This is a genomic window from Brachybacterium hainanense, assembly GCF_042434575.1.
Classification (GTDB): Bacteria; Actinomycetota; Actinomycetes; order Actinomycetales; family Dermabacteraceae; genus Brachybacterium; species Brachybacterium hainanense.
In genome coordinates this window covers 1-57,671 of record NZ_JBHLSV010000027.1, presented here as the reverse complement: position 1 = coordinate 57,671, position 57,671 = coordinate 1, and the positions used below count along the sequence as shown (strand labels likewise).

General features: G+C 73.2%; 43 protein-coding genes, 1 tRNA gene and 3 pseudogenes (1 of these 47 running past the window's edge). 16 read left to right on the top strand and 31 right to left on the bottom strand.

All coding sequences use genetic code 11. The features are described 5' to 3' along the window. From ACFFF6_RS16950 to ACFFF6_RS16925, 6 genes and pseudogenes are all read right to left on the bottom strand, one after another. Positions 1–291: the 5' end (the start) of an NAD-dependent epimerase/dehydratase family protein gene (locus ACFFF6_RS16950; RefSeq protein WP_376982669.1), read on the bottom strand. The gene continues 807 nt to the left of window position 1, outside the view; only the first 291 of its 1,098 coding nucleotides appear in the window; its start codon is at positions 289–291; the stop codon falls past the left edge of the window. Positions 292–320: 29 nt separating this feature from the next. Further along, positions 321–1,208, bottom strand: coding sequence for a glycosyltransferase family 2 protein (locus ACFFF6_RS16945; protein ID WP_376982668.1), 888 nt, complete (start codon positions 1,206–1,208; stop codon positions 321–323). A gap of 136 nt (positions 1,209–1,344) precedes the next feature. Further along, positions 1,345–2,250, bottom strand: coding sequence for an SGNH hydrolase domain-containing protein (locus tag ACFFF6_RS16940; RefSeq protein WP_376982667.1), 906 nt, complete (start codon positions 2,248–2,250; stop codon positions 1,345–1,347). 244 nt (positions 2,251–2,494) lie between these two features. Beyond that, positions 2,495–3,343 (bottom strand): annotated as a pseudogene (locus tag ACFFF6_RS16935) (acyltransferase family protein); the annotation flags it as partial. A 234-nt stretch (positions 3,344–3,577) separates the two neighbouring features. Next, positions 3,578–4,525, bottom strand: coding sequence for an SGNH hydrolase domain-containing protein (locus tag ACFFF6_RS16930; protein ID WP_376982666.1), 948 nt, complete (start codon positions 4,523–4,525; stop codon positions 3,578–3,580). A 178-nt stretch (positions 4,526–4,703) separates the two neighbouring features. After that, a pseudogene (locus ACFFF6_RS16925) lies at positions 4,704–6,038 on the bottom strand (acyltransferase family protein); the annotation flags it as partial. 405 nt (positions 6,039–6,443) lie between these two features. Between ACFFF6_RS16925 and tgt the strand changes: the two are divergent. Together tgt and ACFFF6_RS16915 are read left to right on the top strand one after the other, a co-directional pair. Further along, positions 6,444–7,799 (top strand): tRNA guanosine(34) transglycosylase Tgt, encoded by a 1,356-nt coding sequence (tgt, locus tag ACFFF6_RS16920; RefSeq protein WP_376982665.1) that lies wholly within the window; start codon positions 6,444–6,446, stop codon positions 7,797–7,799. Between the two features lie 79 nt (positions 7,800–7,878). Further along, positions 7,879–9,384 carry an outer membrane protein assembly factor BamB family protein gene (locus ACFFF6_RS16915; RefSeq protein WP_376982664.1) on the top strand — a complete coding sequence of 502 codons (1,506 nt, stop codon included), beginning with the start codon at positions 7,879–7,881 and terminating at the stop codon, positions 9,382–9,384. 73 nt (positions 9,385–9,457) lie between these two features. Here ACFFF6_RS16915 and ACFFF6_RS16910 read toward each other — a convergent pair whose 3' ends face one another. After that, complete coding sequence (locus tag ACFFF6_RS16910) at positions 9,458–10,453, bottom strand: hypothetical protein (protein WP_376982663.1); 996 nt, start codon at positions 10,451–10,453, stop codon at positions 9,458–9,460. A 51-nt stretch (positions 10,454–10,504) separates the two neighbouring features. Further along, positions 10,505–13,480, bottom strand: a complete 2,976-nt coding sequence (locus ACFFF6_RS16905) for a glycoside hydrolase family 2 TIM barrel-domain containing protein (RefSeq protein WP_376982662.1) — start codon at positions 13,478–13,480, stop codon at positions 10,505–10,507. A gap of 175 nt (positions 13,481–13,655) precedes the next feature. Here ACFFF6_RS16905 and ACFFF6_RS16900 point away from each other — a divergent pair, with 175 nt between their 5' ends. Continuing rightward, complete coding sequence (locus ACFFF6_RS16900; protein ID WP_376982661.1) at positions 13,656–15,179, top strand: DUF3375 domain-containing protein; 1,524 nt, start codon at positions 13,656–13,658, stop codon at positions 15,177–15,179. 173 nt (positions 15,180–15,352) lie between these two features. On the opposite strand, the gene ACFFF6_RS16895 is transcribed toward ACFFF6_RS16900, so the two are convergent. Next, a complete protein-coding gene (locus ACFFF6_RS16895) occupies positions 15,353–15,889 on the bottom strand; it encodes an MGMT family protein (protein ID WP_376982660.1) in 537 nt (178 codons plus the stop codon). A gap of 357 nt (positions 15,890–16,246) precedes the next feature. Here ACFFF6_RS16895 and ACFFF6_RS16890 point away from each other — a divergent pair, with 357 nt between their 5' ends. From ACFFF6_RS16890 to ACFFF6_RS16880, 3 genes are all read left to right on the top strand, one after another. Continuing rightward, a complete protein-coding gene (locus ACFFF6_RS16890; protein WP_376982659.1) occupies positions 16,247–16,978 on the top strand; it encodes a DUF4194 domain-containing protein in 732 nt (243 codons plus the stop codon). Positions 16,979–17,035: 57 nt separating this feature from the next. Continuing rightward, complete coding sequence (locus tag ACFFF6_RS16885) at positions 17,036–20,425, top strand: ATP-binding protein (protein WP_376982658.1); 3,390 nt, start codon at positions 17,036–17,038, stop codon at positions 20,423–20,425. A 146-nt stretch (positions 20,426–20,571) separates the two neighbouring features. Then, entirely contained in the window at positions 20,572–21,057 is a 486-nt protein-coding gene (locus tag ACFFF6_RS16880) for a hypothetical protein (protein ID WP_376982657.1), read from the top strand. On the opposite strand, the gene ACFFF6_RS16875 is transcribed toward ACFFF6_RS16880, so the two are convergent. Next, positions 21,029–22,657: a trehalose biosynthesis protein gene (locus ACFFF6_RS16875; RefSeq protein ID WP_376982656.1), complete on the bottom strand. Its 1,629-nt coding sequence runs from the start codon at positions 22,655–22,657 to the stop codon at positions 21,029–21,031. The genes ACFFF6_RS16880 and ACFFF6_RS16875 overlap by 29 nt on opposite strands. Before the next feature lie 119 nt (positions 22,658–22,776). Between ACFFF6_RS16875 and ACFFF6_RS16870 the strand changes: the two genes are divergently transcribed. Beyond that, positions 22,777–24,756: an Ig-like domain-containing protein gene (locus tag ACFFF6_RS16870; protein WP_376982655.1), complete on the top strand. Its 1,980-nt coding sequence runs from the start codon at positions 22,777–22,779 to the stop codon at positions 24,754–24,756. A gap of 21 nt (positions 24,757–24,777) precedes the next feature. Here ACFFF6_RS16870 and ACFFF6_RS16865 read toward each other — a convergent pair whose 3' ends face one another. From ACFFF6_RS16865 to ACFFF6_RS16840, 6 genes are all read right to left on the bottom strand, one after another. Continuing rightward, a complete protein-coding gene (locus ACFFF6_RS16865; RefSeq protein WP_376982654.1) occupies positions 24,778–25,377 on the bottom strand; it encodes a LytR C-terminal domain-containing protein in 600 nt (199 codons plus the stop codon). A 1-nt stretch (position 25,378) separates the two neighbouring features. After that, positions 25,379–26,791 carry a beta-N-acetylhexosaminidase gene (locus ACFFF6_RS16860; RefSeq protein ID WP_376982652.1) on the bottom strand — a complete coding sequence of 471 codons (1,413 nt, stop codon included), beginning with the start codon at positions 26,789–26,791 and terminating at the stop codon, positions 25,379–25,381. Between the two features lie 254 nt (positions 26,792–27,045). Continuing rightward, positions 27,046–28,485 carry a C40 family peptidase gene (locus ACFFF6_RS16855; RefSeq protein ID WP_376982651.1) on the bottom strand — a complete coding sequence of 480 codons (1,440 nt, stop codon included), beginning with the start codon at positions 28,483–28,485 and terminating at the stop codon, positions 27,046–27,048. Positions 28,486–28,876: 391 nt separating this feature from the next. Further along, positions 28,877–28,950 (bottom strand) — tRNA-Pro (locus tag ACFFF6_RS16850). A gap of 67 nt (positions 28,951–29,017) precedes the next feature. Continuing rightward, on the bottom strand, positions 29,018–29,983 hold the full coding sequence (locus ACFFF6_RS16845) for a metallophosphoesterase (RefSeq protein WP_376982650.1): 966 nt from the start codon (positions 29,981–29,983) through the stop codon (positions 29,018–29,020). A gap of 1 nt (position 29,984) precedes the next feature. After that, complete coding sequence (locus ACFFF6_RS16840; protein WP_376982649.1) at positions 29,985–32,387, bottom strand: penicillin-binding protein; 2,403 nt, start codon at positions 32,385–32,387, stop codon at positions 29,985–29,987. Between the two features lie 236 nt (positions 32,388–32,623). Here ACFFF6_RS16840 and ACFFF6_RS16835 point away from each other — a divergent pair, with 236 nt between their 5' ends. The 4 genes from ACFFF6_RS16835 to ACFFF6_RS16820 all read left to right on the top strand — a co-directional run bounded on the left by ACFFF6_RS16835 (position 32,624) and on the right by ACFFF6_RS16820 (position 34,539). Continuing rightward, complete coding sequence (locus tag ACFFF6_RS16835; protein WP_376982648.1) at positions 32,624–32,920, top strand: WhiB family transcriptional regulator; 297 nt, start codon at positions 32,624–32,626, stop codon at positions 32,918–32,920. A gap of 90 nt (positions 32,921–33,010) precedes the next feature. Next, positions 33,011–33,181 carry a Sp36 family protein gene (gene sp36, locus ACFFF6_RS16830; RefSeq protein ID WP_376982647.1) on the top strand — a complete coding sequence of 57 codons (171 nt, stop codon included), beginning with the start codon at positions 33,011–33,013 and terminating at the stop codon, positions 33,179–33,181. After that, complete coding sequence (locus ACFFF6_RS16825) at positions 33,181–33,675, top strand: RidA family protein (protein ID WP_376982646.1); 495 nt, start codon at positions 33,181–33,183, stop codon at positions 33,673–33,675. Before sp36 ends, ACFFF6_RS16825 begins: the two co-directional genes overlap by 1 nt. A 36-nt stretch (positions 33,676–33,711) precedes the next feature. Then, on the top strand, positions 33,712–34,539 hold the full coding sequence (locus tag ACFFF6_RS16820) for an MBL fold metallo-hydrolase (protein ID WP_376982645.1): 828 nt from the start codon (positions 33,712–33,714) through the stop codon (positions 34,537–34,539). A 93-nt stretch (positions 34,540–34,632) separates the two neighbouring features. On the opposite strand, the gene ACFFF6_RS16815 is transcribed toward ACFFF6_RS16820, so the two are convergent. Beyond that, a complete protein-coding gene (locus ACFFF6_RS16815; protein ID WP_038373625.1) occupies positions 34,633–35,310 on the bottom strand; it encodes a Crp/Fnr family transcriptional regulator in 678 nt (225 codons plus the stop codon). A gap of 170 nt (positions 35,311–35,480) precedes the next feature. Here ACFFF6_RS16815 and ACFFF6_RS16810 point away from each other — a divergent pair, with 170 nt between their 5' ends. The 4 genes from ACFFF6_RS16810 to ACFFF6_RS16795 all read left to right on the top strand — a co-directional run bounded on the left by ACFFF6_RS16810 (position 35,481) and on the right by ACFFF6_RS16795 (position 38,486). After that, positions 35,481–36,227, top strand: a complete 747-nt coding sequence (locus tag ACFFF6_RS16810; RefSeq protein WP_376982644.1) for an endonuclease III domain-containing protein — start codon at positions 35,481–35,483, stop codon at positions 36,225–36,227. After that, entirely contained in the window at positions 36,224–36,982 is a 759-nt protein-coding gene (locus ACFFF6_RS16805) for an NUDIX hydrolase (RefSeq protein ID WP_376982643.1), read from the top strand. Before ACFFF6_RS16810 ends, ACFFF6_RS16805 begins: the two co-directional genes overlap by 4 nt. A gap of 198 nt (positions 36,983–37,180) precedes the next feature. Continuing rightward, positions 37,181–37,567 (top strand): cold-shock protein, encoded by a 387-nt coding sequence (locus tag ACFFF6_RS16800; RefSeq protein ID WP_376982642.1) that lies wholly within the window; start codon positions 37,181–37,183, stop codon positions 37,565–37,567. Positions 37,568–37,571: 4 nt separating this feature from the next. Beyond that, a complete protein-coding gene (locus tag ACFFF6_RS16795) occupies positions 37,572–38,486 on the top strand; it encodes a DUF3027 domain-containing protein (RefSeq protein WP_376982641.1) in 915 nt (304 codons plus the stop codon). A 62-nt stretch (positions 38,487–38,548) separates the two neighbouring features. On the opposite strand, the gene ACFFF6_RS16790 is transcribed toward ACFFF6_RS16795, so the two are convergent. The 9 genes from ACFFF6_RS16790 to ACFFF6_RS16750 all read right to left on the bottom strand — a co-directional run bounded on the left by ACFFF6_RS16790 (position 38,549) and on the right by ACFFF6_RS16750 (position 50,925). Beyond that, positions 38,549–39,718 carry a DNA polymerase III subunit delta' gene (locus ACFFF6_RS16790; protein ID WP_376982640.1) on the bottom strand — a complete coding sequence of 390 codons (1,170 nt, stop codon included), beginning with the start codon at positions 39,716–39,718 and terminating at the stop codon, positions 38,549–38,551. Further along, positions 39,715–40,488 (bottom strand): dTMP kinase, encoded by a 774-nt coding sequence (tmk, locus tag ACFFF6_RS16785; protein ID WP_376982725.1) that lies wholly within the window; start codon positions 40,486–40,488, stop codon positions 39,715–39,717. The genes ACFFF6_RS16790 and tmk overlap by 4 nt, the downstream gene beginning before the upstream one ends. A 2-nt stretch (positions 40,489–40,490) precedes the next feature. Next, a complete protein-coding gene (locus tag ACFFF6_RS16780; protein WP_376982639.1) occupies positions 40,491–41,549 on the bottom strand; it encodes a Gfo/Idh/MocA family protein in 1,059 nt (352 codons plus the stop codon). 148 nt (positions 41,550–41,697) lie between these two features. Further along, entirely contained in the window at positions 41,698–42,561 is an 864-nt protein-coding gene (locus ACFFF6_RS16775; RefSeq protein WP_376982638.1) for a carbohydrate ABC transporter permease, read from the bottom strand. Beyond that, on the bottom strand, positions 42,558–43,712 hold the full coding sequence (locus tag ACFFF6_RS16770; protein WP_376982637.1) for a carbohydrate ABC transporter permease: 1,155 nt from the start codon (positions 43,710–43,712) through the stop codon (positions 42,558–42,560). The genes ACFFF6_RS16775 and ACFFF6_RS16770 overlap by 4 nt, the downstream gene beginning before the upstream one ends. Further along, complete coding sequence (locus ACFFF6_RS16765; RefSeq protein WP_376982636.1) at positions 43,709–45,070, bottom strand: ABC transporter substrate-binding protein; 1,362 nt, start codon at positions 45,068–45,070, stop codon at positions 43,709–43,711. The genes ACFFF6_RS16770 and ACFFF6_RS16765 overlap by 4 nt, the downstream gene beginning before the upstream one ends. A gap of 289 nt (positions 45,071–45,359) precedes the next feature. Continuing rightward, positions 45,360–48,050, bottom strand: a complete 2,691-nt coding sequence (topA, locus tag ACFFF6_RS16760) for a type I DNA topoisomerase (protein WP_376982635.1) — start codon at positions 48,048–48,050, stop codon at positions 45,360–45,362. A gap of 185 nt (positions 48,051–48,235) precedes the next feature. Beyond that, complete coding sequence (locus ACFFF6_RS16755) at positions 48,236–49,336, bottom strand: phosphatase PAP2 family protein (protein WP_376982634.1); 1,101 nt, start codon at positions 49,334–49,336, stop codon at positions 48,236–48,238. Further along, positions 49,333–50,925 (bottom strand): DUF7059 domain-containing protein, encoded by a 1,593-nt coding sequence (locus ACFFF6_RS16750; RefSeq protein ID WP_376982633.1) that lies wholly within the window; start codon positions 50,923–50,925, stop codon positions 49,333–49,335. Before ACFFF6_RS16750 ends, ACFFF6_RS16755 begins: the two co-directional genes overlap by 4 nt. A 136-nt stretch (positions 50,926–51,061) precedes the next feature. Between ACFFF6_RS16750 and ACFFF6_RS16745 the strand changes: the two genes are divergently transcribed. Next, positions 51,062–53,455, top strand: a complete 2,394-nt coding sequence (locus ACFFF6_RS16745) for a DNA 3'-5' helicase SftH (RefSeq protein ID WP_376982632.1) — start codon at positions 51,062–51,064, stop codon at positions 53,453–53,455. Between the two features lie 104 nt (positions 53,456–53,559). Here ACFFF6_RS16745 and ACFFF6_RS16740 read toward each other — a convergent pair whose 3' ends face one another. The 5 genes and pseudogenes from ACFFF6_RS16740 to ACFFF6_RS16720 all read right to left on the bottom strand — a co-directional run. Continuing rightward, complete coding sequence (locus ACFFF6_RS16740) at positions 53,560–54,495, bottom strand: Rv3654c family TadE-like protein (RefSeq protein WP_376982631.1); 936 nt, start codon at positions 54,493–54,495, stop codon at positions 53,560–53,562. Next, positions 54,492–54,857, bottom strand: coding sequence for a DUF4244 domain-containing protein (locus tag ACFFF6_RS16735; RefSeq protein WP_376982630.1), 366 nt, complete (start codon positions 54,855–54,857; stop codon positions 54,492–54,494). The genes ACFFF6_RS16740 and ACFFF6_RS16735 overlap by 4 nt, the downstream gene beginning before the upstream one ends. A gap of 147 nt (positions 54,858–55,004) precedes the next feature. Then, entirely contained in the window at positions 55,005–56,123 is a 1,119-nt protein-coding gene (locus ACFFF6_RS16730) for a type II secretion system F family protein (protein WP_376982629.1), read from the bottom strand. Beyond that, positions 56,120–57,292 carry a TadA family conjugal transfer-associated ATPase gene (locus tag ACFFF6_RS16725; RefSeq protein WP_376982628.1) on the bottom strand — a complete coding sequence of 391 codons (1,173 nt, stop codon included), beginning with the start codon at positions 57,290–57,292 and terminating at the stop codon, positions 56,120–56,122. The genes ACFFF6_RS16730 and ACFFF6_RS16725 overlap by 4 nt, the downstream gene beginning before the upstream one ends. Next, positions 57,280–57,671 (bottom strand): annotated as a pseudogene (locus tag ACFFF6_RS16720) (CpaE-like family protein); the annotation flags it as partial. The gene ACFFF6_RS16725 and the pseudogene ACFFF6_RS16720, both read right to left, overlap by 13 nt.

The window sequence follows — 57,671 nt, the reverse complement described above, 5'->3', positions numbered from 1 at the left end:
CTGGATCAGGGACTGGCCGGTTCCGGTCTCGGCGGCCAGGTGCACGATCAGCTCCGGGCCGCCCGGGCCGGTGGCCTCGAGCACCCGTTCCCACGTCGCCCCGTCGGCGACGTCGCCGACGACCAGCTCGACCTCTGCCGGCAGCGCGGCGGGACGCATGCTCGTGGGGTGGACCTGCGGATGGAGGCTGTCGACGGCGATCACGCGGTCGACGGACGCGAGCAGCCCGGGAGCGATCGCGCAGCCGATGAACCCGGCGCCTCCGGTGACGACGACGGTGGACGGACTCATGGATTCTCCTCGAGGGGCGGGGACGGGGGTCAGCGACCGAGCGCGTGCCGGGCGAGCATGCGCAGCGCCCTCCAGTCCCGGCCCGCGAGCGCCCCGGGGACGAGGGTCGCGGCGTGGGCCCGGGAGGTCCAGCGCGCCCGGGCGGCACGGACCGCGCGCGCCCAGCCGAGCGCGCCGGCCTGCGAGGCGGCCAGCGCGAAGTACTCGCGCTCCCCGGAGAATCGGCTCCCGTCCAGCAGGCGCACGCTCGAGGCGGAGCCCGAATGGCGGCGGTACCGGAAGCAGACCTCGGGGACGACCAGCAGCTGATCGCCGGCGAAGATCATGTCCATGACCAGCGCGAGATCCTGGATGATCGCGAAGCCGTCGCGGAAGTCGACCGCCCGGATCCTCTCGGTGCGGAACGCCAGGGCCGGCCAGTACAGCCAGTCGCCCGCCAGCAGGTTCGCGGCCAGGGTCTCTCCGGACAGCAGCTGGAACCCGCCGCCGCGGGGGCGGACCAGATGCTGCTTGACCGTGTCCACCAGCGGGGAGACCACCGCGCCGTGCTCGTCGATCACCTCGACGCCGGGCTGGATGATCGCCGCACCGGGGAAGCGCTCGTGGGCGGTCCGGATGGTGCGCACGTAGTTCGGCAGCAGCTGGTCGTCGCAGCCGATCATGACCATGATCGGCTCCGTCGCGAGCTCCACGCAGGTGCGGTAGTTCGCGGTGATCCCGCCGTTGACGTCCTTGCGCACATAGCGGATCCGCGGGTCCTCGAGGGAGCGGACCCAGTCGCCGCCCGCCGGGTCGGGATAGGCGTCGTCGACGACGGTCAGCCTCCAGCCCGGATCGTCCTGCGCGAGCACGCTGCGGACCGTGGAGCGCAGGAGCGCAGGATCGCCCCAGTAGGGGATGAACAGATCGAGGGTCACGAGGACGGTGCTTTCGGCAGGGGTCGGCGGAGGGTCGTCCCCAGTGTACGGAGCATCGGTGCGCGGATCCCCCGGCGCCGGGGGAGCGGACGGGCGCGCCGCGGTGCCGGTCACGGATCCGGCCGTCGCAGACCTCTCAGCGCCGCTCCCACTCCCATCCCTGCGAGACGAGCTGGGATTCGACCGCGGGGGCGAGGGTCCCTGCGTAGGCGGCGGAGATGTGGCTGCCGTCCATCCACACGTGCACGTTGCCGATGATCGGCACGCACTCGCGCCCCGGGCACTCCTGCTCGACCGCGTCGATCGAGAAGTACCGGCCCCGCGGATCGTCGCGGGCACCGCTGCCGGCCACGACGTCGGGCTGCGGCTGCTCCGGCAGGTACTGCTCGGCCACGTCGATCCGGCAGCCCTCGCCCTCCGCGTCGAGGCACTCGATCGGGTCCCGGGGCAGGCGCGGCATGTCCCGGTAGCCGATCACGTCGATGCCCGCATCGAGCATCGGCTGCTGCAGCGCGGCGATCCCGGGCATGAGGCGCTCCGCCTGCGGGCCCGCGGCCGGCAGGAAGCTCGAGGCGGACGCGAAGGCGTCCGGCCGCAGCTCCAGCATCCAGTCCCGGAGGCGCTCGTTGTGGGCGGCGCAGTCGGGGTGCACGCCCTCGCCGGTGGAGAAGGCGCAGCCGCCGGAGACGATCAGCATCACGTCCCACTCCTGGGCTTTCGCGGCCTCGAACAGCGCGGGGGCGAACTGCTCGTCCCGCGAGTTCCCGGCCACGACCAGCAGCGGCCCGTCCCCGGCCCCCTCGAAGCGGCAGGTGTCCTCGAGCTCCGTCGGCACGCCGAAGGGCGCGCATCGCTCCTTCAGGGCGAACCAGTCGGAGGTCACCCTGTCCGGCGGCGGCAGCAGCTCCGCATCGGGCGCCCCCTGGTACACGAAGCCCGGCTCGAGCGCCTGCGCCCCCGGGTTGTCCCGGGGCGCCTGCGCGAGCAGCTCCGCCTCCTGCTGGTCCAGGAGCCGCGTCCACCCGATGCTGGGGGCGATCACGAGGGCGAGGCTGAGGAGGATGACGAGGCTGCCCCGCCACCAGCGGGCGCGCAGGAGGCGGCTGGTGCGGACGGGGGCGTCGACACCCGCCGTGAGCAGCCAGGCGAGCAGGATCGAGGCGGCGACGAGGGCGGTGCCGAGCAGGGGGCTGGCGTGGGTGGTGCCGGTGTAGACGAGGGCGAAAGACGAGCAGGGGCCAGTGGACGAGGTAGAGGGCGTAGGAGATGTCGCCGAGCCACTGCAGAGGACGGGAGGCGAGGAGGCGATCGGCCCCCCAGGACGTGCGGGTGGGCCCGGCGATGATCACGAGGGCGGCGGCGAGGAGGGGCCATAGGGCGACGTAGCCGGGGAAGGCGCCCTGGACGTCGAGCACCCAACCGGCGGAGAGGATGAGCACGAGCCCCACCCAGCCGGCGAGGGCCCGCAGGCCGGCCGAGCCGTTCTCCGCGGGATCCTCGCTGCGGCGGTAGCCCGCGGTCCGTTCGATCCACGGCAGGACGAGGGCGATCAGCGATCCCAGGGAGAACTCCCACAGCCGGGTGCGGGTGTCGAAGTACGCGAAGGTCTGATCGGCTGCCGTCAGGTGCACGGACCATGCGAAGGAGGCGGCCGTGACCGCGGAGAACACCACGAGAAGCACGATCCGCGGCCGGATCCGGAGGAGCTTCGAGATCCCGGCCGCGAGGGCGAACAGGAGGGGCCACAGCAGGAACACCTGGCCCTGGATCGACAGGGACCAGAAATGCTGGAACGGGGAGGCCGTCGAATGATCGGTCGCGTAGTAGTCCACGGACCGTGCTGCGAGGAGCCAGTTCTCCCAGTACGTCGCCGAGGCGACGGCTTCGGTGATCAGCTCTCGCCACCGCTGCTCGGGCAGCAGCAGGTACACCCCGGCGAGGCTGGCGAGGATGACGACGGCGGCGGGTGGGAGGAGTCGCTTGAAAGCGTGGATCCAGTAGGAGGGGACAGCCAGGGGTGTGCCTGTCTCGAGCTTGCGGGTGAAGGATCCGGTGAGGAGGAAGGCGCTGATGAGCAGGAAGATGTCGACGCCGCCGGAGACGCGTCCGAACCAGATGTGGTAGCAGACGACCATGAGGATCGCGACGGCGCGCAGGCCCTGCAGCTCCGGACGGAACGATGTGACCTGCGCCGGGGCAGGGGCCTCCTGCCCCGAGGCCGCGGCGGAGCGCAGGTGCTTCGGGTATCCGGTCATCGGCGGCCAGGGAGAAGGGCGGGGTCGTGCACGGCGTTCACAGTACAGATCCGGCCTCGTCGCATCGGGGAGGGAGCCGTTCGGGCGCGGCGGACCCCCGGGGCCGCGCGCCGCTCAGCCCGCCGGCTTCGCGGAGGAGGCGGCCTCCTGAGCGGTGCGGGCGCGGGCGATGCCCGCGTCCAGACGCTCCTCGAGCTGCGGAGCCGCGGTGCGCAGATACGTCGCGGTGACGTGGTTGTCGTCGACGTAGGTGTACACCCCGCCGATGATCGAGGGGCAGCTGCCGTCGGGACAGACGACGTCGTTCATGTCGATCGCCACGTACCCGGGATGAGCGCTCTCCCAGGAGGCCGTCGGATCCGGGGTCGAGGCGGCGACGTGCTCGAAGGAGCAGGAGGCCTGCCCTGTGCGCAGCTCGCACTCCTCATGGGACTCGCGGAAGCGCGGATTGTCGCGGATCCCGAGGACCAGGGCACCCCGGCCGGTCCACCGCGCCACCTGATCCTCCGTCCCACCGCGGACGGTCTCGCGGGTCCCGTCGTGGGAGGTGAAGGTCGACTGGATCACCAGGGCGTCCGGGGCCCAGTCCTCGAGGAAGGCATCGGCCTGGGCCATCCAGGTCTTGCAGGCCTCGCTGTAGTTGTCGGCGACGGAGGTGTAGAAGCAGGCGGGGCGGCGCACGATCGTGAGATCCCAGCCCTCCTCCCGCGCGATCGGCACCAGCGCGGCCGTCCACTGGTCCGTGTGGCTGTTGCCGACGGCGACCACGCGCAGGCTCGGATCCTCGTTCGGGACCAGCCGTGCGCAGTCGAGGTGCCCCAGCCCGCCCAGGTCGATGCCGGGATCCTCGTCGCACCACCCGGTCATCGAGTCCGAGGCCCAGTCCGAGGCCCGGTCCCCGAGCGCGGGGATGACGGGGGCGTCCGGGTCCCCGGTCGCCTCGAAGCCGGGCAGGAGCGAGGCGGCGCCCGGATTGTTGTCGGGAGCGGCGGAGGCCTCCGCCTCGATCTGCGCCTTCTGCCGGTCCAGGGAGCGGGTCCACCCCAGGGACGGGGCGAGCACGAGCACGAGGCTGAGGGCGATGACGAGGGCGCCGCGCCACCAGCGGGAGCGGAGCGCGCGGCTGGTGCGGACGGGCCGGTCCAGGCCGATGGTCAGCAGCCAGGCGAGCAGGATCGAGGCGGCGACGAGGGCGGTGCCGAGCAGGGGGCTGGCGTGGGTGGTTCCGGTGGAGAAAGACGAGCAGGGGCCAGTGGACGAGGTAGAGGGCGTAGGAGATGTCGCCGAGCCACTGCAGAGGACGGGAGGCGAGGAGGCGATCGGCCCCCCAGCGCGTCCGCGTGGGGCCCGCGGTGAAGACGAGCGCGGCGGCGAGGAGGGGCCAGAGGGCCGCGTAGCCGGGGAAGGCGCCCTGCACATCGATGATCCAGCCGGCGGACAGGACGAGCACGAGCCCCACCCAGGTCGCTGCGGCCCTCGTGCGGGCGAAACCGTTCGCGGCCGGGTCCTCGGGCCGACGGTAGTCCAGGCGCTTCTCGATCCGCGGGAGCGCGAGCGCGAGCATCGAGCCGAGGGAGAACTCCCACAGCCGGGTGCGGGTGTCGAAGTACGCGAAGGTCTGATCGGCTGCCGTCAGGTGCACGGACCATGCGAAGGAGATCACGGTCACGAGGCCGAAGACCACCGCCATGACACGCCGGGGGCGGATCCGGGTCAGGCGCGAGAGGACACCTGCGAGGGCGAACAGGAGGGGCCACAGCAGGAACACCTGGCCCTGGATCGACAGGGACCAGAAGTGCTGGAACGGGGAGGCCGTGGAATGGTCCGCGGCGTAGTAGTCGACCGCGTTCGCGGCCAGCAGCCAGTTCTCCCACTGGGTCGCCGAGGCGATCGCCTCGGCGATCAGGCCCTGCCAGCGGGTCTCCGGAAGGAGGAGAGCGGTGCCGGCGAGGCTGGCGAGGATGACGACGGCGGCGGGTGGGAGGAGTCGCTTGAAAGCGTGGATCCAGTAGGAGGGGACAGCGAGCGGTGTGCCGGTCTCGAGCTTGCGGGTGAAGGATCCGGTGAGGAGGAAGGCGCTGATGAGCAGGAAGATGTCGACGCCGCCGGAGACGCGCCCGAACCAGATGTGGTAGCAGACGACCATGAGGATCGCGACGGCGCGCAGGCCCTGCAGCTCCGGACGGAACGGCGTGACCCGCGCCGGGTCGGTGCTCGTCGACGCCCTCGGGGTCGCACCTCGGGACCGCCGTGCCGCGCGGCGGGATCCTCGGGAGGACCCGGCGGGACCCGGGACCGCTGTCGGAGGAGCCGTCCCGGAGGCCGCCCCGGCGGGAAGGGCGCCTCCCGCGAACGCCGGGGCCTCCGTGGCGGGACCGCTCGGGACGAGGGGGCGGAGCGCGGGCTCAGGGTCGCGGCGCGGCCCGTCGGAGCCGTCCTCGACCGGGCCGGTGACCGGGGGCTCCTCGACGATGCCCGCGGACGTCTCCGCATCGAGCCGACGTCGTCGTCCGTGCCGGGAGGTCGTCGCCCCGGCCGGCTCCCGCTGCTCCGGCTCCGGGGTAGGCGTCGCCATCGGCGCCGGGACCTGCGCACCCTCGAGGACGGGGTCCTGGAGCCAGCTCTCGAGTCCCGGTTCGGCGATGGCCGGGGCCGCATGATCCGCTGCCGCCGGTGCGGCACGGCGCCGTCCACGGGCCTGCCGAGGGGGGCCGGCGGGGGAGGGGACGGTGGCCCGCACCGGTGATGCGGGATCGGGCTGCGAGGTCGCCTCCCACGGTGGCACCTCGGCGAGCTCCGCCTCGAGAGGGCGGGGAGCTCCTCGCCGGCGGCCATGAGGCCGCGGGGGAGTCGGGGCATCGGGGTCGATGTCCATCTCCTCCTCCGGTCGGGCGACATCCGAGCACAGAGATTGTAGTGCGCGGGCCGCGGCGGGGCCGTCGCGGCGACCCGTCTCACAGGAGCCGGGCCGCCGAGGACGATGCCTCCACCCGGGCCGACGGGCGGGACATGGGACGATGGGACGGTGACCCGAGCCGCCTCCTCGTCCCCCGCCCCGTCCGCCCTCCCTGCGCCCGACGCCCACTCCGGCCGTGCCGAGACGGGCTTCGCGATCACCGCCCGTCACGGGGACAAGGCCCGGGCGGGGGTCCTGTCCACGCCCCACGGCGAGATCGCGACGCCCGCCTTCATCCCCGTCGGCACGAAGGCGACGGTCAAGGCCGTGCTGCCGGAGTCGATGGCGCAGCTGGGCGCGCAGGCCGTGCTCGCCAACGCCTACCACCTGTACCTCCAGCCCGGCCATGACCTGGTCGATGAGGCCGGCGGGCTCGGCGCCTTCATGAACTGGCCGGGCCCCACCTATACCGACTCCGGCGGCTTCCAGGTGATGAGCCTCGGCGCGGGCTTCAAGAAGGTGCTCTCGAGCGAGTTCTCCGGCGGCCAGAAGGCCCGCACCGCCTCCGGGGAGGACGACGACGTCGCCGCCGGCAAGGAGCGCCTGGCCCACGTCGACGACGACGGCGTCACCTTCCGCTCCTTCATCAACGGCGATGTCCACCGCTTCACGCCCGAGATCTCGATGCAGATCCAGCACGGTCTGGGCGCGGACGTCATGTTCGCCTTCGACGAGCTGACCACGCTCATGAACTCCCGCGGCTACCAGCAGAAGGCCCTCGAGCGCACCCGGCTGTGGGCGATCCGGTGCCTGGCCGAGCATGCCCGCCTCTCGGCCGATCGCACCCATCGGCCCTACCAGATGCTGTGGGGCGTGATCCAGGGCGCGCAGTACGAGGACCTGCGCCGGAAGGCCTCCCGCGACCTGGGCGCGATGGACGTGGAGGGCTGGTCCTTCGACGGCTTCGGGATCGGCGGCGCGCTCGAGAAGGAGAACCTCGGCACCATCGTCGGCTGGGTGACCGATGAGCTGCCCGAGGACCGGCCCCGGCACCTGCTGGGCATCAGCGAGGTCGACGACCTGTTCACGGCGGTCGCCGCCGGGGCGGACACCTTCGACTGCGTCTCGCCCTCGCGGGTCGCCCGCAACAGCGCCGTCTACACCCGCACCGGTCGCGTCAACCTCACCGGCTCCCGCTACCGGCGCCAGTTCGCGCCCATCGACGAGACCTGCGACTGCTACACGTGCACGCACTACACCGCCGCGTACATCCACCATCTCTTCCGCGCCAAGGAGATGCTGTCCTCGACGCTGTGCACCATCCACAACGAGCGCTTCGTGGTGCGCCTGGTCGACGAGATCCGCTCGAGCATCAGCTCCGGGGACTTCGCCGCGCTGCGCGAGGAGCGGACCGGCGCCTACTACGGCTCGCCCCGCTGAGCGACCGGCTCCCCGCCCCGTCGACGACCGTGCCGCGCTGCATCGACGCTCCTGCCGCACCGGCCTCCCGGCCGCCGCGATGAGCCCGGCCGCGCCGCCGGACCGGACGGTCCTGCCCGCCCTCGCGCTGGCGGCCCTCGCCCTCGCAGGCGTCGGCGCTCTGCTCGGGGAGCACCTGCTGCTGGGGCCGCTGCGGTTGCTCGCCGGGCTCCTCGCCGCCCTCGGCCTCGCCCTCCTCGTCCTCGCCCTGCCCCTGCCGCGGAGACGTCCGCTCGCCGCCCTCGTCGCCGCGGCGGCCGCGCTCGCGCTGACGGTGCCGGCCGTGCTCGCGCACCGCAGCGTCGACCTCGCCGATGCGGCCCTCGCCTCCCTGCCGCCGCTGCAGGGCGGTGACCGGGTGATCGTCGGCGCGGACGAGGCGAGCCCCGTGCTCATCGATCGGGCGAGCGGTGAGGACACGCTGCTGGACCCCGCCAGCGGGAGGACCGCCGCCGTCGAGGCGCAGGGAGCAGAGCCCCTGCTCGCCGCCGACGGCTCCCGGCTCCTCCTGCGCCGGCGCGAGGCGACGACGGTCCTGGATTCCTCCGAGGCGCTCGCGCGGACGGGCGGGGACGGCACGACCGTCGCCGCATCCGCGCCCTCCGGGTCGCGCGAGCTGCCCGGGTCCCCGCTCGCCCTCGACGGGGACCTCCTGGTCATGCAGAGCACCGAGCGCCCCGGCTGCGTGATCCGCGGCTACGACCTCGCAGAGCAGGCGGCCGCGCCGGTATGGACGGTGCGCGATCCCGGGGCCGCGGACTGCCCCGTCGGCGCCGCGCCCGAGGACGAGGGCGTGCTGCCGCGCATCGCGGTCCGCACCGACTCCCGGCAGGGGCTCGTGCAGATCGATCCCCGAACCGGCTTCGTGCTCGGCGGGATCCTCTCCCGCCCGGGGACGGACTGCACGGCCCAGCTGAGCACCGGTCCCGCCGATGCAGGCCAGCACGTGGTGCTCGTGTGCGCCGCGCGGGACGGGGCGCTGACCGCGCGGGCCCTCGCCGCCGGGAACGAGCTGTGGCGCACGGAGCCGTCCCCCGCCGGCAGCTGGGAGACCCGCGTCGAGGACGGCCGGGTCCTCGCCCGGGGAACCGAGCAGGGCACCGACGTGTCCGGGGAGCTCGTGGCGAGCGAGGCCTCCTCGTCCTGGACCGCGCCCGGCGGCGACGGAGGGGCCGGACTCCGTCCTGCCCGCGCCCGGATCGGGATGGACGGCGCGCAGATGATCCTCGTGGACACCGCGGGTCAGGTGAGCGCCCTCGACACGGCGACCGGCAGACCCCGCTGGACCGTGCCGCTGTCCTCCCCGCAGGCCCCGGTCACGGGCGCCCTCGCCCACGGCACGGCCGTTCTCCTCGACCCGGCGCCGCGCGCACATGCCCTCGCCCCGCGCGACGCGTCCCGTCTGCGGATCCTCGACCCGGCGGGCCGGCAGAGCGTGGAGCTCACGCTCGAGGCGGCGCCCGCGGAGATCCGTCCGCTCCCCGGCGGCCGCGCCCTGCTCACGGACGACGGGGCGCTGCTCCTGATCGGTCCCGAGTCGGGCTGAGCCGGCTCGCGGCCCTCGGCACTCCGGGAGCGACGCCCGGGGCGGAGGAGGACCGCATCGCCGGGATGCTCCCTCAGCGTCGCGGTCCGGCCGAGCCGGAGCGGCGGACGGCGATCTGCACCGCGATGATCACCCCGACGGCCGCGGCGCCGGCGGGCACCGCGGCCGCGAGCACGGCGACGAACCCGGACGCATCCGCGGCCTGCGGGAACGCCAGAACCATCACGATGCTCATGACATAGCTGACCAGCACCCCCGCCACCCGCATCGCCGCGACGAGGACCACCGCCGTCCGGGCGGCCCGCCGACCCTCCGGACCGACCCGGGGCAGCAGCAGCGCGAGCGACACGATCAGCAGCGCCGTGACGATCGCGAGCGGCCCGCCGCGCAGAACGGTCGCGAGCTGGAACGGCGCGAGGGAGCCGGGCCCCGCGGCAGAGGTCAGCGCACCCCACAGCGCCGGGACGCTGAGCAGCACCTCCCAGAGCCAGGCGAGCAGGACCAGAGCGGCGAGGATCGTCACGGCGAGCGCCGGGGCCCGATGGCCGCCGCGGGGAGCGGCCTCCGCGCGGCCCGGCGCAGATCCCGGCACCCCCCGCCCGGCCAGCACGCTCGTGATGATCAGGCCGATCGAGCCGATCCCCACGAGACCGACGTGCGCGATCATCCCGACGAAGAACGCGGCTCCGACGGAGGAGCTGGCTCCGGTGCCCTCCAGCACCATGAGCAGCACGCCCGAGAGCAGGGGCGGGACGAGCGTGCTCGCGAGGACGATCAGGGCGACGATCACCGCTCCCGCCGCGGAGGCCCTCCCGGGCGCCCTCTCGGCGAGGATGCAGGAGGCGACGACGGCGAAGGCGACGCTGAGCAGCAGCGGAGACGCGGAGACGATCGCCCCCAGCGGACCGATCATGAGGAAGCGCTCCGGATCGGCATCACCGCGGGTGAGCGCCGCCGTGATCAGCGGCGTCACCACGGCCCCGCTGATCGGGATCCACAGGGCGGACAGGAGCATGAGCACGGCGGCGATGATCGTCGCGGCAGGCCAGGGACGGGCGGTGCGGGACATGGGCATCTCCGGCTGGGGAGCGGGACGGGGCTGGGGGACGGGTGGGAGTCCTCAGCGGCGCCGGGCGGTCAGCGAGAACCGGAAGGAGACCGGACGCGCGAGGAGGACGTGCTGCGGCAGCGGGACGGGGCCGCAGGCGGCCGAGCCTACCCCGTGCAGGGCCGCGGAGATCGTCACCCACGTCCTCCCGTCCGGGCGCAGGGCGCCGTCATGCCCCCGCACGTCCAGCTCGCGGCTCGACCACGGACGCACCGCGAGGCCCAGGCCCTCGGGCATGACGAGGTCCAGCGAGCGGCCCTCGCCGTGCACATGCGCGGAGACCACACCCGCCCGGTTCCCGTTCTCCTGCGGCATCACGTAGGGGACCTGCAGGTCCCGCAGCGTCGAGGCCCAGGCGCCGAAGGTCGTGCCGCCGCCGGTGTCCGGGTACGCCTCGTGCGGCCCCTGTCCCAGGTAGCCGATCATGTCCAGGTCCCCGGGAGCGGACAGCGTCCAGCCCACCCGCGGCAGCGGGAGGTCCTCCGGCCAGGTCGCGGAGGGCACCACGTCGACCTCGAGGACCAGGGAGGTCCCGTCGCTGGACAGGCGCTCGCGGACATCGGCCCCGAGCCCGCTCCCGTCCAGGCCCAGACGACGCGTCACCACGAGCGCCGCGTCCTCCGCCTCGATCGAGACCAGGCGCGAGCGGGCGGCATCGAGACCGATCCGCTTCCAGCGGGACTCGAGGGCGACCTCGGTGAAGGCGCGCTCGTTGTCGACCGGGGCCCGCCACAGGTCCACCCCCGCCTCCTCGATGTCCAGGCCCCCCAGCCGCACGAGCCGGCCCAGGTCGTCGAGCACCGCCGGCCCCACCCGCCAGCCGCGGCCCTCCCGGACGGGCGGGACCGTCGCCGGCGGCAGCGGGTACTCGGCGGCCAGGCGCTCCGGCGCCACGTACGAGGCCGCGACCACCACGTGGCCCGCCGGGACGGGGCCCTGTGCCTCCCGCGTGAGCAGGCGCACCGTCACCGCCGGTCCCGCGTGCGCGGGCAGCGGCACCTCGGCGCTGCCGCCCGGGGCGAGGGCCGGCAGCGCGAGCTCGCTCCAGCTGCGCTGGTCGTCGACGGAGACCTCCGCCCGCAGGTGGGCGAGGTCCACGAAGGCGTAGCGGTTCGTCAGCCTCGCCGATCCGGCCGAGACCTCGAGCCCCACCGGCGCGTAGTGATGCTTGGCGTCCAGCAGGGCGGGGGAGGGGGTCCGGTCGGGCAGCACCAGGCCGTCGGCCACGAAGTTCGCATCGTGCAGGCGCTCGCCGAAGTCGCCGCCGTATCCGAAGATCTCGTTCCCCTCGGCGTCGGTCGTCAGGAGCCCGTGGTCGATCCACTCCCAGATGAAGCCGCCGTGCAGGGACGGGTACCGATGGACCAGGTCCATGTACTCCTTCAGGGCGCCGGCGCCGTTGCCCATCGCGTGGGCGTACTCGATCCACAGGAAGGGCCTGGTGAGCGCCGGAGGATCCGCGAGGGCGTCCTCGTCGGGCGTGACGCCCAGATGCTCGAGCATGGAGCGCAGACGGTCGCGGAACGCCTCGGACAGCTCCTTGCGGCCGATCTCCTCGCTCTCCGCATGCGAGGGGTACATGAGGGAGAAGACGTCGACGTCCTGCGCCAGATAGTCCTGCTCGTAGATCACCGGCCGGGTGGGATCGACCTCGCGGACCCGCTGGATCATCGCCCGGGTGACGGGGCCCGTCGCCGCCTCGTTGCCGATCGACCACATGACGATCGAGGGATGGTTCAGGTCGCGGCGCACGAAGCGGTCCGTCCTCTCGACCAGGCCCTCGCGGAAGCGCTCGTCCGCGGCGGGGCGCTGGGCCGCTCCGCCGCCGTCCTCCCCGGTCATGTCGGCGTGGAAGCCGTGCGCCTCGAAGTCGCCCTCGCAGATCACGTACAGGCCCACCTCGTCGCAGACGTCGAGGAAGCGCTGATGAGGCGGGTAGTGGGAGGTGCGCACGGCATTGAGGTTGTGCAGCTTCATCAGGGCCGCGTCGCGGTCCTGGTTCTCGAGGTTCTGGGTGCGGCCGCAGACGGGGTCCGCCTCATGACGGTTCACACCGCGGAACACGATCCGCTCGCCGTTGATCCGGAAGATGTCGCCGTCGATCTCCACGCGACGGAAGCCGGCCCGCAGGCGCACGCTCTCGGCCGGGGTCGAGATCCGCACCCCGTACAGGCGCGGGGACTCCGCGCTCCACGGCGCGACCTCGCCGACCTCGATCACGGCACCCTCCGCGGGCACGTCCTGGCCGATGCCGAGCTCGGGGATCTCCACCTGGACGGGCAGCGGCCCGCCGTCGGCGTCGAACGCCCGCACGGACAGGGTGCCGCGGCCCGTCGCCGGGTCGAGGTCGGCGTCGGTGACGAGGTCGTGGATTCCGCCGACGGGACGCAGCAGCAGGTCGACGCTGCGGAAGATCCCGCTCATCCACCACATGTCCTGATCCTCGACGTAGGTGTTCACCGACCACTGCACCACCCGGACCTCGAGCAGGTGCGGGCCCGCACCCGTCAGCAGGTCCGTGACGTCGAACTCCTGGGTGAGCCGGCTGCCCGCGGTGATCCCCACCTCCGCGCCGTCGATCCACACGCGCGCCGCGGAGTCCACCCCCTGGAAGCGCAGCAGGATCCGGGCGCCATCGGCCCGCGCCGCGGCCCAGTCGCCGGGGACCTCGAGCAGGCGGGAGTAGTGGCCGGTCGGGTTCTCGTCCGGGACGTGCGGAACGTCCCGGGGGATCGGGTAGATGATGTTCGTGTACTGCGGGGCGCCGAAGCCCTGCAGCTGCCACAGCCCCGGTACCTCGATCCGATGCGAGGGGCCCAGGTCGGAGCCGTCGGCCCGCTGCCCGACGCGGATGTCCCACGTCCCGTCGAGGCAGAGGGAGGGGGCATCGGAGTCGAGATGGGCGCGTCCGCGGAGGCGGCCCTCGCCTGCGGGACGGGTCTCCCACCAGCGGTCGTCGGCGTCGGTGATCTGGGCGGCGGTGGTCATCCTCGTCCTCCGGGTCGGGTTCTGGCGGGGTGCGGGTCCCGGGGCAGGCGCCCGGTGCCGGTGCACACCGGCACCACGCTACGTCGCTCGGGCGCCGATGGGGGAAAGCGCTCGCTCCGCGGGAGGGCGGATCCGCGGCGGCGAGGCGGGACGCCCCTTGGTAGGCTCGCCGCTTGTGAGCACGCCCGAGCAGACCCCCGCGCGACACCGCCGCGCCGATGCGGTCGCCGCGCGCAAGGACGAGTACGAGCAGCTGCGGCGCCTGAGCACCTGGCGCCTGCTGTCGGCGACCAAGGCTCCCGCCGTGCTGGCCATCCTCCAGTCCGTCTTCCCCGCGGGCAACCGTCGCCTTCCCCGCAGCGAGCTGGTCGCCCGTGTCGAGTCGCACATCGCGCTGCTGCACGACGAGGACCCGGAGCCCGCATCCGACGGCGGGACCCGCATCGGCCGCGGGGCCGCCGAGTACGTCGACGGCTGGGTCCGCGAGGGGTACCTGACCCGGCGGGACGACCCGCAGCGGGTGGAGACGACCTTCGAGCCGTCCCCCGCCACGATCGACGCCGTCCAGTTCATCGCCTCCCTGCAGGAGCATCGGCCCACGACCACGCAGTCGCGCCTGCAGCTGGTCATCCAGCAGTTCGACCGTCTCGCACAGGAGACGGAGACCGACCGCGACGTGCGCCTGGCGGACCTGCAGCGGCGTCGCGCGCAGATCGAGCAGGAGATCCGGGAGCTGTCCGAGGGGGAGCTCATGCTCCCCAGCGCCGAGTCCTCCGTGGACCGGCTGCGCGACATCCTGCAGATCGCCGGGGAGCTCTCCGGAGACTTCCTCCAGTACCGCGAGGACCTGCGCGGCGTGGACCTGCACCTGCGCGAGCAGATCCTCTCCCCGGAGGGCTCGCGCGGCGAGATCCTCGAGCAGCTGCTCGCCGGGGACGACCTGCTGGGCCAGTCCACCGTGGGCCGCACCTTCACCGCGTTCTTCCGCATGCTCAACGATCCGCACCAGACCCGCACGGCGCAGGACGTGGTGGACCGGCTGCTCGCGCGGGACTTCTCCGCGAGCCTGAGCCGCGAGGAGCGCGAGAAGCTCGCGAACGTGTTCAGCGACCTGTACGAGCCCGCGCAGGAGGTGCTCGACGTCAAGACCGAGCTGTACCGCTCGCTCGCCCGCTTCGTGCGCAGCCAGGACTTCCGTCAGCACCGCGTGCTGCTGGACCTGCTGCAGGAGGCGCAGGGCCTCGCCCTCGCCCAGCGCGACGAGATCCCCCCGCGCACACCGTTCCCGCTCGAGCTGCACGTCGCCCGGGCACGGCTGGCCTCGGTCTCCCAGCACCAGCTGAAGGACCCCACCGATCCGGGAGCGCCCGCGGAGGCGGAGGTCCACGACGCGACGACCCTGAGCGTCGAGGTGCTCGCCGATCTCGTGCGCAGCAACGACATCGACCTCGTCGGTCTGAGCGCGGTCGTCAACGAGGTGCGCGGACGCAGCGGGCAGGCCTCGATCGGCGACGTGCTGCGCGAGCAGCCGGCCAGCCAGGGCCTCGCGAGCGTCATCGGCCTCATGTTCCTGGCCACCCAGCATGCGAGCCCGCGCGAGGGCTCGACCGAGATCGTGACCTGGCGCGAGCTCGACGGCGAGGACTACGCCGCCCGCATCCCGGCCTTCTACTTCCTGGACGACGTCCCCGCCCAGTAGCGGTGCGGTTCCGTCCGGCGCAGGTCCGGCGGCTGCGGACCCCGACCCGCGATCCGCGCCCGCTCCGGCGCGGCGGGGCCGGCGAGAACCGGATGGTGCCGTGATCTCGCTGCTGGCGGTCGACGCGGCCCCGGGGCCCCGGTGTCCGGGCTCCGGGTCGCAGGCTGCGGGCATCAGGGCTCCGGGATCTCCCCGTCCGACTCCGCGGAACCGGACCGCAGCTCCGGCAGCTCGGCCCAGGACTCCCGGGCCTGCGCGCGCAGGCGGCCGAGGTCGGCCCCGTGCCTGCGCAGGTTCGTCCCGCGGCCGTTCGGCTTCATGGTGATCCCTTCGGCCTCCCAGCGCGCCCTCGCCCGGGCCAGCAGCGGTCCGGGCAGGTCGCCGGAGGCATTCGTGACCCGCCACCAGGTCACGCTCCCGCCCCAGGTGCTCATGATCCGGCCCACCAGGCGGGGCCCGATCCCGACGATCGCGCCGATCTGCCCGTACGCCGCGACGCGCCCCGGCGGGATCTGCTCGACCGTGCGCAGGACGCGCTCGACCGTCACGTCGTCCATGCGGGCACGCCCTGCTCCGTGCTCGTGGGTGCGCCCTGCTTCGTCCCGACGGGCGTGCTCCGCCGCCGCGGCCGATGGATCCACGTCGCGGCTCCCGGATGCGGGGTCCACAGCATCGGGCGGCAGGGGCTGCACGGGATGATCGGAGGACATGGCCCGAGTCTGGCACGCCCGTCCGGCCCGCGCCGCCGCACCGGCGCCCACATCCCCACGTCCCGACGTTCCGGTGCGGCGAAACTGCGGCTCTGGGCGTCGCATTGCGGCGCCTTCGCCGCACTGGCGACGACAGCGCGTGAGAAGGCGGTGGCGGTGTGGGGGTGTGCGGCGAAACTGCGGCTCTGGGCGTCGCATTGCGGCGTCTTCGCCGCACTGGCGAGGCCAGGGGCGATGAGAAGCGCGGGTGCGAGAACGGGAGAAGCACGGGCGCGAGATCGGGAGGGGCCGGGGGACCGTGCGCCGCGCCCCGGGCCGCTCGCCTGCGCGCCCGCGGGCCGGGTACGCTCGTGACCCGTGACGACATCCCCCGCGAGCCCGAACGAGGACGACGGCACCACCGGCCGCTCCGTGATCCTCCACCGCCTGGTCGACGAGTCCCGCCGCGTGCTCGTCGCGCTGCTGCAGGGGCCGTTCCTCGACGGACGCAAGGACACCGCGCGCTACGCCCAGCTGCTGCGCGACCGCGCCGCACTCGAGGCGCGGCTCGCGGACATGTATCTCGAGCTCGTCGTCGACGACGACGCCCAGGTCGCCTTCGTCCGCCAGAGCGAGGACGACCCGGACGCCCCCAAGCTGCTGCGCCGGCTGACCGGTCTGAACCGCCTGGACTCCGTGCTGCTGCTGGTCCTGCGCCAGATGCTGCTGACCCAGTCCTCGCGAGGGCAGCGCGCCGTCGTGAGCGAGGCGGAGATCCAGCAGGCGCTCGCCGCCTATCGGCGCTCCACCTCGACCGACGAAGCGGGCTTCACCCGCGACGTGCGCGCCTCGATCACGAAGATCCAGAAGGCGGGGCTGCTGGACGAGCAGGGCGACTCCTACGAGGTCTCCCCGGTTCTGCGGCTCATGATCGGCCCGGACACGGCGCGCGAGTTCATCGGCCTGTACCGCCTCGCGGGCGCCGACACGCTCGAGGATCCGTCCGATGCCGAGCAGGGCGATGCGCAGGACGAGCAGGATGAGGAGGATCCGGGCGAGGCCCTCGCGCCGACCGGCGCGCCGGAGAGCGGCCGTCCCGCACAGGCCTGAGCCGCCGGGACGGCCGCACGACCGGGCACCCGAGCGCCGCCCAGGTACCCTTGTGCGGTGGCTTCCGCATCCGAGACCCTCGACCTGCCCGGGATGGCTCCCGCGGCGCATGCCGGCGACGACGAGGCAGTGCGCGACCCCGACCACCCGCATCCGGGCCAGTGGCGCCTCACGCACGTCCAGCTGTCCAACTGGGGCACCTTCCACGGCACGCATGAGCTCGCGATCTCGCCGAAGGGCTTCTTCCTGACCGGCGGACCGGGAACGGGCAAGTCCACACTGCTGGACGCCATCAGCGCGCTGCTGACGCCGCCGCGCACCCTCCACTTCAACGCCGCCGCCTCCGATGCCGGGCCGGCGCGCTCGAAGTACCGCCGCACCGTGGCGAGCTATGTGCGGGGCGCCCATGCGATGCACTACGACGCGGCGACCGGCGAGTTCAGCCAGGAGGTGCTGCGCGAGAAGTCGACCCTGTCGGTGATCACGCTGCGCTACTCCGACGGGCAGGGTGGCACCGTCCAGCTCACCCGTCTCCTGCTCCTGCACGCCGGCCACACCGCGGACTCCGATGTGAAGAGCCTCTACGTGATCGCCCGGGAGCCGCTGGACGTCACGGACCTGCGGCAGTTCGTCTCGAGCAGCATCGAGGGGAAGGCGCTCGAGGCCGCCCACCCGGGCACGGAGACGTTCCGGCAGTTCCGCGAGTACCGGGCGAAGTTCAGCCAGATCCTCGGGATCCCCGATGAGAAGGCCCTTGCCCTGCTGCACAAGATCCAGTCGGCGAAGGAGCTGGGGGACGTCAACGCCCTGCTGCGGGACTACATGCTCGACGAGCCCCGCACCTTCGACCTGGCCGATCAGGCCCTCGCCAACTTCCACAACCTCTCCGAGGTCTACGAGGCGCTCGTGACGGCCCGCCAGCAGCGGGACCTGCTCGCCGGGCTGAAGGAATCCCATGACGCCTGGACGCGGATGCGCGAGCGGGGCGGGGAGCTCGTGGACCGCCGCGCGGACATCGACCTGTTCGCCGCCCAGCATCTGGTGCGGCTGCTGGGGGAGGACCAGGAGCGCCTCGAGCTCGAGAAGGACCGCCTCGCGGCGAGCCAGAGGAGGCTCACCCAGGACGTGGCGGAGGCGCGCGCGGATCTGGCCCAGCTCAAGGAGCAGCGTCGCCGCGCCGGCGGCGGCGAGATCGACGACTGGAAGCAGCAGATCGCCGGGCTCGAGGTCGAGCGGACCCGCCGCAAGGAGCGGGCGACCGAGTTCGGCACCCAGCTCGCGACCGTCGACCTGCGCACACCGATCAGCGAGGACCTCTTCCTGCAGACGCAGAGGGAGGTCGCCGCCATGCGGGCGAGCCTCGAGGAGGAGGAGAAGGGCGCAGACCGGATCCGCTGGGACGCGGAGGCGACGGTCCGCCAGTGGCAGGCCGCCCTGGCCCAGACCACCCAGGAGCTGACGTCCCTCACCGGCCGCGCCTCCAACCTCCATTCGGAGGACATCGCGCTGCGCGACGGGATCGCGAAGCAGGTCGGCGTCGCCCCCACCGATCTGCCCTTCGCGGCGGAGCTTCTCCAGATCAGGGAGGGGCAGGAGGAGTGGACGGCCGCCGCCGAGCAGGCGCTGCGCGGGCTCGCGCGATCGATCCTGGTCCCGGACCGGGTCTATCGCGAAGTGGCGAGCGCGATCGACCGCACCAAGCTGCGCCGGCGCATCTCCTACAACCGGATCAACACGGACCTGCGGCGCCCGGTGCGGGCGATCGACGAGCGCTCCCTGGCCGCGAAGCTCGACGTCAAGGACGGCGAGTTCCATGCGTGGCTGCAGGGCGAGATCGCCGCCCGCATGGACTACACGTGCGCGGAGGACCTCGAGGAGTTCACGCGCCTGAACCGGGCGGTGCTGCGCTCGGGCCAGATCAAGCATTCGGCCTCCCGGCACGAGAAGAACGCCGACCGCTCCATCAACGACCGCTCCCAGTGGGTGCTGGGCTTCGACAACCGGGCCAAGCGCGCCGTCTTCGAGAACGAGCGGATCCGCGCCGAGCAGGAGCTGTTCGAGGCCCAGGCCCGCCGCAAGGACGTCGAGACCGACGCCGAGCGCCGCCGGGAACGCCTCTTCGCCCTGCAGGCGCTGTCCGCCGTGACCTGGGACGACATCGACGCTGCCTCGATCGCCCGGCGCGTGGCGAACCTCGGCGACATGGTGCGCGCCGCGGAGAACGGCTCCGAGGCCCTCGCAGAGCTCGCCCGGCAGATCGACGACGTCGAACAGGCGATCCGCGACAGCGACGAGGAGCTGCTCGAGGTGGTCCGCGGTGCCGGCAAGCTCGCCGAGCAGGCCGAGCGCACTGCGGAGCGCCTGGTCGAGGCGCGCTCGCGCCTGGCGGAGCGGACCCTGTCCGCGGAGGTCGAGGAGGAGCTCGCCGAGCGCTTCCGGGCGATCTCGCCGAACCTCGTCCTGGGCAACATCGACCGGGTCACCAAGGACGCGTCCTCGACGCTGGACGCGGAGCTGATGGATCTCACCCGGCGCACCTCGCGCGCGGAGGAGGACATGCGCACGGCGATGCGGGAGTTCGCACGGCGGTGGCCGGCCGATGCCGGGGACACGGACACCTCGCTCGAGGCCGCCCCCGACTACCTCGCGATCCACCGGCGGATCCAGGAGGAGAAGCTGCCCGAGGTCGAGGACCGGTTCTTCGACTTCTTCACCGACAACACGCTCGGGGACGTGCAGGCCCTCGCCACCGCGATCGCCCGCGAGCCGGCGGAGATCCGCAAGCGCCTGTCCCGTATCAACTCGCTGCTCGCGCAGGTCGAGTTCCATTCGGGACGCTTCCTGCAGCTGTCGATGCGGCCCGTGCACCTCGCGGCCCTGGACGAGTTCCGCCGCGCTCTCGACGAGGCCGCCCGGGACACCGTCGAGAACGACATCACCCGGGACCGGGAGAAGGCGGAGGAGCGCTTCGTCTCCCTGCGTCACCTGATGGGGATCATCTCCGATGCCCGGACCCAGGACGACCAGGTCTCCCGGGTGATCCTGGACGTGCGGCGCCACGTCCACTTCCATGCCGAGGAGGTCGACGCGAACGGCACTGTCGTGCACGCCCACGAGTCCGGGGGTCCGCTCTCGGGCGGCCAGAACGAGCGCCTGGCGACGTTCTGCCTCGCCGCGGCCCTGCGCTATCAGCTCGCCGGGACCGGCATCGACGTCCCCCGCTACGCGCCGATCATCATCGACGAGGCGTTCTCGAAGGGTGCGGGCAAGTTCATCACGGCGGCCATGGAGTCCTTCCGCCACTTCGGCTTCCAGGTGGTCCTCGCCAACCCGGGCAAGAATCCGCAGGCGCTCGCCCCGTTCATCGGCGGCGTCGGCGTCGTCTCGATCCGTGAGGACCGCTATTCCTCGGTGAGCCCGATCGAGTTCGTGCCCGTCCCCTCCTGACCGACCGGGAGGGGAGAGGGGACGGGACGGCTGTCGATGGGGACTTCTCCCCATCGGCAGGAGACGGGCCGGACCCTATCCTGATCGGCATCGGTCCACCGCCCCTGAGCAGCAGGGCGCCGTCGCCCCCGTCGAGGAGCCGGACAATGCCAGCGATCCCGGCTCCCTCCCCGGAGCACGTCCGCTCCGAGGGCGAGGCCCGGGCCCGGGTCCGGGAGATCCTCGCGGAGGCCGCCGCGACCCTCCTCGGACCGCAGCCGGGACGAGGCGGCTTCCGGCAGACGCGGCCCGGCCGCGACCGCTCCTCCGGCGGCTCCTGGCAGGGGCTGCGCACCATGATCCACGTCAGCGGGCTGCTCGTGGCCGAGCTGCCCGCCGGGCGGGAGAACCTCGAGCAGCGGGCGCGCGACCTCGACGGCCCTCTCGCGGCGCTCGGGTTCCACCGCCTCCCCGAGCCGACCGCGTCGAGCCTTCTCCAGGTGCGCTGGCGCTGCGTCGACGGGGAGCTGTTCGAGCTGCTGGGCGGGAGCAGGCTGGGGCTGCGGGTGATCAGCGCCGAGTTCCTGCCGACCACGCGGGAGACGCTGAGCAGCACCTCCCCGATCACGCCCCCGGCGCGGCCTCTGCGCTGAGCCGGTCCTGCGCCAGGATCCGCTCGAGGGCCTCGAGCGGGATGCCCAGCCAGTCGGGGCGCAGGCGCGCCTCGTACAGCGCCTCGTAGATCGCCTTGTCCGCCTCGAAGACGCGCAGCAGCGACGCCTGCCCGGCGGGGTCCTCGGGGAGGCGGACCTCGCGGTAGCCGGCGAGGAAGGCCGCCCGGGCGTCCTCGGCCCAGGCGCGGGCGTCGACGCCGTCGGAGCGACGGACCGCGGCGGCCGCGTAGTCGAGGCTGCGCAGCATCCCCGCGACGTCGCGCAGCGTGCAGTCCGGGGCGGTGCGCTGGGCGAGCGGACGCAGCGGCTCGCCCTCGAAGTCCAGCAGCACCCAGCCGTCCGAGGCCGTGCGCAGCACCTGGCCCAGGTGGTAGTCGCCATGGATCCGCTGCAGCGGCGGCCACGGCCCGCTCCTCGCCCGCTGGATCAGGAGCCGCAGGTCATCGGCCTGCGCGGCGATCTGCGGGATGTCTCGGGCCGCCTCCTCGAGCCGCTCCAGCATCCCCGCGATCATCTGCTCGCGGGCTCGCGCGTCGGCCGGGACGCTCCGCATCTCCCGGGCGAGGATCCGATGCACCTGCCCGGTCGCCGCTCCCAGCTCGTGCGCCTGGGTCCGGAAGCTCGTCCCGGTCCGCGCGCGCTCGAGGGCGACCCGCCAGGCGTCCTGCACATCGGGCAGGAAGCGCTGCGCGAGCAGGAGGTGCACGGCGGGCGGATCCTCGCCCCGGTCCGCCTCGTCGGCGGTGCCGATCCGGAGGCCGCGCTCCGGAACGGCCCGCACGGCGCCGAGGAGGGGCGCGATCGCGGCGCACTGCGCGGCGTCCAGGACGGACTGCACCTCCACGTCCGGATTGGCTCCGCCCTGCAGGATCCGGAACAGCTTGAGGATCACCGGATCCGCCCCGTCGATCTCGAAGATCATCGAACTGTTGGACTGCTCGCCCCGCAGCAGGCGGCTCGCGCGGACCGGGCCGAGCCCGCGACCTCCCCGCACGCCGTCGGCGACGAGGCGCAGCGCAGGGGCCTCCCCGCCCGGGCAGGCCTTCTGCCGGGGCGCCGGCGGCGAGGTGAGCAGGTGCAGCAGGGCGCGTCGCCCGCTCCCGTCCTCGACCGCGTCGATCACGCGCAGGGGAGTGCCGTCCACGGTGACCTCGCCGATCACCGCCGGCACGGGCGCCTGCTCCGCGGAGGGCTCGCCGACGCCGGTCGCGGCCTGCGGCCGCAGCACGAGCGGCACCTGGTAGTCGCGGTATCCGCCGACGGCCCCGCCGAGCGCGTCCGCGGCGGGCGGCTCCTCCGACCCGCCCGGGCGGGCGCGCAGCAGGAGCAGGAGCACCCGGGTTCCCGGGAGGGCACCCGGGTCCACGGGCGCGAGCGGCAGGGGGAGGACGGCGAGCAGCTCGAGCCGAGGCGGGCAGCCGTCCTCCTCTCCCGCCTCCCGCACGAACCAGCGGCGCTGCGGCATCCAGGCGGCGAGCGCGGGCAGGAGCGCGGTCAGCGCGGGGGAGAGCGCTGCGGTCACCGATGCGGTGCCCGCGCCCGGGGGCGTGCCCGGCACGGGGCGGTCGACGTCGTCCATCGGCCCAGGATAGTGGCCCAGGACACGGCACCGGACACCTCCGCGGAACGGGCGCGGGACCCGGCCCCGGGCCGGTGCGAGCCCGGGGTCCGCGCGGGCTCCCCTGGTACTGTGACCGCGTGCCGCAGACCCCTCGTGAGACCCCGCGCAGACAGGATCGTCGCCCCCTGCGCGAGGCCGCGGCGGTCCTGGCGGCGACGCTCGCCCTCGCCCCGCTGCTGATCGCCGCCCCGGCGCTCGCCCTCGGCGAGGACGGCCCCTTCGATCTGCCGCTGACGCGCTCCGAGGTGTCGATCTCCCCGTCGTCCGTGAGCCGCATCGACATCACCGCCCTCCTCGCGGATTCCGCGGAGCCGGAGCTCGACCTCGACACGGCGCAGCTCGCCATCCCCGCCGATCTCCCGGAGGAGGAGCGCGCCCGCATGGCGCTGTCGGAGGACCGGACCACCCTCGTGGTGCAGGACGAGGGCACGTGGAGCATCGTGGACGGGCAGATCGTCTACGTGCCCGACGGCGCCTTCGACCGCGAGATCACCCCGGTGGCGATCACCGTCGCCGCCCCCGGGGGCGTCCGGTCCCGCCCCTCGGAGCTCACCGTGACCACTCCGGAGACGGTGATGCACCGGGTGAGCGCGAGCGCCGGCGAGGTCGTCACCATCCACCTGCAGGACCAGGACCCGGATCTCGTCGAGGGACGGGCCGGGCTGCAGCTGGACGACCTCCCCCGCAGCTCGACGGTCACCGAGGACGGCAGACGCGTGGTGATCCCGGAGCAGGGGACGTGGGAGCTGTCCGAGGACCGGCTCACGCTCACCTTCACGCCGCTGCGCCCGCGCCTGGACAGCGGCCAGCCCTCTCCCGTGCACTACACCGCCGTCGACGCCTCCGGGGAGGCGACCAGCACCGGGGTGGTCGCCGTGGTCGAGCCGGTGATCCCGAACATGAAGCGCTCCGCCCGCTTCGGGGACTCCATCGTCTTCACGCTCGCCGAGGGCCAGCAGAACATCGATCCCGCGACCCTGACCCTGGCTCCCGTCACCGATGACGGGGTCGCGACGCTGTCCGCCGACGGGACGGTCGCCGAGATCCCCGGCCAGGGACGGTGGATCCTGGACCGGGGCGAGTCCACCGTCACCTTCACGCCGGAGGACGAGGACGTGATCGCGGCCGCGCCGATGGGCGTGCGGGGCGGGGACGGCGCGGGCAGCACGTCCTCGCGGGCGCTGCTGGACACGAGCTACCCGCGCATCGCCGATCTCTCGCAGACCGGGGTGCACGGCTCCGACGTCGTCTTCGACCCGCGCAGCGCCAGCCGCGACATCCGTGCCGACTCCCTGGTCCTGGACGCCGCGGACCTGCCGGAGGGCGCGACGCTGTCCGAGGACGCGCAGCAGCTCGACGTGCCCGGGCAGGGGACATGGAGCATCGACCGGGAGGCCATGAAGATCGTCTTCTCCCCGGCCTCGGCGGACCCGGGTCTCGTGGTCAGCCCTGTCCGGGTGCGGGCCGCGGGGCTGTACGCCGACAACGGGACGACGGCGACGCTCACGGCGACCTTCACCGGCGCGGTGCCCACGATGCGCGACGACGAGGTCCGGACCGCTCCGGGAGTCGCGATCACCGCGGACGTCCTGGCCAACGACACCCCGGCCGGCGTCGGCCAGCCGCTGCAGCCGGGGACGCTGCGCCTGCGCTCGATGGATGCAGCGAACCTCGAGGAGCTCGAGGACTGGACGGGGACCCGCCTCGTCATCCCCGACCAGGGCGAGTACCGGATCGGCAGCGACGGCCTGCTCGTGTTCGAGCCGGCTCCCGGCTTCGTGGGCCGGGCCGCGGAGATCGAGTACCTCGTCACCGATTCCACAGGCGTGCCGGCGCTCGCCACGATCGCCGCGGAGGTCGACCCCGATGCCGCGTCCTCCGCGAAGGTCCCGCAGGACACCGTCGGCATCAACACGCTCCTGGCCGGGCTGATGCCCGATGCCCCCGGCACGGCGGTGGTCTTCGGCTCCGTCGTCGCCCTGACCCTCTTCGCGGGCGGGACGATGCTGTGGATCGGCTCGCGCATGGAGCGGGACCGCCGCGCCTGGCGGGACTGAGGCCCGCCGCGAGCAGGCCGCTCAGGAGGCGCAGCCCTCCGGGACGGCGACCGGCTCGGCGAGGGCCGCCGTCGCGGCCTCGGGGGCCCGCAGCCCCGGCCAGTCCGCGCCGATGACCAGGGTGACCTCGGCCCCTTCGGCCCCTTCGGCATCCCCGGGCACGAGGACGGCGCCGTCGATCTGGGCGGCGACCGAGGCGGCCGCGAGATAGCCGCCGCTGCCGTAGATCACGGCGGCCGGGGCGTCGGCGCTCTGCGCGTTGCCGGCCTTGCCGGTCGCGTACCCGCGCTCGGCGAGCTCGGCGGTCACGTCCCCGGCGAGCCCGCGGGTGGAGGTGCCGTTGAGGACCGTGACGGTCACCTCGGCGGGTGGGGCGGGGACCGCGCCGGCGGCAGGACAGGTCGAGGCCGCGCTCGGGGTCGCGGCCGCCGGGGGAGCGGGCTGCGGGCTGCGCACGAGGTTCACGGCGACCGCGACCGCGCCCACCAGCAGGATGATCAGCGCGGAGAAGACGATCAGCTGCGTGATCCGCATCCGCCGATGCCGGGCCTCGCGGAGGGTGCGGCGACGCACATCGTGCACGGAGCGGCCGTAGGGGTGGGCATCATGGTGATCGGGCATGTCAGTCGAGCTCTCGGTAGGCGATGCCGAAGGCATCCAGACGGGGAAGATGGTCGCGCAGACGCGCGAGGAACTGCTCGTAGCGCTCGGGCGGGGACCCCCAGGCGCGTTCGGCGACCGCGCACAGCCGCGGGAAGAGCAGGCGCTCCAGCTCCTCGGAGGAGGAGACGCGTCCGGTCGGCAGGCTCGCCTGGATCCCGCGGACGAGGGTCCTGCCGGCATCGGCGAGCTTCGGCGGCACGAGCGGCGCCTCGTACACGTCCCGCAGCCTGAGAGGGCGGCCGGGGGAGCCGGGCTCCTCGCGGCGGTGCGGGCCCTGCGGCCGGTCCAGACCCAGCAGCGCTTCGGTTCCGACGACGCAGGGGAAGCCGCGGGAAATCGCCTCCGCGAGAGCCCGCTCCCCGCTGCTGACCACGATGGTCGTCCCGTCCGGGGTGCGGGAGCTCAGCACGTCGTCTCCGCCGACGATCGCGGTGCCGTGCTCGGCGAGGACGTCTGCGGCGAAGGTCGTGAAGCGGCCCTGCACCTCGGAGACCCGGGTCATCCCCCAGTCGACCATCCGCGCGCGGACCTCGGCCGAGCGCTCCCACTCCCCGCGCGCGCAGGTCTCCGCGCCGATGTGCAGCAGCGCCGCGGGGAAGACCTCCGCGACCTGGACCAGCACGTCGCGCACGAAGGCGAAGACCTCGTCGGACACGCCGAGCACATGGTCGGAGCCGCCCAGCACCTCGCGCACGCCCACCCGGCGGTCGGGGACGGCGCCCAGCTGCGGGTAGGCGGCGATCGCGGCCTGCATGTGCCCGGGCAGGCTGATCTGCGGGATGATCGTGACGCCGCGACGGTGCGCGTAGGCGACCAGGGCCCGCAGCTCCTGCTGGGTGTAGAAGCCCCCGTGCGGCGCCTCCTGGGCGAGCTCCGACGGCGGCTTCTCGTCCTCGCTCGCGCGCAGCGGGCCGGAGCGCACGGAGCCGATCTCCGTCAGCCGCGGGTAGCCCTTGATCTCCACCCGCCAGCCCTGATCGTCGCTGAGCTGGAGCTGCAGCACGTTCATCCGGTGCAGGGCGAGGGCGTCGATGATCTTCTCGAGCTCCGCGAGGTCCACGAAGCGTCCGACCACGTCCAGGTGCAGACCGCGCCAGGCATGGCGGGGCGCGTCGTGGATGCTCACGCAGGGGATCTCGCCGTGGGTGCCCGCGACGATCTGGGCGAAGGTGTTGCGCCCGTCGGCGAGTGCGGCCTCGCTGCCGGCGGTGAGGGAGGCGCCCTGCGGCGAGATGGACAGCGCGTACTCGGTGCGGGGCAGGTCCTCGGACAGGCCCACCGACAGCTCCCGCCAGGGATCCGTGCTCGCCCAGACACCGGCCGACCAGGAGACATGCTGGGGGAGGGGGAGGAGGGCGAGGGGCGCTGTCATGGCATCGTTCCTTCTGCGGCCCGGAGCGCGCCGGAGGCCGATGCTCCGGGCGGGGACGGCTGATCCGCGGTCGTGACCTGGGTCTCAGACATCTTTCCACATGCGAGCCCGCGCACGGCGCGACGTGTCGCGGGGCGCCCGGATGTGCGAGGGCCCGACCGGCGCATGCCGATCGGGCCCTCGTCCGCAGGTCCTGCTCCTTCCCGGTGACGCGATGCGTCGAGCAGGGTCCGCGGTGGTGCTCGCGCTCCGTCTCAGCGGTAGGTCACGAACACGTGCGGGGAGTTCCAGATGTCGCGGTAGACGACGCGTCCCTTGGAGCTGCCGGCATCGACGATCTTGCCGTTGCCGGCATAGATGCCGATGTGGCCCCAGTTCCCGGCGGAGAACGCGACCAGGTCGCCGGGCTTCGCCTCGGAGCGGGGGATGATCCGACCGCCGAAGGTCTGGTTCTTCGCAGTGCGCGGGACGGTGATGCCGTGGGCGTTGTACACGTACTTCACCAGGCCCGAGCAGTCCAGGCCGGTCGCGGGGTTCGAGCCTCCCCACACGTAGGGGACGCCGATCTGCTCCTTGGCGAGGGCGACCATCGAGTCGCCGTCCCAGCGCGGGGCGGCCTCCTCGGCGTTCGCGGGCACGTCCTTCGCGCTCGTGTTCACCAGGAGGTCCCAGGTCGCGGGGCCCACCACGCCGTCGGCGCGGTTTCCGCCGTTGGACTGGAGGGCGCGGACGGCGCTGCGGGTGGCAGGGCCGAACTTCCCGTCCTCGGGGATCCCGGCATCGCGGTCGTTCAGGCGCGCCTGCAGGTACCGGACCGCGTCGCCGCGGTCGCCGTAGCGCAGGACCGTGCCGATGTACGAGCTCGAGGAGCCGCCGCCGGATCCGGAGGAACCGCCGGAGGAGGAGCCGCCCTTGATGGTGGCGGGGGCATCGGAGGCGGAGACGTTGAACATGATGTTCCACGTCGCCGGGCCGACGACCCCGTCGACGGCGACTCCGCCGTTGGTCTGCACGGCCCGCACCGCGGTGCGGGTGGCGGGGCCGAACTTCCCGTCCACGGCGATCTTCGCGCCGCGGTCGTTCAGGCGGGCCTGGAGGAAGCTCACGGCCTCGCCGCGGCTGCCGTAGCGCAGCTTCTGGGGGGCGTAGCGGGCCTCGTCCGATGCCGCGGAGCTCGCGCTGCTGCGGGACGAGCTCGAGGACTCGGGCAGATGGGCGGGGGCCTCCTCGGCGGAGTAGTTCACGAGGATGTTCCACGTGTACGGGCCCACGACGCCGTCCGCGCTCACGCCGCCGTTGGTCTGCACGGCCATGACGGCCTTGCGGGTGGCGGGGCCGTACTTCCCGTCCACGGCGATGTTCGCGCCGCGGTCGTTCAGGCGGGCCTGGAGGAAGCTGATGGCGTCGCCGCGGGCGCCCGGGCGCAGCACGAGCGCCGTGTAGGTGTCGAGCTCCTTCTGGGCGGCGGGGGACAGGTCCGCGGGGGCGACGGTGATGCCGGTGGCGACGCCGGAGAGCTGCGCGGAGGTCACCGCATCGGCCTCGGGGATCGCGACCAGCGAGCCGGTGGCGGTGACCGCGCCGAGCACGGCGGCGCCGCCGATGGAGCGGCCCATGGGGGCGGCCATCCCGCGGTAGTTCACCACCGCTCGGCCGGGGGCCCGGTGCGTCGGGCGGGTCGGGGGACTGAACATGGCGGTTCGCCTCTTTCTCCTCGCCTCGCAGACGCGCACCGGTTCCGGCAGGGACCCGGGTCGCGTGCTGTGTCCGTCCGCGGTGAACGAGGAAGTGACCGGCATGGGGACGGAGCGGCGACCACACCGGACGGGGCCCCATCCAGGCGGCACCAGGAACACCCTACGGGGGTCCCGCCAGGACCCCCCGCCTGCCTTGACGCGAAGAAGACGTTGACTTTACTCAACTTTTACGAGAAAGTCGGCGTATCGGAGTGTTGTTCCGGAGTCTTTTCGAACCTCTGTGTTAATCACAGCGATGTGATTCCTGCGGGTCGAATGCGCGGAGGATCCGGGCCCGAAAGGCGAAGCGCGGCACCATCGATGGATGATGCCGCGCTGCGACCGGCGGTCGGGGTGACAGGATTTGAACCTGCGACCTCCTCGTCCCGAACGAGGCGCGCTACCAAGCTGCGCCACACCCCGCCTCGGTGCCGCACCGGAGTGCCTCACCGACGTGAAACATTACCCCGGCCAGGCGCTCCGCGCGAACTCAGGGGCGGTCGGAGGCGCGCAACGTGATCAACGTCGCCTCCGGCGGGTTGAAGAGGCGGTAGTTCGAGAACGGGCTCGCCCCCAGACCGCCGCTGACGTGCAGGGGGACGCCGTTCCACGTCGAGAGGCCGCGCGCCTGCGTGCGCGGGAGATCGCAGTTGGTCACGAGCGCGCCGATGCCCGGCAGACGCAGCTGACCGCCATGGGTGTGCCCTGCGAGCAGGAGATCGGCGCCGTCGCGGGTGAAGGCGTCCAGGACCCGCCGGTACGGGGCGTGGGCGACGCCCAGGCGCAGCACCGGCGGGACGGGCGCCGCGGGATCCTGCTGCCCGGCATCGTCCCGGTCCCGGGCGTGCTCCGCGTCGGGCTCGGGGGAGGGCATCGCGTCGCGTTCGAGATGCGGGTCGTCCACCCCGACCAGCTGGATCCGCAGCCCCGGCAGATCGATGCGGGCGCGGGTGTTCGTCAGGTCCCGCCAGCCGTGCGCGCCGAGGACCTCCGCAAGGGACTCGACCGGGAGATCCGCGGCGCGATGCTCCGCCACGAACCCCTCGGGGCGCGGATCGGGCAGGAAGTAGCGCAGCGGATTCTTCGGCCCGGGCGCATACATGTCGTTCGAGCCCATGACGAAGGCGCCCGATCGGCGCAGCAGCGGATCGAGCGCCTCGGCGAGCGGGGCGATCGAGGCGCTCGAGGCGATGTTGTCGCCGGTGTCGATGACGAGGTGGGGGCGCAGGGTCCCCAGGAACCGCAGGAACTCGAGCTTGCGCTCCTGCTCCGGCATGAGGTGGATGTCGCTGATGTGCAGCAGCCGGATGCTCCGCGCCCCGGCGGGAAGGATCCGCAGCGTCTCCTCCCGCAGCGTGAAGCGGTCGACCTCGACGTGCCGGGCCCAGAGATGCGCCCCGGCGGCCGCACCGAGGGCGAGGGCGCCCAGCGCGGCGGCCCTCGCGGCTCGCGCCACCTCAGCCCTTCCCGGTGGACTGGCGGATCGTCACCGTCCGGCCCTCGGTGAGCGGGGTGCCCGGGGCGGGGTCCGTCCCGATCACTCGCCACTTCTCGACATCGGCGGAGGGCTCGCGCCGGACGGTGACCTTGTAGCCGGCCCCCTCGAGGGTCGAGGTCGCCGTCGACAGGACCATGCCGCTCACGTCGGGCACGGTGCCGTCGCGCTGGGCGCCCCGGGCGGGGGCGGCCGGCCGGCCGGGCTCGCCCGGGAACGGCTCGTTGGGCAGGCCCTCGTGGACCGTGATCATGTACTGCTGCCAGGTGGGCAGGGACACGGTGTTGCCCCACACGCTGCCGCGCCGCAGGTAGGTGTCGCCGACGGTGAACCCGCCCGGCTTCACGTTCGAGGTCGGGTTGCCGAACCAGACCGCGGTGCTCATCTGCCTCGTGAAGCCCACGTACCAGGTGTGGAACTGCTCGCTCGAGGTGCCGGTCTTGCCGCCGGCGTCGTGGCCCGGGATGACCTTGCCCTTGCCCGTGGCCCGCGGATCGGCGAGGTCCTGCTCGAGGGTCCAGGCCACGGAGTCCGCGACCTGCTTGTCCAGGACCTGCTTGCAGCTGTTCCCGGTGAAGGCGACGTCCTTGCCGGCCCGATCGGTGATCGCCGTGATGGCGGTGGGTCGGCAGTACGTGCCGGAGGCGCCGAAGGTCGCGTAGGCCGAGGCCATGTCGAGGGCGCTGATCCTCAGCTCGCCCAGGACGACCACCGAGGGGGCGAGCTCCTGCCCGTACAGGTCCTCGACCGGCATCGACTGCGTCTCCGGGTTGAAGGGGTTGAAGGTCGCCGGCACCACGCCCAGGGTGCGCGCCGTGCTCGCGATGTCGCACAGGTCCATCTGCCGGGCCATGTTGGCGTAGGAGGTGTTGATCGAGAACTTCGTCGCGTTGAGCGCGGGCTCCATCGGCGCGAGCGCCACGGACACGGCGTTGTCCGGGTTGTAGCCGCGCCGCTCCCGCCAGGCGCCGCCGGGCAGACACTTGGCCGGGAAGGTCGTCATCGTCTGGCGCGCCGTGCCGACCGTGTCCCAGATCGAATGGCCGGTCTTGAGCCACTCGGTGAGCACGAAGGGCTTGAAGGTCGAGCCCACGGGGAAGCCGCTGCCGCCGCCGAGGGCCTTGGGGACGTTGTAGTTGATGGCGGTCTCGCCCGGGCCCACCTCCTCGTAGGGGTTGAAGGTGCGGTTCTGCGCCATCACCAGGACGTTGCCGGTGCCCGGCTCGACCGTCACGATCGAGTGGCCGAAGCCGGAGTCGTCCGTCGCCGGCAGGCGAGCCTCGAGGAGGTCCTCCGCCGCCTTCTGCTTGCCGACATCGAGGGTCGTGCGGATCGTCAGACCGCCGCCGTACAGCTTCTTCCGGCGGTCCGCGGGCGTCTCCCCGAAGCTCGGATCGTTCATCAGCGAGCGCGTCACGTAGTCGCAGAAGAAGCCCGAGCGGCCGGCGCTCGCGCATCCGGCGGAGACGTTCTGGACCTTGAGCATCTCCGTCACCGGCAGGGCGGAGGCCTCGTCGTACTGCTCCTGGGTGATGTACCCGTCGCGCAGCATGGCGCGCAGCACCTCGTTGCGGCGCTTCTCCGCACGCTCGGGATTCTTCACCGGATCGTAGAGGTTCGGACCGTTGGTGATGCCTGCGAGCAGGGCGGCCTCGCCCGGTCCCAGGTCCTTCGCGGGCTTGGAGAAGTAGTGCTGGGAGCCGGTCTCCACGCCGTACTGCGAGGGACCGAACTGGGCCACGTTGAGATAGGCGCCGAGGATCTCGTCCTTGGACCATTCCTTCTCGAGCGAGATCGCGAGCTTCGCCTCCCGGGCCTTGCGGCCGTAGGTCTGCTCCGTGGCCTCGGCCTTCGCCTCATCGTCCCCGCGCTGCTGCGCATCCATGAGCAGCGCGTTCTTCACGTACTGCTGGGTCAGCGTCGAGCCGCCCTGCGTGCTGCCGCCCGCCGAGTTGCTCAGCAGGGCGCGGGCGGTGCCGCGGATGTCGATGCCGCCGTGCTCGTAGAAGCGGCGGTCCTCCTCCGCCACGACCGCGTGCTGGACGTAGGGCGAGATCTCCTCGAGGGGGACCATGACGCGGTTCTGGTAGTAGAACGTCGCGAGCAGGGAGCCGTCCGCCGCCTCGATGCGGCTGGACTGGTTCAGCGGCTCGACCTTCAGCTCCGTCGGATAGGAGTTGAACAGCTCCACCCCGTCGTCCGTCGCCGAGGACGTCAGCGACACCGCCGGCAGCAGGAAGCCCGCCATCAGCACGCCGGCGACGCCGGACACGACGAGCAGTCCCACCAGCAGATACACGGTCTGCAGGAGGGCTCTGGCCGGGTTCGCGCCGGCGCGGGGGGATCGAGGGTCAAGGTCCGCCATGGTCCTACAGTACGTCGAGCCCGGGGTGCACTTCCACGCCCGCGGCGTGCGGGATCGCGCGGCCCGGAGCCCGATGGGCGGCGCCTGCGGGCATCCTGTGGCGGCTCTGCGCGGAGCCTGGGAGCCGGGGTCCGCGGAGGGACGAAACGGTGCATTTTGCTTGTTCGTCGGAAAAACCTACTATGGGCCTCCACGAGTCGACGAAGATTCGAAAGGGGACACCTGTGACCACCAGCATGACGGGAAGCTCAGTCGCCGAACGCGAGGGATGGGCCGCACGCGGATCGTGCGCCGGCCAGGACCCGGACGGCTTCTTCGTACAGGGAGCCGACCAGCAGAAGGTCAAGGTCACCTGTATGAGCTGCCCGGTCCGGACCCTGTGCCTGGCCGACGCCCTCGACAACAGGGTCGAGTTCGGCGTGTGGGGAGGCATGACCGAGCGCGAGCGCCGCCGACTGCTGCGGCAGCACCCCGGGATCCACGACTGGTACGGCGTCCTCACCCGTATCCAGGAGCGCGCGGCGGGGGAATGAGCCGCCCGTCCGAACCGTCCGGGGCATCGGCCCGGGGACGGCGGCGCGGACGAGACCCATCGGCGTGACCTGGGCCGGTAGGCTCTGGGCATGACCGATCGCACCCTCTGGGAATACCTCACCGTCCCCCTCCTGATCCACGCCACCAAGCAGATCCTGGACAACTACGGCTCCGAAGGCTGGGAGCTCGTCCAGGTCGTCCCGGGGCCCAACCCCGAGTCGCTCGTCGCCTACCTCAAGCGTCCGCTGGAGCAGGGCTGATGTCCGCCGCGCCGCAGCCGGGGACGGTCCTGGGCCGCCTCGAGGAGCTGGGCCTCGCGCTCCCGCCCGTGGCCGCTCCGGTCGCCAGCTACGTGCCTGCCGTGGTCGCGGGCGACCTCGTGCACACCTCCGGGCAGCTGCCGATGATCTCGGGCTCCCTGCCCGCCACCGGCAAGGTCGGGGCGGAGATCAGCGCCGCGCAGGCGCAGGACCTCGCCCGTATCGCCTGCCTGAACGCGCTCGCCGCCGTGGCCGCGCAGATCGGCGACCTCGACCGGATCACCCGGATCGTCAAGCTCACCGGCTACGTCGCCTCAGACCCCGGCTTCACCGGCCAGCCCGCCGTGATCAACGGCGCCAGCGACCTGCTCGGGGCCCTGTTCGGCGAGGCGGGCGCCCATGCCCGCAGCGCGGTCGGCGTCTGCGTGCTGCCCCTGGACGCCCCCGTCGAGCTGGACCTCGTGGTCGAGTTCGCCGCCGCCGCGGAGGCCTGACGTGCGGCAGGGCACGGTGCTGAGCGAGGAGCGGGGATGAGCGACGAGGATCTGCGTCGCGATCCGGATGCCGAGAGCGTCGAGGTGGTCTCGCGCCGCGCGCCCAATCCGGGGCCGATGACCCTCACGGGCACCAACTCCTACGTCCTGCGCGACGGCGGGCAGAGCTGGGTCGTCGACCCCGGGCCGCGCGACCCCGCGCACCTGGCCTCCCTCATCCGCCTCGCGATGGGGGAGGGCCAGCAGGTGCTCGGCGTCCTCGTCACCCACCGGCACGGGGACCACAGCGACGGCGCCGGCACCCTGCGGCGCCAGCTCGAGGCCCGCAGCGGCCGCCCCGTGAAGCTGTGGGCGGCAGATCCCTCCTCCGTGCCCGGTGCGCACATCCCGCCGACGGAGCTGCACGGCGACTCGGGCCTGGTCGCCGACGTCATCGCCGTGCCCGGCCACACCGCGGACTCGGTCGCCCTGCTCGTCGAGGGCGGGCGCCTGCTCACCGGCGACACGGTCCTCGGCGGCTCCTCGACGGTGATCGCCCCGCCCGACGGCAGCCTCACCGCGTACCTGCAGTCCCTCGCGATCCTGCGGGCCATGGCCCTGGACGGCCGGATCTCGAGCCTCCATCCGGGCCATGGCGAGCCCGTGGACTCGCCCACCGAGGTGATCGCCGTGCTCGAGGAGGCGATCGCCCACCGCGAGCAGCGCATCGCCCAGGTGCGCGCCGCCCGCGCCGCCGGGGTGCTCACCCTGGACCGGCTCATCCGGGAGGTCTACGGTGCCGGTCTCGAGGGGAAGCTGCGTGAGGCCGCGAGCTGGAATCTGCGCGCCACGCTCGAGCACATCTCCGCCGTGGACGGACGCTGAGCGCACACCCCGGACGCAGGAACGGGCGGCTCCCCACCAGGGAGCCGCCCGTTCCCGACCAGCCGTCCGAAGACGGCACGGGGATCCGGAGGATCAGCGGGAGCGACGGCGCAGGCGCTCGACGTCCTGCAGCAGGACGGCGCGGGCCTCGAGCCGGATCCAGCCGCGGGAGGCGAAGTCCGCGAGCGCCTTGTTCACGGTCTCGCGGGAGGCGCCGACCAGCTGCGCCAGCTCCTCCTGCGTGAGGCCGTGCGCGACCATGACGCCGTCATCGGTCTGTCGGCCGAAGCGCTGCGCGAGGTCGAGCAGGTTCTTGGCGACGCGGCCGGGCACGTCGGCGAAGACGAGATCGGCCAGGGACTCGTTGGTCTTGCGCAGGCGACGGGCGAGGCTCGCCAGGAGGTGGCGGGCGACCTCGGGACGCTGCGCGAGGACGCGGTACAGGTCCTGCTGCGTGAGGGAGTAGAGGGTCGTCTCCGCGACCGCGGTCGCGGTCGCGTTGCGCGGAGCCGGGTCGAAGAGGGACAGCTCGCCGAGGGTCTCGCCCGGGCCGAGGACGGCCAGCAGGTTCTCGCGGCCGTCGCCCGAGGCGTGACCCACCTTGACCTTGCCGGTGCCGATGATGAAGAGACGGTCGCCCGGCTCGCCCTCTCGGAAGATCACGGCGCTGCGATGGAAATCCTCCTGCGTCATCGACGCGAGGACTGCCTGCTTGCCGTTGTCGTCGAGTGCGGCGAACAGCGGTGACGAACGAACGATGTTCTCGTCCACGGAACCTCCTGGATACTGGGTCCCCTGGATGCGGGACCAACGATGTCAACTCCCATTGTGACGGAAAGAGCCGCCCGGTGCGTGGTTGCGGTCACAGCTCGCGCGTCGTCGGGACCCGATGATGCTACACATCGTGGGCACGGACCTGTGCCCGCACCGGAAGGAGAGACGTGCCCGCCCCTGCTCCGGCACCCCGCCGAAGGACGCCGACGGGATCGGCTCCCGCCTCCCGGCCTCCCGCGGACCCGGCCCGGGTCGATGCGCTGCTGCGCGCCCACCATATCGAGGCGCGCACCGAGCTCGACCATGCCGACGCCTTCGAGCTGCTCGTCGCGACCGTCCTGTCCGCGCAGACCACGGACGCCCGGGTCAACGCGGTCACCCCGGAGCTCTTCTTGCGATGGCCCGGCCCGGACGCTCTCGCGGGCGCCGATCCCGACCAGGTCGAGGCGGTGGTGCGGCCCCTCGGGATGGGCCGCACCCGCGCCCGGCGGATCATCGGCCTCGCCGCGGGGCTCCGGGACCGCCACGGCGGCGACGTCCCCGACGATCAGGAGGCGCTCGAGGCGCTGCCCGGGGTGGGACGCAAGACGGCGCACGTGCTGCGGGGCGCCTGGTTCGGGCACAGCGCGCTCGCCGTGGACACGCACGTCGGGAGGCTCTCCCGGCGGCTGGGCTGGACGGAGCGGACCGATCCGCGGCACGTCGAGGACGACGTGGTCGCGCGGGTGCGGGAGGCGGAGGAGCGGACCGGACGGAGCATCGACCTGACCCTGCTGTCGCTGCGCATGATCCTGCACGGACGACGCGTGTGCACCGCCCGGGCGCCCCGCTGCGCGGACTGCGCGATCGCGCCGATCTGCCCCTCCGCCCCCGCCGACGCCGCGGGAGGTCCTGCGGCGGGAGGGGCGGCATGAGCGTCCTCGAGCCCCGGGACGCGTCCGGGATCCCCGCGTTCCTGCGGCCGCTCGCTGCGCAGGCTCTCCTCGGCGGCACGGAGCTCGTCGACCTGGGCGGGCGCCCGCGAGGCGGCACCGCGGAGGAGGCCCGGGCGCCGCGGCGCGGCGCGGTGCTCCTGCTCGTCACCGGGCGCCGCCTCGAGCACGCCCGCATCGTCGTCGAGGAGCGGGCTCATACCCTGCGCTCCCAGCCGGGCCAGTTCTCCCTGCCGGGCGGCGGGGTGGAGCCGCAGGACGCCGATGACGCCGCCGCCGCGCTGCGCGAGGCCCAGGAGGAGGTGGGCCTCGACCCCGCCGCCGTGCAGGTTCTGGGCGCCTTCGCCCCGATCGTCATGCCGTGGCGCGCCTACGAGGTGCGGCCGGTCCTCGCCTGGGCCCCGGAGGACCCGGGTCTGCATGCCGCCGATCCGGGCGAGGTCGCACGGGTGGTGTGGGCGCCGCTGCACGGCGCCGGCTCCCTGAGCGATCCCGCGGTCCGCCGCACGGGTCTGCTCGACGGGCGGGACGTCGGGACCGCCTACGACCTCGCCGACGACGCCTTCGTCTGGGGATTCACCGCGTACCTCCTCGAAGCGGTCCTGCGTCGCCTGATGCCCGTCCCCGGCGAGCAGGACCAGCCGCGGATGGAGGTTCCGGCGCTCCGACGCATGGAGGGCTCGACGCGTCCGCACGGGCGCCACCCCGGGCGGGATCGGCATGGCCGGATCTCCTGATCGCGTCGATCCCCGTGCGACCGGACGGCCTGCGCGGGAGCACGGCGTGAGCGGGGCCACCTCCGCCGGTGCGGGTCGTCCGCGACACGGGAGCACGGGGTAGACTGACGGGCCGCGGGGCGGCTGCGCGCCGCCCGCGCCCCAGGGCCGTCCGGTCCGGGAGAGCACCCACACGAACCAGCAAGGGACGGGATCCGCGTGCCACGTGGCAAGGTGAAGTTCTACGACGCCGAGAAGGGCTTCGGCTTCGTCCTCGACGAGGACAGCGGCGAGAGCGTCTACGTGCACGCCTCGACGCTCCCCGACGGCGTGACCACCCTGCGCCCGGGCGCCAAGGTCGACTTCGACGTCGCCGACGGCCGCCGCGGCCCGCAGGTCCTGTCGCTGCGTCTGCTCGAGCCGGCTCCGTCCATCTCGCGGGCCCGCCGCACCAAGCCCGAGGAGATGGCAGGGATCGTCGAGGACCTGATCCGTCTGCTCGACGACGCCTCCAACGGCCTGCGCCACGGCCGCTACCCCGACAAGGGGCACTCCCAGAAGATCGCGACCGTGCTCCGCGCCGTCGCCGACGATTTCGAGGCCTGAGCCCATGACCGCTGCGACCGCCTCCTCCACGAGCCGCCCGGCACGCACCCGGACCGCGAAGCCGAAGCTCGACGCGATCGCCGCCGCGGCCGTCGACCTCGCCCGCGAGGTGCTCGAGGAGGTCGCCGAGCCCGGTCAGGTCGGGGAGCATCTGCGCTCGGTCGCCGTCGGCGACCGGATGGTCGATCAGGTGTTCGCCTGCGAGATGCCGGGGTATCGGGGCTGGTCGTGGCATGTGACCGTCGTGCGCGCCTCGCGCGCGAAGGTCGCGACGGTCGCAGAGACCGCGCTGCTGCCCGGCGAGGATGCGCTGCTCGCCCCTGACTGGGAGCCGTGGTCCGAGCGGCTGCGGCCCTCCGACGTCGGCGCCGACGACCTGCTCCCGTACCGCGAGCAGGACGCGCGTCTCGAGTTCGGCTACGAGCAGACCGGCGACGAGGACGCCGACCGGCTGGCGCAGTGGGAGCTGGGGCTGGGCCGCGTGCGCGTGCTCTCCCCGGAGGGGCGCTCCGAGGCCGCCGAGCGCTGGAGCGCCGGCGAGTTCGGACCCCGGGAGATCTCCGCCCGCGGACGTCGCGGCACCGTCACCGCGAGCTGCGCCAGCTGCGGCTTCGTCTCGCTCCTGGCCGGCTCGCTGCGCGGCGAGTTCGGGATCTGCACGAACGAGTGGTCCCCGGCGGACGGCCGCGTCGTCCACCTCCGGTACGGCTGCGGCTCACATTCGGAGACGGGCCAGGAGGAGGCGGGCAGCGAGTTCCCGGTCTCCGACGGCGTCGTCGTCGATGAGCTGCGCGTCGAGTACGACACGAGCCCCATCGCCCAGGATGAGGCCGTGCCCGCCGCCGAGGTCCCCGCGGATGCCGCCGAGGTCCCCGGGGACGGGGCGGCGTCCGAGCAGACGCCCTCCGAGGAGGGCTGAGCCGGCTCGGCCTTCGTCGGCCGCGTTGAGCAGCCGGGTCCGTGCGGGAGCCGCCGGCGAGATCAGCGCAGCGTGACGGCTGCGCGGCTCAGGAGGGCCTCGACGGCCAGCAGGGGCGGGACGTTCCCGGCGATCCGCGCCCGGGTGCGCTGGACGGCGTCCAGGAGCGCGAGGGTCGCACGGGCGTCTGCGGCCTGCGCCGCCTCGTGCAGCTCCTCCTCGACGCCCGGGTTGACCAGGTCGCTTCCCGTGGCGAGCTGCAGGGTCAGCACATCGCGCAGGACCGAGTGGGCATCCAGCAGGTACCGGTCGAGCACATCGCGCACGAGCCGCGTCTGGCGGCGCTTGGCGTCATCCTCGAGCTGCTTGACCTGGCTGCGCAGCGCGGGCGGGATCTTTCCGTCGTCGATGCCGGCGGAGCGCAGGAAGCGGGCCCGCTCCTGGGCCGCGACCTCGTCGGCATGTTCCTTCGCCTCCGCCGTCGCCCGCTCGACGAGCGCTGCCGCGGCGAGCACCGCCTCCCCGGTCGAGCGCAGTCCCAGCAGCGCCCGGGCCGCGTCCTCGCGTGCGGCGAGGGCTCCCGGCTGGGTCGCGTAGCGCAGGGCGAGCCCGATGTGCCCCTGGGCGGCGCGGGCCGCACGGGCGGCGACCTCCGGATCGACGCCGTCGCGCCGCACGAGCAGGTCCGCGACCACGTCCGCCGCAGGTATCGTGAGCGTGAGCACCCGGCAGCGGGAGCGGATCGTCGGCGCGAGATCCTGCGGCGACGGTGCGCACAGCATCCACACGGTCGCCGGTGGGGGCTCCTCGATCGACTTCAGCAGGACGTTGAAGGTCCCGGCGCTCATCCGGTCGGCGTCCTCGATGATGAGCACACGATGCCGCCCGGTGGCCGGGGCGCGATGCGCGGTCTGGATGAGCCCGCGCACCTCCTCCTTCGAGATCGACAGCTTGTCGGTCGCCACCACCGTCACGTCGGGATGGGTGCCCGCGAGGGTCGTGCGGCAGGCCTGGCAGGAGCCGCAGCCCTGGCCGGACTCGCATTGCAGGGTCGCGGCGAAGGCCCGCGCGGCTGTCGAGCGGCCCGAGCCGGGCGGTCCTGCGATCAGCCAGGCCTGCGCGAGGGAGCCGTGCGGGGAGGCTGCGCGCCGGAACTCCGCGACCGCGGAGTGCTGCCCGACGACGTCGGCCCAGACGCCCGGAGCGGCAGGGGCCGCGGTCGTGGCGCTCACTGCTCGTCCCGATGCCGCGGCGGCGGCACGGGCTCGAAGGTCGGGTCGAAGCGGGCGAGCTCCGGGGCGATCGCGGCGAGCACCCGGGAGTGGATCTCCTCGCGCGGCAGGCTGCCGTCGATCACGACGAAGCGCTCGGGCTCGTGCTCGGCCAGCTCGAGGAAGGAGCGGCGGACCTCCTCGTGGAACTCCAGCCCCTCCTGCTCGAGCCGGTCCAGCGACCCGGCTTCGCGACGCTCGCCGAGAGACTCGGGCGGCAGGTCCAGCAGGATGGTCCGGTCCGGGAGCAGACCGCTGGTCGCCCACAGGTTCAGGGCCGTGATCTGCTCGCCGTCGAGGGCTCGTCCCGTGCCCTGGTACGCGACGGAGGAATCGAGGTAGCGGTCGCTCAGCACGAGGCCCCCGCGGGCCAGGTGCGGCCGCACGACCGTGGCGATGTGGTGGGCGCGGTCCGCCGCATACAGCAGGGCTTCCGCTCTTTCGTCGACGTGGTCGCCGTGCAGGACCAGCTGCCGGATCCGCGAGCCGAGCTCGGTGCCGCCCGGCTCCCGGGTCACCAGGACCAGGTCCTCGTCCACGGTGCGCTCCGCGACGAGGTACTGCTGGAGCAGGGAGATCTGGGTCGTCTTGCCCGCACCGTCCCCGCCCTCGAAGGAGATGAACAGTCCGCGCCGCGGCGCATGGGGGATGGGGACCTTCAGACGAGGGACGGGCTCCAGCCCTCGCGGCTCGACCGGGAGGGTCTCGAGGTCCTTGGCGCTGATGGGCATGGTCATGCGTGCGCCTCCCCGGGGAAGACGACGCCCAGAGCGGCGCGCGCCTGATCGAGGGAGCGCATGACGGAGATCGTGTCCGCCCAGGTCATGAGCGGGGACTCGCGCAGACCGGCGGCGATGCAGCGAGCCGCCTCCGCTGCTTCGAAGACCAGCCCGTCACCGGGAACGCCCGGGTGGGAGAAGCGCGCGCAGCGGCCGTCGCGCAGCTCGACGCGCAGCTCGCCGGGGGCGAAGAAGGCGGAGGACAGGCGGACCCTTCCCAGCGTCCCCGTCACCGAGGCCTCGATCGGCGTGAGACCGCGCAGCGTCGTCGACAGGGTCGCATAGCCGCCGCGGGCGCCGCGCGCGACCATGGCCACGCTCGCGTCCACGCCGAGGGAGGTCTGCTCGCCGATGGCCGCGAGGTCCTGCAGGTCGCCGAGCACGAGCTGGGCGAAGCTGACCGGGTACACCCCGAGGTCCAGCAGCGCGCCGCCGCCCAGCTCCGGGGCGTGCAGCCGATGGGACGGGTCCTCGGGGAAGGCCTGGCCGTGGTCCGCCTGCACCATGACGACGTCGCCGATGATGCCCGAGGCCAGGACCTGGCGCAGCACATCGAACTGCGGCAGGAAGCGCGCCCACAGCGCCTCCATGAGGAACAGGCCGCGCTCGCGGGCGAGGCCTACGAGATCCTCCGCCTCGGCGGCGTTCAGGGTGAAGGCCTTCTCCAGCAGCACGGGCACGTCCGCCTCGAGGGCCTGCCGCGCCATGGCATGGTGCTGCGCCATGGGGGAGGCGATGTAGACGGCGTCGAGGCCGCCCGCGGCGAGCATCGCGCCGAGGTCGTCGTAGGCGGCGTCGATCCCGTGCTTCCGGGCGAAGTCCTGAGCGCGCTGCGCGGAGCGCGACGTCACGGCCACCACCCGCGAGGCCGTGGCCCGGTGGACGGTCGCCGTGAACTGGTCGGCGATGTGTCCGGGGGAGACGACGCCCCATCGCAGCGGCGGCGCGGACGCGGGGTCGGGGACCTGGGACGGGGGCAGCTCGAGGACGCTCTCGTCGGCTCGGGAAGTCATGGAACCAATCTATCGGGTGCGCCGGACGGATGAGGCCCGCCGGGCGTCCGCTGTGGACGACCGGCGGGCCCCGCCGGGAGCGGCTCCCACGCCGCGGGCAGCGCTCTGGTTCCGCGCCTCGCGGAGCCACGGGCCGCCAAGCGCCTCCTCAGCCCTTGACCGAGCCGGCGGTCATGCCGCGCACCAGGAAGCGCTGCAGGCTGAAGAAGACGATCATCGGGATGATCATCGAGAGGAACGCGCCGGCCGTGAGGAGCTCCGCGCCCTGCCCCTGCGTGCCGAGCATCTGCTGGAGGTCCACGATGATGGTGCGGTTCGCTCCGCCGCCCAGGAACAGCTTGGCGATCAGCAGGTCGTTCCACACCCACAGGAACTGCAGCGTCGCGAAGGCGGCGATCGCCGGGGAGGACATCGGGGCGACCAGACGCCAGAACGTCTGGAAGTGGCTCGCGCCGTCGATCTTCGCGCTCTCGATGACGGAGGTCGGGAGCGTGGCCATGTAGTTGCGCAGCGTGTAGATCGCCAGCGGCATGCCGAATCCGCTGTGGAGCAGCCAGACCGCCACGAACTGGCCGTTCAGCCCCAGCCCCCGGGGGCCGAAGAGGTCCAGCAGCGGCTGGAACGCCACCTGGATAGGCACGACCATGAGCGCGACGATGAGGATGAACAAGACATCCTTGCCGGGGAATCTCATGAACGTGAAGGCATACGCCGCGTAGGCGGCGAGCATGATCGGCAGCACCGTCCCGGGAACGGCGACGATCACCGAGTTCAGGAGCGTGTCGCCCATCGAGGTGCCGGCGAACAGCCGCGTGTAGTTCTCGACCGTCCAGCCTCCGCCGAGGGGATCGGTGAACATCCTCCACCAGCCGGACGTCGCCGCGTCCTCGCGGCTGCGGAACGAGGTCACGAGAAGACCGATCGTCGGCACGGTCCAGAGCACGCCGAGCACGATCATCGTGAGGATCGCCGTGAGCGAGCGGGGACGTCCGTCCTTCATCGTGCCCATCATCGGTTCGCCTCCTGCTTCCGGAAGGCCCGGACCTGGTAGATCAGGATCGGGGTGACGAGGATCAGCAGCACCACGACGATCGCCGAGGCCTGGCCCGCCTGCTGCGCGACGAACAGCCGGTCGAAGAAGAGGTTCGCGATCACGTCGGTGTTGTTGCGACCGTTGGTCATGACGTAGACGATGTCGAACACCTTCAGCACCAGGATCAGCACTGTGATGAAGACCGCCAGCAGCGTCGGCATGACCTGGGGGAAGATGATCTGCCAGAAGATCCGTGTCTCCCCCGCCCCGTCCATGCGGCCCGCCTCGACCGTGTCCTCGGGCACGCCCTTGATGGCCGAGCTCACGAGCACCATGGCGAAGCCGGCCTGCAGCCAGACGAGGATGACCATGAGCAGTAGGGTGTTCAGCCGGGCGGTGTCGATCTGCATCCAGGGCTGCGGGTCGCCGCCGAGCGCGACGACGAACGCGTTGAGCATCCCGGTCTGGGTGCCGCTCGCGTCCTGGTAGGCGTACACCAGGCCCCAGATGGTCGCGGCGCCCACGAAGCTGATCGACATCGGCAGGAAGATGAGTGACTTGGCGACCTTCTCCCCGGAGGGGGAGAGCTTGTCCGCGAGCACCGCGACCGTGAGGCCCAGGGCGACCGTGACGAGCGGGACGATCAGGATCCACAGGAAGTTGTTCAACAGGGCCTGCCAGAACGCCCCGGTGCCGAACACCGTCTGATAGTTCTCGAGCCCCACCCAGGCGGTCGAGTCCGCGTTCGCGAACGAGTAGACGACGGTCTGGACTGTCGGGTACACGAGCATGACCCCGAGCAGCGAGAGCGCGGGGAGCAGGAAGGCGTAGGGGATGAGCCCCTCGCTCATCCGGGACGGCAGCCCCTCGATCGCGATGTTGAGGAAGCGGAAGATCACGATCGCGCCGCCGATGCCGACCACGAGGCTCAGCACGCCGATGAGGACCTTGCTGCCCAGGAACCACTGCGGGTAGTACGCGAAGGCGAGGAAGATGTTGCACACCAGCCACACGGATACGACGAGGCCGACGCCTCCGACCAGCAGCCGGAGCGGGCGCGCCGGGCTGCCTCCTCGGCGTCGCTCCTCGGGCGGCGACGCGGAGGCGGCGCTCTGCGCTGCGGAGGTCATGACTCCTCGTCCCCGGACGCGGGCCAGCTCGCCTCGATCTCGTCGCAGACCTGCTGGGAGGTCTTCTCGTCCGCGATCCACGACATCATCCCCTCCCAGAAGGTGCCGCCGCCGACGCTCACGGGCATCAGATCCGAGCCGTCGTAGCGGAACACCTGGGCATCGGCGGCGATGGTCGCGACCCGGCGGGTCGTCTCGTCGGCGTACAGGGATGCGTCGAAGGTGCGATGCGGGCTGAGCCAGCCGCCCGCCGCCGCCCATTCCGCTCCGAACTGGTCCGAGGTCAGGAACTTCATGACCTCGACGGTGTCGTCGTTGAGGTTCATGAGCGCGGCGAGATCGCCGCCGCCCAGGATCGGCTGACCTTCGAATCCGCCCTCCCAGGTGGGCATGGCCATGACACCGACCTCCTCGTCCATGTTCGCGAGGATGTCCGCGGGCAGGAACCCGGTGACGAAGTTGCCCTGCCGCACGAGCATCGCCCGTGCGGGGTCCTCGAACAGCGGCAGGGGCGCCTCGGAGAACGGCGTGTTCACGATCGTCGCCGCCCCGCCGAGCACGTTGCCCTCGGTCTTCAGCAGGTCGCCGAGGATATCGAACACCTCGACGACCTCGGGGGCGTTGAAGGGGATCCGGTGGGCGACCCAGTCGTCGTACACGTCGGGGCCGTGCACGCGGAGCATGAACTCCTCGATCCAGTCGGTGCCCACCCAGCCCGAGGCGGGATCCGCGTTCCAGCCGTCGGACCACGGCGCGATGCCTCCGGCCTTGATCTGATCGGTGACCTGGTACAGCTCCTGCATCGTCGCCGGCTGCTCGGGATACCCGGCGGCCTCGTACGCCTTCTTCGGGTACCAGATCATCGACTTGCACGCCATGCGCATCGGAGCGGCGTACACCCGCCCGTTGAGCCGGGCGGAGTCCAGGAAGCCCGGGATCAGCGTCGAGTTGACCGCGTCGAAGTCGAGATACACGTCGATCGGGACGACCACGCCCTGCCCCACGATGTCGAACAGGGTGCCGGGCTGCGGGAACAGGCCGATGTCCGGGATGTCGCCGGAGCCGACGCGCTGCCGGACGGTCGTGCTGAAGTCGTTGTCGGAGGTGTAGTCGATGGTGATCCCGGTGCGTTCGGTGAAGCCTGCGAGGCTCGCCTCGAAGCCCTCGCGCTCCTGTCCTCCGAAGGCGCCGAAGATGGAGACCGTGCCCGTTCCCGGGGACTGACCCGGCGAGTAGGTCTCGACCCCGCCGATCCTGGAGTCGGACGAGTTCGGGTTCTGCAGGCAGCCGGTGAGGCCGGCCGCGGCCGCGGCGGCAGCACCCGCCAGGACCGTGCGCCTGCCCGGACGTCGAATCATGGTCACTCCTTCGTGGGCGGTCTGTGTGCCAGACCACACTGTAAGCGGATTCTCGTGGCCGTGGCACGGGAGAGGCCAGGGAGGAGCGAGCTGTGCCCGCATGGTGACCCAGATGCCCGCTTCCGACCGATGCAACGCTGGAACCGACGGATACCGGTCAGCGCCCGGCAGGGGTGGTCGCGAGCAGCGGACACCTGACGAGGAGATGACGAGGCCCGGCCTCCCCGCAGGGAGACCGGGCCGGTGCCGCCGTCGGTCCCGCCTCGCGCCGGTGCGCGGCGCGGTGGCGTCACTTCTTCGCGGTCGTCGTCTTCTTCCGCGTCGTCGTCGCCCGCTTGGCGGCGGGCTTCTTGGCCGGGCCCTTCGCACGCTTCTCCGCGAGGCGCTCGACGGCCACCTCATGGCTCAGCGTCTCGAGGGAGTCGTCCTTGCGCAGCGTCACGTTCGTGGTGCCGTCGGTGATGTACGGGCCGAAACGGCCGTCCTTGACGACGATCGGCTTCTCGCTCGTGGGATCCGTGCCCAGCTCCTTGAGCGGCGGCTTCGCAGCGGCGCGGCCCCGGGTCTTGGGCTGGGCGTAGATCGCCTCCGCCTGCTCGAGGGTGATGGTGAACATCTGCTCCTCGGACTCGAGAGAGCGGGAGTCGGTGCCCTTCTTGAGGTACGGGCCGTAGCGGCCGTTCTGCGCCGTGATCTCGGTGCCGTCCTCGGTCGTCCCCACCACGCGCGGCAGGCTCAGCAGCTTCAGCGCGTCCTCGATGCCGACGGTCGCGAGATCCATCGACTTCAGCAGGCTCGCGGTGCGGGGCTTCGGGCGCTTGGACTTCGGGGTCTTGTCCTCGGGGTCCTCCGGGAGGACCTCGGTGACATAGGGGCCGAAGCGGCCGTCCTTGGCGATGATGTCGTGACCGGTCGCCGGGTCGGTGCCGAGCACGCGGCCGTCGTCCTTCTGCCGCTCCAGCATCTCGGTCGCCAGCTCGACGGTCAGCTCGTCCGGGGCGATGTCGTCGCCCACCGAGGCGCGCTGCGGATCCGCGCCCTCGATCAGGTTCCCGTCCTCGTCCCGTGCAGCCCGCTCGACATAGGCGCCGTAGCGGCCCACCCGCAGGGTGATGCCCTCGCCGATCGGGATCGAGTTGATCTCCCGAGCGTCGATGTCCCCCTGCGACTCGACCATCGGGCGCAGGCCGATGGGCCCGTCACCGCCCTCGGCGGTGTAGAAGTCGCGCAGGTAGTCGCGACGGTCCAGCTCGCCGCGGGCCATCAGGTCCAGCTGCTGCTCCATCTGGGCCGTGAAGTCGTAGTCGATGAAGGTGCCGAAATGCTCCTCGAGCAGGCGCACCACCGCGAAGGCGGTCCAGCTGGGGACGAGGGCGCTGCCGCGGCGCAGCACGTAGCCGCGGTCCTGGATCGTCGTCACCGTGGAGGCGTAGGTCGAGGGGCGGCCGATGCCGCGCTCCTCGAGGGCACGCACGAGCGAGGCCTCCGTGTAGCGGGGCGGCGGGGTCGTGGTGTGGCCGTCCGGGACCAGCTCGCGCACGTCGAGCTGCTGCCCCTCGGTCATCTGCGGCAGGCGCTTGTCGCCGTCCGCATCGTCGTAGCGGCTCGCATCGCGGCCCTCCTCGTAGGCGGCGAGGAAGCCGCGGAAGGTGATCACGGTGCCGGCGGCGCGGAACGTCGCCGCGCGCCCGGAGCCCTCGACGGCGAGCTCGACCGTGGAGGTCGTGCCCTTCGCATCGGCCATCTGCGAGGCGATGGTGCGCTTCCAGATCAGCTCGTAGAGGCGGAACTCGTCACCGGAGAGACGGCCCGCGACCTCCGCGGGGGTCCGGAAGTGGTCACCCGCGGGCCGGATCGCCTCATGCGCCTCCTGCGCTCCCTGGGACTTGGTCTGGTAGTGGCGGGGCTTCTCCGGCACGAACTCGGAGCCGTACAGCTCCGCGGCCTGGGCGCGGGAGGCGCGGATCGCCTCACCGGACAGGGCCACGGAGTCCGTACGCATGTAGGTGATGTAGCCGTTCTCGTACAGGCCCTGGGCGACCCGCATCGCCTGGCGCGCGCCCAGGCGCAGCTTGCGCGAGGCCTCCTGCTGCAGCGAGGAGGTCGTGAACGGCGCGGCCGGACGGCGGGTGTACGGCTTCGACTCGAGGGACGTGACCGTCGCGGGGGAGCCCTCGAGGGCGGAGACCAGCTCGCGCGAGCCCGCCTCGGTCAGCACGACTGCGTTCTTCGCGCGGGTCTTCAGCGTCCCGTCGTCCTCGAAGTCCGAGCCGGTGGCGACGCGGGAGCCGTCGGCCGTGGTGATCCTGGCGGTGAAGGCGGCCGAGCCGGCATCGGCCGCGAAGGTTCCGGTCACGTCCCAGTAGTCGGCGGCGACGAAGGCCATCCGCTCGCGCTCGCGCTGGACCACCAGACGGGTGGCGACGGACTGCACGCGGCCCGCGGACAGCGAGGGGCGGATCTTGCGCCACAGCACGGGGGACAGCTCGAAGCCGACCAGGCGGTCGAGGATGCGACGGGTCTCCTGGGCGTCGACCAGATGGGTGTCGAGCTCGCGCGTGTTCGTCAGCGCCTGCTGGATCGCGTCCTTGGTGATCTCGTGGAAGACCATGCGGTGCACCGGCAGGGTCTTCTTCGGCTTGAGGGTCTCCAGGAGATGCCAGGCGATCGCCTCGCCCTCGCGGTCCTCATCGGTGGCGAGGTAGAGGGCGTCGGCATCCTTCAGGAGCTTCTTGAGCTCGGCGACCTTCTTCTTCTTGTCCGGAGAGACGATGTAGTACGGCTCGAAGCCGTCCTCGACGTTCACGCCGAACTTGCCGAAGGGGCCCTTCTTCATCTCCGCGGGCAGATCACGGGGCACCGGGATGTCCCGGATATGGCCCACCGACGCCTCCACGACGAAGTCATCCCCGAGATACCGCCCGATGGTCTTCGCCTTCGCGGGGGACTCGACGATCACCAGATGCCGTGCGCCAGTCACGATCACACTTCCTTCCAGGGGCAGACCCCGCGGCCGCAGATTGCGGATGATCCGCATGGTCCCAGGGGTGTCGGGGTCGATCGCCCCGGCGATCCATCACGGTACACGGTCGCAACCGGTGCTCGATGCGCGGTGTGATCGGCGCGAAGTCGGAGGCGGCGGCACGGCGACCGTGCACCGGGAGGTCACCGCGGGCCATGCTCCACCCGCAGAGCCAGCACCACGGCGACCACGGCGCTCGTGCCGCCGAGGATCGCGAGGATCGCGGCGGCGTAGGCGAGACCCTGGTGCGCCGTGTCCTCGAGCTGCAGGGGAGTAGGCAGGCCGGCGCCGAGCAGGGCGGCGCCGGCGAGGGAGACGAGGGCGACGGCCAGCAGCACGACCATCCCGGCGGTGCCCGAACGGCTCGGGACGCCGGCGGAGCCCCTGCCGCGCCCGGCCGCGGGGAGCTCCGGGGGCGCGCCGATCCCGGCCGCCGCGGCCGCGGAGTCCACGAGCACGATGAGGAACGTCCATGCTCCGACGACCATGACCGCGCCGACGACGTCGCTGGGCCGATGCCAGCCCGCCGCGATCGTCCCCACCCCGGCGGCGACCGTCCACGCCGTCGCCAGGCACGCGGTGAGGCTGCGGATCCGGGAGGGGACGGCGAGCACGATCGCGACCGCCGCCGCGGCCGCGAAGGTCGTGTGCCCGGAGGGGAAGGAGTTCGGGGTGATCGCCAGGCCGTCGGCGAGGTTCTCCCGGTCGATGAGACCGTGCTTGACCACCTGCGTGGTCACGTTCGCCCCGATCGCCATGACGGCCAGCTGCACCATGAGCCCGACCCGGCGCCGTGCGAGGCACAGCACGGCCGACGTCGCGAGGATCGCGATGATGACCGGGACCGTCACGGTCGAGATCGCCGGCAGCACGAGCCGGGCGACGAAGGACGTGTCCGCCTGCGCCGCCATGAGGATGAGCTCGTCCAGGCGCTGGCCGCGGCCGGTGCCGACCGCCTGCTGCTCGAGCATCCACGCTCCGGCGACGCAGACCGCGGCGGCGAGCCCCGCGAGCACGGCCCGTACGGCGAAGCCTGCGCGCCGCGGAGGGACCGGCAGCGGCGGATCCTCGGGCGGCGGGGGACCCGGGCGGCCCGCCGGGGCGGCGAGGGGGGCGGTCGGCGCCGTCACCTCCTCGGGCGCGGTCGGGGACGGCGCAGGGGAGACGGAGACCGGGACGGCGGCGGGAGGGTCCTGCGGGGCGGGCCGGACGGCGCGGCGGTGACGGAACGAGGACGCGTTCACAGCTGCAGCACCCCCTGACGCACCAGCTCGCGCAGACGCGGCACCTCCTCGGCACGGACCTCCGCGGGATCCGCGTCGGTGAGCGCGCAGACGGCGGCGATGATCTGCTCGAGGCTGAGGGTGCCGTCACAGGCGCCGACGGTCGCGGCGAGGCTTGTCGAGACCGGCACCGCACGTGCCAGTCCGCCGCCCTGGACCAGCTCGATCAGCATCGGATCCCACTCGCCGGGCGTCAGGTGGCGCCGCTCGACGACATCCGCGGCACGCGAAGGACGCAGCGCCAGGAAGGACGCGTCGTCCATTGCCTCCAGCTGCTCGAGCGCATCCAGGCTCGCGCGCAGATGCTCGGCGAGGGTTCCGCTGCCGGTGCCGGTCTCCTCCTCGGCGACCAGGCGGCCGGCGGCCGGGCGCTCCGGCCGGCGCAGCATGAGGTAGCCGAAGCCGATGCCCTCGACGTCCCGGGACGCGAAGTCCTCGAGCCAGCGCGTGATCATCGGCTCCCATGCCGCATCGCGCGGGGTGACTCCGCCGTCGCGCGCCCAGGTCGCGGCGTACTCCGCCGGATCGGTGCGCTCGCGCTGGATCACCCAGGCGTGCAAGCCCTGCTCCCGCGCGGGAGCGGTCCAGATGCGCGGATGCGCCTCCCAGCCCTCCTCGGGGCTGATCTCCCAGTTGCCGAGCATCACCGCGGTCCCGCCCGGGCGCAGATGCGCGGGCAGGTCCCGCAGGAGGGCCGCGAGCAGGGTGTCGCCGTCGCGGCCGCCGTCGCGGTATGTGAACGTCTCCGCCTCGGCGGGGGAGGCCTCGGCAGAGGCTTCCCCGCGGGGGCCGGGGCGCGGGGCGCCGGTGCGCGGGGTGATGACGAAGGGCGGGTTGGAGACGATCAGGTCGAAGTCCTCGCCGGCGACCGGCTCGAGCAGGGAGCCCTCCCGCAGCTCGATCTCGATCCCGTTCAGGGCTGCGGTGAAGGCGGCGAAGGCGAGGGCCCGCGCCGACACGTCCGTGGCGACGACGCGGCGGGCATGACGGCTCGCATGGAGGGCCTGGATGCCGCCGCCGCAACCCAGGTCCAGGACGCTGTCCACGCCGACCCGCGGGGTCAGCCGCGCCAGGGTCAGCGAGGCCCCGCCCACGCCGAGGACATGCTCGGGGTGCAGGGGTGCGCCGGTCGCGAGCTCCGACAGGTCCGAGGCGATCCACCAGCGGATCTCCCCGAGGTCGTCGGTCGCCGAGTACGGGGAGAGATCCACGAGCGCGCGGACCGCGCCTCCGGGCCGCGCGGCCTCGAGCAGCCCGAGCTGCGCCGCGCCGTCGACGCCCAGATGCGGCAGGGCGGCGGCGACCTCTGCCTCGGAGTGATGCCCGCCCAGGGTGAGCAGCGAGTACAGGACGGCGCACGGATCCGTGGCTCCGGCCAGCGCCCTCCGCGCCGGGGCCGGGTCCTCGCGCTGCAGAGCCCGAGCCGCGACGGGTCCGAGAAGCTGCTCGATGCGCGGCACCGTGTAGTCCGCCGCGAGGAGGTCCGCGCGCAGCGCGGGCAGGAGATGCGGCAGGGCGCGCGGCGCCGGGGGGAGGAGTCGTGCTGGCATGGCTACGATTGTGCCCCAGCGGCTCCGGGCGATCGGTGGAGCACCTGTGAGGGAACCGGGTGGGCCTGCGGTCGTGCCCGGGCAGCCCGGCAGCCGGCGAAGGTCTCGCCGACCAGGACCAGTGCGAGGAGGGCCGGTGCGTCCAGGCAGGGCCCATGATCTGCTGCGCGATCTCTCGCAGCCCCCCACACGTCGTGGCTGCATCACCCACGTCGAGGACCTCCCTCGACGTGAGGGGCGCACCGGACGGTTCCCCGAGTGGACGGATCCGCGCCTGCTCGAGCACCTCGCGGACCGGGGCATCACCGCGCCGTGGATCCACCAGGAGCAGGCGGCACGGCTGGCCCATGTGGGGCGGAACGTCGTCCTGTCCACCGCCACCGCGTCCGGCAAGTCCCTCGCCTATCTGCTGCCCGCCCTCACCGCGATCGGCGAGCGCTCCCTCGACCCGGCGGCGCGCCGCGCCACCGTGCTGTACCTCTCGCCGACCAAGGCCCTCGCCGCCGACCAGATGACGAACATCGTCTCCCTCGCCGACGGGGCCGGGATCCGTGATGCCCGCGTCGCGGTCTTCGACGGGGACACGCCCACGGAGATGCGCCGCTGGATCCGGCGGCATGGCTCCTTCGTGCTCACCAACCCGGACATGCTGCACTTCGGGATCCTGCCCGGGCACGAGCAGTGGGCGCACTTCTTCCGGGCGCTGCGGTACGTCGTGATCGACGAGTGCCACAGCTACCGCGGCGTGTTCGGCTCCCACGTCGCGCTCGTCCTGCGGCGCCTGCGCCGCGTGGCCGCCCATTACCGTGCGGACCCCACGTTCATCCTCGCCTCCGCGACGACCGCGAACCCCGAGCTGTCGGCCTCCCGGCTCATCGGCGCCGAGGTCGAGGCGGTGACCGAGGACGGATCCCCCCGGGCCGGGCTCACCTTCGGACTGTGGGAGCCGGGCACGAGGACGCCCGGCGCCGCGCCGGAGGAGCCCGAGGACGAGGAGGGCGCCCAGGAGCACACGCTGCGCCGCTCGGCGACCTCCGAGGCCGCGGCGCTGCTGGCCGATCTCGTCGCCCGGGACGTCCAGACCCTCGTGTTCGCCCGCTCGCGCCGCGGCGCGGAGCTCGTCTCCGACGGTGCGCGGCGGCTGCTGGGCGAGCAGGCGCAGCAGCGGTCGTCCGCAGCGCTCGCCGACCGGTCCGGGCGCATCGCCGCCTACCGCGGCGGCTACCTCGCCTCGGAGCGGAGGGACCTCGAGGAGGCGCTGCGCTCGGGGCGGCTGCGCGCCCTCGCCTCCACCAACGCGCTCGAGCTGGGGATCGACATCGCCGGCCTCGACGCGGTGATGATCGCCGGCTGGCCCGGCACCCGTGCCTCGGTCTGGCAGCAGGCGGGTCGGGTCGGGCGGCGCCAGGACGGCGACGGCGGAGCGCTGGCCCTGTTCGTCGCGCGGGAGGACCCGCTGGACACGTATGTCGTCCATCACCCGGAGGCCCTGTTCGGGGCGCCCGTCGAGGCCGCTGTCTTCGACCCGGCGAACCCGTACGTCATGACCCCGCACCTGTGCGCGGCCGCTGCCGAGCTGCCGATCCGTGAGGGCACCGAGGAGGTGTTCGGCCCCACGGCCCGAGAGCTGCTGCTGACCCTGTCCCAGCGCGGCGTGCTGCGCCACCGCGCCTCCGGCTGGTACTGGACGATGGCCGAGAGCGCCCACGACCTCACGGACCTGCGCGGGAGCGGCGGCGAGCCTGTGCGCATCGTCGACGCGGGCAGCGGCGTGCTGCTGGGCACGGTCGATGCGGCGAGCGCGCACACCCAGGTCCACGACGGCGCCGTCTATCTCCATCAAGGCCGCTCCTTCGTCGTGGACCACCTCGACACGGAGCGGGCCGTCGCCTTCGTCCACCGCGAGGATCCGCTGCACTCGACGCATCCGCAGTCCACGTCGAGCATCCGGGTGCGCCAGGTCGAGGAGCAGGTGGCCTGGGCGGACGGGGTCACCCTGTGCTTCGGCGTCGTCGACGTCACCGACCATGTCACCGGCTACCAGGTCCGGGACGTGTTCACCCAGGCCGTCCTGGGCCAGCATCCCCTGGACCTGCCGCCCCGGACCCTCACCACGCGGGGCGTGTGGTGGGTGATCCCGCGGGAGCTGACCGATGAGCAGGCCGAGCTCCCTGGAGAGGAGCTGCCCGGGGCGTTGCACGCCGCCGAGCATGCGGCCATCTCGATGCTGCCGCTGCTGGCGACCTGCGACCGCTGGGACATCGGCGGCGTGTCCACCGCGATGCACGAGGACACGGGCGAGCCGACGATCTTCGTGTACGACGGCGCCCCGGGCGGAGCGGGCTTCGCCCGGCGCGGCTTCGAGGACGCCGCTGCCTGGCTGCGCGCGACCGCGGACATGATCGCGCAGTGCAGCTGCCTCTCCGGATGCCCGGCCTGCGTCGTGTCCCCGAAGTGCGGCAACGGCAACGAGCCCCTCAGCAAGGCGGGCGCCTCCCACCTCCTGGGCCTGCTGCGCCCGGCGGCATAGGAGCGCCGGGGGCGACCCGGACCGCCGACCGCCCGGGGTGCAGCGAGGGCTCTGATCCGCAGCCTGGCCCCTGCGAGGGGTCGGGCTCCCGCAGAGCTCCCCGTTCACGGCCCTGCACCCGGCGGCGCGGGCCCGGATCCCCGCGGCACGGTCGATGTCGCCTCCTGCAGAGGCGCGGGGCCCGCGCGGGCACGGCCGACGATCTGCGGCAGACTCCCCGCCTCCGTCCCGGCCGTGACGACCACGTCCAGACCCTCGACCATGCAGGAGACGAGGACGGCATCGTTGCGCCGCGCGACCTCCGCGGCCACGGTGCACGGATCGCCGGTGCCGGCGGTGAGCGCATCGGCCGCACCGAGCGCCGCGAGATCCGCGGCCGTGTCCGCCCGGGCCTGCGCGCAGAGCCCCAGACCCAGCAGGGACACGGCGCCGATCACCGTGACCGCCATGCCGATCCAGGCCGTCACCGCCGCGGGCGCGGACCCCTCCTGCCCGCGGCGGTGCGGGCGGCGGGGCGGCGGGCGATCGCCTGTTCGCGGTCCCCGGCCGGTCCGCGTGCGTCGCGGTCGGGCGATTCCCGGGCGCCTCCCATGGACGGCGAGCAGCAGCGGGAGCCCCGCCCCCTGCACGGCGGGGCGGTCCGGACCCAGCAGCTGCGGCTCGAGCCGAGCCTCGGCGTCGGCGTGCAGAGTCCATGTCGCCCCGCCGAGCAGACCGCCGGGTCCGTGAAGGGTGCGGTGCGCCTCGACCCGCACCCAGGTGCCGTCCCCGGCGACGGACACCTCGGTGCCTGAGCCGCCCGTGCGCACCGCCGTCTCCCGCGCGGCCGCGCTGCTCTCTCCGCGAGCCAGCTCCCGGGCCGCCGCGCGCGCGGCACCCTCGAGACGCAGCTGCAACGACAGCCCTGCCCCGGCCACGGCGATCACCATCATCAGTGCGACGATGATGGGCAGCACCACCGCGGTCTCCGCGGTGGCGGCGCCCCGGTCCTCCCGCAGCTGGGAGGACCGGGGCGGGGAGCCGGGGGAGCGGCCGGTCACCGTCCCAGGGACAGGGCCGTGGTGATGATGGACATCAGCAGCTCACGGACCTCTCCCGACTTCAGCAGCACGACCAGCACGGCGGCGAAACCGCAGGCCGCGAGTACGGTGATGGCGTACTCGGCGGTCGAGGCCCCGGTCTCGTCGGCCAGCGCGTCCGAGAGCCACGGCTCCTCGATCTCCGTGAGCGCGGCCGAGACATCGGCCGGTCCGGGCGGACCCTCGGGGATCGGGGCGAGCGTGCAGGACAGCTCGTCGGCGACCGGGATCGGCGCGCACCGCGCCGGGGGCCGGGCGAGAGCGAGGCCGCCTGCCACGGGATGCGCGGGGACGGGACCGGTGGGGGTGAGGATGGCGGACATGGGGTTCTCCTTCTTCAGGGGGCGGCCGGAGCCGCGGGATGATGCGTCCGTTCGGACGCGGGCCCGGAGTGTTCCGGGGGTCGGAGGTCGGGAGCGGGGCGGAGCCCGAGCCTGGCAGGGCCGAGGACCCGCTCTCCGGTGGCAGGGTCAGGGGGCGGCCAGCAGCGTCCCTCCCTCGAAGGCACCGCCCAGCAGGGAGCTGAGCGTCGGGATGATGCCGAGGACGACGAAGGCCGGAAGCAGCGTCAGACCGGTCGGCAGGACCAGCCGCACGGCCAGGCGGGCGGCCGCGGCCTCCGCCCCGCGGGCGAGCATGCGGCGGGCATCGGCGGCGGAGGAGCGCAGGATCGAGGCGAGATCCGCTCCCGAGCCCTGGGCGAGCATCGCCGCCTCCCGCAGCGGCGCGAGCTCGGGACCCAGATCGCGGGATGCGGCCTCTGCGCGCACGCCGGCACCGAGCGCGGAGGCGAAGGCCTGGAGACGCTCGCCGGCCTCCGAGGGGCTGATCGCCTCGCCGACGGCGTCGGCCGCGCCTGCCAGGGGGATCCCGGCGACCAGCGGACCGGCGATCAGCTCGAGCACCACGGAGCTGTCCACTCCCGGACGGCGCGGGCCCGTCGCGAGCCGCAGCAGACGGCGCATCCACCACCAGCCGGCGAGCGTGAGGGACACTCCGAGGAGCAGCAGCACCCGTCCTGACCCGGTCCCCAGCAGCACCCCGAGGGGATCCACGCCGATCAGGATCCCCAGGCCGATCCCGGCCGCCGGCAGCGCCAGCAGGATGCGGGCGGTGCTGCGAGGGCCCGCGAAGGCGGAGCCGCGGGCGAGCTGCGCATCATGGAGGTCACGGAGGGCCTGGGCGAGGCTCAGCAGCACCGGGGCCGCAGGGGCACCCGTGCGTGCACACACCGCGAGCGCGGCCTGCAGGGACGCCAGCTCGCCGGTGCGCCGCAGCGCGGGACCGGCCGCAGCTGCCGGGGAGGCGCCCGCCGCGAGACGGGAGCAGAAGTCCGCGAGCTCTCCCGCGGGCAGGGACATGGCCACGCTCGACCAGGCGGAGCGCAGCGTCACCCCGCTGCCCAGCACCGAGGCGAGCCGCTCGATCATGTGCGCCACCTCGAGCGCCTGCGGACGCTCGGGCGCGTTCCTCCGGTCACGGGCGGGACCGTGTCCCGGGGCGGCCGCCGGGGCCGCCGGAGGAGCGGCGGCGGACACCCAGACCAGCAGCGCGATCAGGGATGCGCACACGAGCGGGAGGAGCATCATCGCCGTGCCCTCCTCGACCCTCGGCCCGCCGGCGACGCGGACAGGCCCAGCCGGGACGCCAGCTCATCCCACGCCGGACCGGCCACGGGCTCGCCGCCGCGCAGATCCAGCGCCGAGGTCGTGGCCAGCTCTCCGTCCCGGCCGCGATGCAGCACGGCCACCTGCTCGAGGCGGCGCACCCGGCCGGCACGCCCCAGATGGATCACGACGTCGAGCGCGCTCGCCGCCTGGGAGGCGAGGGCCCGGGGATCCAGTCCGCCGAGCGCGCCCAGGGACTCGAGGCGGGCCGGGACGTCCGCGGCGGTGTTCGCATGCAGGGTCCCGCAGCCACCCTCATGCCCGGTGTTCAGGGCCTGCAGGAGCTCGCGGACCTCCGCCCCGCGGCATTCGCCGAGCACGATCCGGTCCGGGCGCATCCGCAGGCACTGCCGGACGAGGACCGAAAGGTCCACCGCCCCGGCACCCTCCGCATTGGGGTGGCGGGACTGGAGGCCCACCGCATGCGGGTGGTCGACGTCCAGCTCCTGGGCGTCCTCGACGATCACGATCCGCTCATGGCGCGGGACCCGGGCCAGCATCGCCGCGAGCACGGTCGACTTCCCCGTCCCGGTCCCGCCGGAGACGACGAAGGCGAGCCGCGAGGCGACCACCGCCTCGAGGACCTCCCGGCCCAGCGGTCCGAACGTGCCGGCTCGGGAGAGGGCGTCCAGGTCGAAGCCGTGGCGTGCCGGCAGCCGCAGGGACAGGAGGGTCGCCCCGGTCGAGAGAGGCGGCAGCACCGCGTGCAGCCGCGCTCCGTCGGGGAGATGCGCGTCCACGTAGGGGACGGCGTCGTCCAGGCGCCGCCCGCCGACGGTCGCGAGCCGCACCGCCAGCTCGCGCGCCTGCTCCGGTGCGAGGGCGAGATCGCTGCGCTCGAGGCCCTCGCCGGTATCGACCCAGACGCTTCCGTCCCCGTTGACGAGGATGTCGGTCACGGTCGGTGTGAGCAGCTCCTGCAGCGGCCCCAGCCCGAGCAGGTGATCGCGCAGGTGGGAAGTCGTGCGCAGAAGCTCGGCGGCGCCCACGACCTGCCCCGCCTCGCGCAGCAGTCGGGCGATGCGCGGCACGTCCACGGGGCCCGGGACGCGGACGAGGTCGTCGCGGACCAGGTCGATCAGCTCCTCCATGACGCCTGCCCCCAGTCCTGTGCGAGGCGCGCGCACAGGTGGTCGGCCCCGCGCCGGCGCACGTCCAGCAGCGGCACCGTGCCCGGGGCGCTGTCGCGGAACGTCCCGGCCAGCGGGAGCCCCAGCTGCGCGGCGACATCCGCTGCCGCGAGCGGTCCGCGCCGCCGCACGACCACCGCGGCCCGGTCCCGCGCCCCGCCCCATGCCTCGAGGCGCCGCTGGGCGGCTCGCAGCGCATGCTCGGTCGCCGGAAGGACCACGAGCAGGCGGTCCAGATGCGGCAGGGCGGCCGGCACGTGCCCCGGGGCGAGGTCGGCGACGACGACGCCGTCCAGCGGGGCGAGGGCCCCGGGCGCGGCGGCCGCCCGCTCCGGTGGCG

Coding starts and splice junctions, on each gene's coding strand:
- ACFFF6_RS16795 (WP_376982641.1), top strand. CDS start 37,572: ATGACCGCTGCGACCGCCTCCTCCACGAGCCGCCCGGCACGCACCCGG.
- sp36 (WP_376982647.1), top strand. CDS start 33,011: ATGACCGATCGCACCCTCTGGGAATACCTCACCGTCCCCCTCCTGATC.
- ACFFF6_RS16835 (WP_376982648.1), top strand. CDS start 32,624: ATGACGGGAAGCTCAGTCGCCGAACGCGAGGGATGGGCCGCACGCGGA.
- ACFFF6_RS16770 (WP_376982637.1), bottom strand. CDS start 43,712: ATGACCTCCGCAGCGCAGAGCGCCGCCTCCGCGTCGCCGCCCGAGGAG.
- ACFFF6_RS16750 (WP_376982633.1), bottom strand. CDS start 50,925: ATGCCAGCACGACTCCTCCCCCCGGCGCCGCGCGCCCTGCCGCATCTC.
- ACFFF6_RS16765 (WP_376982636.1), bottom strand. CDS start 45,070: ATGATTCGACGTCCGGGCAGGCGCACGGTCCTGGCGGGTGCTGCCGCC.
- ACFFF6_RS16905 (WP_376982662.1), bottom strand. CDS start 13,480: ATGACCACCGCCGCCCAGATCACCGACGCCGACGACCGCTGGTGGGAG.
- ACFFF6_RS16825 (WP_376982646.1), top strand. CDS start 33,181: ATGTCCGCCGCGCCGCAGCCGGGGACGGTCCTGGGCCGCCTCGAGGAG.
- ACFFF6_RS16840 (WP_376982649.1), bottom strand. CDS start 32,387: ATGGCGGACCTTGACCCTCGATCCCCCCGCGCCGGCGCGAACCCGGCC.
- ACFFF6_RS16780 (WP_376982639.1), bottom strand. CDS start 41,549: ATGACTTCCCGAGCCGACGAGAGCGTCCTCGAGCTGCCCCCGTCCCAG.
- ACFFF6_RS16730 (WP_376982629.1), bottom strand. CDS start 56,123: ATGATGCTCCTCCCGCTCGTGTGCGCATCCCTGATCGCGCTGCTGGTC.
- tgt (WP_376982665.1), top strand. CDS start 6,444: ATGCCTCCACCCGGGCCGACGGGCGGGACATGGGACGATGGGACGGTG.
- ACFFF6_RS16865 (WP_376982654.1), bottom strand. CDS start 25,377: ATGCCCGATCACCATGATGCCCACCCCTACGGCCGCTCCGTGCACGAT.
- ACFFF6_RS16820 (WP_376982645.1), top strand. CDS start 33,712: ATGAGCGACGAGGATCTGCGTCGCGATCCGGATGCCGAGAGCGTCGAG.
- ACFFF6_RS16910 (WP_376982663.1), bottom strand. CDS start 10,453: ATGTCCCGCACCGCCCGTCCCTGGCCTGCCGCGACGATCATCGCCGCC.
- tmk (WP_376982725.1), bottom strand. CDS start 40,488: ATGCCCATCAGCGCCAAGGACCTCGAGACCCTCCCGGTCGAGCCGCGA.
- ACFFF6_RS16735 (WP_376982630.1), bottom strand. CDS start 54,857: ATGTCCGCCATCCTCACCCCCACCGGTCCCGTCCCCGCGCATCCCGTG.
- ACFFF6_RS16805 (WP_376982643.1), top strand. CDS start 36,224: ATGAGCGTCCTCGAGCCCCGGGACGCGTCCGGGATCCCCGCGTTCCTG.
- ACFFF6_RS16895 (WP_376982660.1), bottom strand. CDS start 15,889: ATGTCCTCCGATCATCCCGTGCAGCCCCTGCCGCCCGATGCTGTGGAC.
- ACFFF6_RS16725 (WP_376982628.1), bottom strand. CDS start 57,292: ATGGAGGAGCTGATCGACCTGGTCCGCGACGACCTCGTCCGCGTCCCG.
- ACFFF6_RS16775 (WP_376982638.1), bottom strand. CDS start 42,561: ATGATGGGCACGATGAAGGACGGACGTCCCCGCTCGCTCACGGCGATC.
- ACFFF6_RS16860 (WP_376982652.1), bottom strand. CDS start 26,791: ATGACAGCGCCCCTCGCCCTCCTCCCCCTCCCCCAGCATGTCTCCTGG.
- ACFFF6_RS16915 (WP_376982664.1), top strand. CDS start 7,879: ATGAGCCCGGCCGCGCCGCCGGACCGGACGGTCCTGCCCGCCCTCGCG.
- ACFFF6_RS16855 (WP_376982651.1), bottom strand. CDS start 28,485: ATGTTCAGTCCCCCGACCCGCCCGACGCACCGGGCCCCCGGCCGAGCG.
- ACFFF6_RS16880 (WP_376982657.1), top strand. CDS start 20,572: ATGCCAGCGATCCCGGCTCCCTCCCCGGAGCACGTCCGCTCCGAGGGC.
- ACFFF6_RS16875 (WP_376982656.1), bottom strand. CDS start 22,657: ATGGACGACGTCGACCGCCCCGTGCCGGGCACGCCCCCGGGCGCGGGC.